Source organism: Cellulomonas sp. P4_H12, from assembly GCF_056400905.1.
In genome coordinates, this window is sequence record NZ_JBFUKJ010000014.1 from 57,672 (window position 1) to 108,300 (window position 50,629).

General features: G+C 69.5%; 46 protein-coding genes, 1 other RNA gene and 1 pseudogene (1 of these 48 running past the window's edge). 19 read left to right on the plus strand and 29 right to left on the minus strand.

Annotated features, from left to right (window positions below; genetic code table 11):
- Positions 1-1,227, minus strand: the 5' end (the start) of a protein-coding gene (locus AC1DQC_RS09770; RefSeq protein ID WP_477051043.1) for a DUF4268 domain-containing protein. Its footprint begins 1,296 nt before the window's first position; only the first 1,227 of its 2,523 coding nucleotides appear in the window; the start codon lies at positions 1,225-1,227; the stop codon falls past the left edge of the window.
- A gap of 104 nt (positions 1,228-1,331) precedes the next feature.
- On the opposite strand from AC1DQC_RS09770, the gene AC1DQC_RS09775 reads away from it, so the two are divergent.
- From AC1DQC_RS09775 to AC1DQC_RS09795, 5 genes are all read left to right on the plus strand, one after another.
- Positions 1,332-2,906 (plus strand): type I restriction-modification system subunit M, encoded by a 1,575-nt coding sequence (locus AC1DQC_RS09775; RefSeq protein ID WP_477051044.1) that lies wholly within the window; start codon positions 1,332-1,334, stop codon positions 2,904-2,906.
- The gene (locus AC1DQC_RS09780; protein WP_477051045.1) at positions 2,903-4,147 is read left to right on the plus strand and encodes a restriction endonuclease subunit S; all 1,245 of its coding nucleotides are present in this window, start codon (positions 2,903-2,905) and stop codon (positions 4,145-4,147) included. The genes AC1DQC_RS09775 and AC1DQC_RS09780 overlap by 4 nt, the downstream gene beginning before the upstream one ends.
- Positions 4,144-7,191, plus strand: a complete 3,048-nt coding sequence (locus tag AC1DQC_RS09785; protein ID WP_477051046.1) for a type I restriction endonuclease subunit R — start codon at positions 4,144-4,146, stop codon at positions 7,189-7,191. Before AC1DQC_RS09780 ends, AC1DQC_RS09785 begins: the two co-directional genes overlap by 4 nt.
- An 808-nt stretch (positions 7,192-7,999) precedes the next feature.
- On the plus strand, positions 8,000-8,308 hold the full coding sequence (locus AC1DQC_RS09790; RefSeq protein ID WP_421732954.1) for a helix-turn-helix domain-containing protein: 309 nt from the start codon (positions 8,000-8,002) through the stop codon (positions 8,306-8,308).
- Positions 8,309-8,646: 338 nt separating this feature from the next.
- On the plus strand, positions 8,647-9,270 hold the full coding sequence (locus AC1DQC_RS09795; RefSeq protein WP_477051047.1) for a nuclease-related domain-containing protein: 624 nt from the start codon (positions 8,647-8,649) through the stop codon (positions 9,268-9,270).
- An 82-nt stretch (positions 9,271-9,352) separates the two neighbouring features.
- Here AC1DQC_RS09795 and AC1DQC_RS09800 read toward each other — a convergent pair whose 3' ends face one another.
- From AC1DQC_RS09800 to AC1DQC_RS09890, 19 genes and pseudogenes are all read right to left on the minus strand, one after another.
- The gene (locus tag AC1DQC_RS09800) at positions 9,353-10,528 is read right to left on the minus strand and encodes a tyrosine-type recombinase/integrase (protein WP_477051048.1); all 1,176 of its coding nucleotides are present in this window, start codon (positions 10,526-10,528) and stop codon (positions 9,353-9,355) included.
- A gap of 75 nt (positions 10,529-10,603) precedes the next feature.
- Positions 10,604-10,970, minus strand: a transfer-messenger RNA (tmRNA) gene (gene ssrA, locus AC1DQC_RS09805).
- Between the two features lie 84 nt (positions 10,971-11,054).
- Positions 11,055-12,296, minus strand: coding sequence for a S1C family serine protease (locus AC1DQC_RS09810; RefSeq protein WP_477051049.1), 1,242 nt, complete (start codon positions 12,294-12,296; stop codon positions 11,055-11,057).
- Between the two features lie 105 nt (positions 12,297-12,401).
- Positions 12,402-13,457, minus strand: a complete 1,056-nt coding sequence (locus tag AC1DQC_RS09815) for an ATP-dependent DNA ligase (RefSeq protein ID WP_477051050.1) — start codon at positions 13,455-13,457, stop codon at positions 12,402-12,404.
- A 10-nt stretch (positions 13,458-13,467) separates the two neighbouring features.
- Complete coding sequence (locus tag AC1DQC_RS09820; protein ID WP_477051051.1) at positions 13,468-15,321, minus strand: DUF2207 domain-containing protein; 1,854 nt, start codon at positions 15,319-15,321, stop codon at positions 13,468-13,470.
- Complete coding sequence (smpB, locus tag AC1DQC_RS09825; RefSeq protein ID WP_477051052.1) at positions 15,318-15,788, minus strand: SsrA-binding protein SmpB; 471 nt, start codon at positions 15,786-15,788, stop codon at positions 15,318-15,320. Before smpB ends, AC1DQC_RS09820 begins: the two co-directional genes overlap by 4 nt.
- A gap of 47 nt (positions 15,789-15,835) precedes the next feature.
- Entirely contained in the window at positions 15,836-17,131 is a 1,296-nt protein-coding gene (locus AC1DQC_RS09830; protein WP_477051053.1) for a peptidoglycan DD-metalloendopeptidase family protein, read from the minus strand.
- A gap of 2 nt (positions 17,132-17,133) precedes the next feature.
- Complete coding sequence (gene ftsX / locus AC1DQC_RS09835) at positions 17,134-18,048, minus strand: permease-like cell division protein FtsX (RefSeq protein ID WP_477051054.1); 915 nt, start codon at positions 18,046-18,048, stop codon at positions 17,134-17,136.
- A complete protein-coding gene (ftsE, locus tag AC1DQC_RS09840; RefSeq protein ID WP_456845320.1) occupies positions 18,048-18,737 on the minus strand; it encodes a cell division ATP-binding protein FtsE in 690 nt (229 codons plus the stop codon). Before ftsE ends, ftsX begins: the two co-directional genes overlap by 1 nt.
- 151 nt (positions 18,738-18,888) lie before the next feature.
- On the minus strand, positions 18,889-20,133 hold the full coding sequence (locus AC1DQC_RS09845) for an ROK family protein (protein WP_477051055.1): 1,245 nt from the start codon (positions 20,131-20,133) through the stop codon (positions 18,889-18,891).
- 22 nt (positions 20,134-20,155) lie between these two features.
- The gene (locus tag AC1DQC_RS09850) at positions 20,156-21,430 is read right to left on the minus strand and encodes a sugar ABC transporter permease (protein WP_477051056.1); all 1,275 of its coding nucleotides are present in this window, start codon (positions 21,428-21,430) and stop codon (positions 20,156-20,158) included.
- Complete coding sequence (locus AC1DQC_RS09855; protein ID WP_477051057.1) at positions 21,427-22,311, minus strand: ATP-binding cassette domain-containing protein; 885 nt, start codon at positions 22,309-22,311, stop codon at positions 21,427-21,429. Before AC1DQC_RS09855 ends, AC1DQC_RS09850 begins: the two co-directional genes overlap by 4 nt.
- Positions 22,312-22,498: 187 nt before the next feature.
- Positions 22,499-23,521, minus strand: a complete 1,023-nt coding sequence (locus tag AC1DQC_RS09860; RefSeq protein WP_477051058.1) for a sugar ABC transporter substrate-binding protein — start codon at positions 23,519-23,521, stop codon at positions 22,499-22,501.
- A 691-nt stretch (positions 23,522-24,212) separates the two neighbouring features.
- Positions 24,213-24,398: pseudogene (gene prfB, locus AC1DQC_RS09865) on the minus strand (peptide chain release factor 2); the annotation flags it as partial.
- Between the two features lie 1,837 nt (positions 24,399-26,235).
- A complete protein-coding gene (gene prfB / locus AC1DQC_RS09870) occupies positions 26,236-27,351 on the minus strand; it encodes a peptide chain release factor 2 (RefSeq protein WP_477051059.1) in 1,116 nt (371 codons plus the stop codon).
- 58 nt (positions 27,352-27,409) lie between these two features.
- Positions 27,410-27,826, minus strand: coding sequence for a pilus assembly protein TadG-related protein (locus tag AC1DQC_RS09875; RefSeq protein ID WP_477051060.1), 417 nt, complete (start codon positions 27,824-27,826; stop codon positions 27,410-27,412).
- A 23-nt stretch (positions 27,827-27,849) separates the two neighbouring features.
- A complete protein-coding gene (locus AC1DQC_RS09880; RefSeq protein ID WP_477051061.1) occupies positions 27,850-28,293 on the minus strand; it encodes a pilus assembly protein in 444 nt (147 codons plus the stop codon).
- On the minus strand, positions 28,290-28,610 hold the full coding sequence (locus AC1DQC_RS09885; RefSeq protein WP_477051062.1) for a pilus assembly protein: 321 nt from the start codon (positions 28,608-28,610) through the stop codon (positions 28,290-28,292). Before AC1DQC_RS09885 ends, AC1DQC_RS09880 begins: the two co-directional genes overlap by 4 nt.
- 50 nt (positions 28,611-28,660) lie before the next feature.
- Positions 28,661-28,855: a hypothetical protein gene (locus AC1DQC_RS09890; RefSeq protein ID WP_477051085.1), complete on the minus strand. Its 195-nt coding sequence runs from the start codon at positions 28,853-28,855 to the stop codon at positions 28,661-28,663.
- Between the two features lie 248 nt (positions 28,856-29,103).
- Between AC1DQC_RS09890 and AC1DQC_RS09895 the strand changes: the two genes are divergently transcribed.
- From AC1DQC_RS09895 to AC1DQC_RS09925, 7 genes are all read left to right on the plus strand, one after another.
- Entirely contained in the window at positions 29,104-30,522 is a 1,419-nt protein-coding gene (locus AC1DQC_RS09895; protein WP_477051063.1) for a recombinase family protein, read from the plus strand.
- A 308-nt stretch (positions 30,523-30,830) separates the two neighbouring features.
- Positions 30,831-31,028, plus strand: a complete 198-nt coding sequence (locus AC1DQC_RS09900) for a hypothetical protein (RefSeq protein ID WP_477051064.1) — start codon at positions 30,831-30,833, stop codon at positions 31,026-31,028.
- Entirely contained in the window at positions 31,025-31,198 is a 174-nt protein-coding gene (locus tag AC1DQC_RS09905) for a hypothetical protein (protein WP_477051065.1), read from the plus strand. The genes AC1DQC_RS09900 and AC1DQC_RS09905 overlap by 4 nt, the downstream gene beginning before the upstream one ends.
- 410 nt (positions 31,199-31,608) lie before the next feature.
- Entirely contained in the window at positions 31,609-32,865 is a 1,257-nt protein-coding gene (locus tag AC1DQC_RS09910; RefSeq protein WP_477051066.1) for an AAA family ATPase, read from the plus strand.
- 454 nt (positions 32,866-33,319) lie between these two features.
- Complete coding sequence (locus AC1DQC_RS09915) at positions 33,320-33,583, plus strand: hypothetical protein (RefSeq protein WP_477051067.1); 264 nt, start codon at positions 33,320-33,322, stop codon at positions 33,581-33,583.
- Positions 33,580-34,470 carry an HK97 family phage prohead protease gene (locus tag AC1DQC_RS09920; protein WP_477051068.1) on the plus strand — a complete coding sequence of 297 codons (891 nt, stop codon included), beginning with the start codon at positions 33,580-33,582 and terminating at the stop codon, positions 34,468-34,470. The genes AC1DQC_RS09915 and AC1DQC_RS09920 overlap by 4 nt, the downstream gene beginning before the upstream one ends.
- A 20-nt stretch (positions 34,471-34,490) precedes the next feature.
- Positions 34,491-34,925 (plus strand): WhiB family transcriptional regulator, encoded by a 435-nt coding sequence (locus AC1DQC_RS09925; RefSeq protein ID WP_477051086.1) that lies wholly within the window; start codon positions 34,491-34,493, stop codon positions 34,923-34,925.
- Between the two features lie 20 nt (positions 34,926-34,945).
- Here AC1DQC_RS09925 and AC1DQC_RS09930 read toward each other — a convergent pair whose 3' ends face one another.
- The 6 genes from AC1DQC_RS09930 to AC1DQC_RS09955 form a co-directional block, all read right to left on the minus strand.
- Positions 34,946-35,602: a hypothetical protein gene (locus AC1DQC_RS09930; RefSeq protein ID WP_477051069.1), complete on the minus strand. Its 657-nt coding sequence runs from the start codon at positions 35,600-35,602 to the stop codon at positions 34,946-34,948.
- Positions 35,603-35,743: 141 nt separating this feature from the next.
- Positions 35,744-36,613, minus strand: coding sequence for an SDH family Clp fold serine proteinase (locus AC1DQC_RS09935; RefSeq protein ID WP_477051070.1), 870 nt, complete (start codon positions 36,611-36,613; stop codon positions 35,744-35,746).
- Between the two features lie 86 nt (positions 36,614-36,699).
- Positions 36,700-36,864: a hypothetical protein gene (locus AC1DQC_RS09940; protein ID WP_477051071.1), complete on the minus strand. Its 165-nt coding sequence runs from the start codon at positions 36,862-36,864 to the stop codon at positions 36,700-36,702.
- A gap of 211 nt (positions 36,865-37,075) precedes the next feature.
- Positions 37,076-37,996, minus strand: coding sequence for a type II secretion system F family protein (locus AC1DQC_RS09945; RefSeq protein ID WP_477051072.1), 921 nt, complete (start codon positions 37,994-37,996; stop codon positions 37,076-37,078).
- Positions 37,993-38,856 carry a type II secretion system F family protein gene (locus tag AC1DQC_RS09950; protein ID WP_477051073.1) on the minus strand — a complete coding sequence of 288 codons (864 nt, stop codon included), beginning with the start codon at positions 38,854-38,856 and terminating at the stop codon, positions 37,993-37,995. Before AC1DQC_RS09950 ends, AC1DQC_RS09945 begins: the two co-directional genes overlap by 4 nt.
- Positions 38,856-40,082, minus strand: a complete 1,227-nt coding sequence (locus AC1DQC_RS09955; RefSeq protein WP_477051074.1) for a CpaF family protein — start codon at positions 40,080-40,082, stop codon at positions 38,856-38,858. Before AC1DQC_RS09955 ends, AC1DQC_RS09950 begins: the two co-directional genes overlap by 1 nt.
- Positions 40,083-40,431: 349 nt before the next feature.
- Here AC1DQC_RS09955 and AC1DQC_RS09960 point away from each other — a divergent pair, with 349 nt between their 5' ends.
- Positions 40,432-41,346, plus strand: coding sequence for a hypothetical protein (locus AC1DQC_RS09960; protein WP_477051075.1), 915 nt, complete (start codon positions 40,432-40,434; stop codon positions 41,344-41,346).
- 62 nt (positions 41,347-41,408) lie between these two features.
- The gene (locus tag AC1DQC_RS09965; RefSeq protein ID WP_477051076.1) at positions 41,409-42,332 is read left to right on the plus strand and encodes an aldose 1-epimerase family protein; all 924 of its coding nucleotides are present in this window, start codon (positions 41,409-41,411) and stop codon (positions 42,330-42,332) included.
- Between the two features lie 16 nt (positions 42,333-42,348).
- Here AC1DQC_RS09965 and AC1DQC_RS09970 read toward each other — a convergent pair whose 3' ends face one another.
- The 3 genes from AC1DQC_RS09970 to AC1DQC_RS09980 form a co-directional block, all read right to left on the minus strand.
- A complete protein-coding gene (locus tag AC1DQC_RS09970) occupies positions 42,349-43,668 on the minus strand; it encodes a M15 family metallopeptidase (RefSeq protein WP_477051077.1) in 1,320 nt (439 codons plus the stop codon).
- A gap of 232 nt (positions 43,669-43,900) precedes the next feature.
- Entirely contained in the window at positions 43,901-44,944 is a 1,044-nt protein-coding gene (locus AC1DQC_RS09975) for a hemolysin family protein (RefSeq protein ID WP_477051078.1), read from the minus strand.
- A complete protein-coding gene (locus AC1DQC_RS09980) occupies positions 44,941-46,260 on the minus strand; it encodes a hemolysin family protein (RefSeq protein ID WP_477051079.1) in 1,320 nt (439 codons plus the stop codon). The genes AC1DQC_RS09975 and AC1DQC_RS09980 overlap by 4 nt, the downstream gene beginning before the upstream one ends.
- Before the next feature lie 243 nt (positions 46,261-46,503).
- On the opposite strand from AC1DQC_RS09980, the gene AC1DQC_RS09985 reads away from it, so the two are divergent.
- From AC1DQC_RS09985 to AC1DQC_RS10005, 5 genes are all read left to right on the plus strand, one after another.
- Positions 46,504-47,262: a response regulator transcription factor gene (locus AC1DQC_RS09985; RefSeq protein WP_477051080.1), complete on the plus strand. Its 759-nt coding sequence runs from the start codon at positions 46,504-46,506 to the stop codon at positions 47,260-47,262.
- The gene (locus tag AC1DQC_RS09990) at positions 47,259-48,326 is read left to right on the plus strand and encodes a sensor histidine kinase (protein WP_477051081.1); all 1,068 of its coding nucleotides are present in this window, start codon (positions 47,259-47,261) and stop codon (positions 48,324-48,326) included. The genes AC1DQC_RS09985 and AC1DQC_RS09990 overlap by 4 nt, the downstream gene beginning before the upstream one ends.
- 41 nt (positions 48,327-48,367) lie before the next feature.
- Positions 48,368-49,282, plus strand: coding sequence for an ABC transporter ATP-binding protein (locus tag AC1DQC_RS09995; RefSeq protein ID WP_477051082.1), 915 nt, complete (start codon positions 48,368-48,370; stop codon positions 49,280-49,282).
- Positions 49,282-50,097 (plus strand): ABC transporter permease, encoded by an 816-nt coding sequence (locus AC1DQC_RS10000; protein ID WP_477051083.1) that lies wholly within the window; start codon positions 49,282-49,284, stop codon positions 50,095-50,097. The genes AC1DQC_RS09995 and AC1DQC_RS10000 overlap by 1 nt, the downstream gene beginning before the upstream one ends.
- A 327-nt stretch (positions 50,098-50,424) precedes the next feature.
- The coding region (locus AC1DQC_RS10005; RefSeq protein ID WP_477051084.1) for a 2-oxoglutarate dehydrogenase E1 subunit family protein at positions 50,425-50,629 on the plus strand (205 nt) is incomplete at its 3' end.

Below are 50,629 nucleotides of genomic sequence, written 5' to 3' on the forward strand. Positions count from 1 at the left end.
GCGTCCGCGGGACAGGTAGTCGCGCAGGGCGACATCGATGCCTTCGGCGTCCGTGACAGCACCCACGGCCTGGAGGAGGCTCCGGTTGAGGCCTGCAGTCGCGCGCCCGACGACAATGCGACGGACGAAATACGACTCCAGCGTCAGCAAGGCGTCAGCAACCTGGGTGGATGTCGCGGTGTGCGCCGCCCGACGGGCAAGGATCGTCATGACAACCGGGTACGCCGTGGTCGAGCCCCATGCCCTGATGCGTTCTAGCCGGCGTCGGATGGCGGGGTCGCTCTCTCGCGACGGGTCGAGGATTGTGGCCAGGACGTCGCCGAGCGCGGCGATGCGCCGTACCTCTGACTCGATCTGGTCGGGCGTGGTGAACTTCTCGAGCCGCTTCTGCTGGCCGGAGTAGGTGTCCGACTGCTTGGCACGCTCGTCGCGCTGGGCCAGGTCCAGCCAGAACAGCAGCTCGAGCGCGTCGGACGACAGCTTCTTCTCGAGGGGCAGCCACACCGCGTCGTAGACCTCTTCGCCGCGCCCTCCGAGCCGCATGAACAAGTAGTTCTTGAGTAGGTCGGACTGGTTGAGCTGCAACCCAGTGTTGTTCAACGACTCGAAGATGCGGTGGGCGTTGTCGCCGGGCTCCGCGGTCACGACGACGACGGCCAACCCGTGCACGACGGCGTTCTCGATCTCTTCCAGGTCGTGCGGGTCATCGGGGTCGTCTGCGGCGGCGATCCTGGCGCGGAAGTGGTTGTAGGCGTTGCCGATCGCATCGGATCCGCCCGCCTCCGGCGACGACGTCAGCACCGCCTTGAACGCCTCGCGGTCGGCCTGGGTGGGCAGCACCTTGCTCGGCTTGCCCTTGTCGTAGACGTTGACGAGGTACTGCGCATGGATGCCCCCGGCATGGCCGGCGTCACCGGTCTCCGCAAGGTGGTCGCGTAGCGCCGCGAGCAGCAGAGTGAGCGTGGTCAGACGCTGCTGGCCGTCGACGACGAGCAGCTTGGACACGCCGATGGCGGTGAAGTCGGGGCTGGTGGCCAGGACGAGCGAGCCGATGAAGTGCGTCGCTGCAGGATCGTCACGGCGGGTCGTGACGAGCTCGACGATGTCGTCCCAGAGCTGGTCAAGCTGCTTCTTCTGCCACGAGTAGACCCGCTGGTACAGGGGAACTTGGTACTGCTTCTTGCCCTCCAGGACCCCGGCGAAGCTTGTCTCCATCGCCTTGACCACGCGCGCCTCCGTGTTCTCACCTGCGAAAACGACCCACTCCACCGTAGCCGCTCGCGCGGCGGGGGTTCCGCGATCGTGTCCTTCCGCGCCGATAGGCTCGGGTCATGAATCGCGAGACCCAGAGGGCAGAACTGCACAAGACCATCTGGAGGATCGCGAACGACCTGCGTGGCAGCGTCGACGGCTGGGACTTCAAGCAGTACGTGCTCGGCTTCCTGTTCTACCGATACATCTCGGAGAACCTCACCGCGTATCTCAACGCCGGCGAGCACGAGGCTGGCAACGCGGACTTCAACTACGCCGCCGCGTCGAACCTCGACGTCGAGGACCCTGACCTCGTCCGCGGGATCGTGGCGGAGAAGGGTTTCTTTATCCGCCCCTCGGAGCTGTTCGCCAACGTCCGCGCTCGTGCAGCGCGAGATGCGAACCTCAACGAGACCCTGGAGCGAGCCTTCAGGAACATCGAGGCCTCCGCAGTCGGAACCGACGCCGAGGACGACCTCAAGGGCCTGTTCGACGACCTCGACGTCAACTCGAACAAACTCGGGGCCACAGTGGCCAAGCGCAACGAGAGGCTCGCCAAACTGCTCGACGCGATCGGCGATCTGAACCTCGGCAACGGGAACTTCAGCGAGAACAAGATCGACGCGTTCGGCGACGCCTACGAGTACCTCATGCAGATGTATGCCTCCTCGGCCGGCAAGTCCGGTGGGGAGTACTACACGCCGCAGGAGGTCTCCGAGCTGCTCGCCCGCATCACCGTCGTGGGCAAGACGAGCGTGAACAAGGTGTACGACCCGGCCTGCGGGTCCGGCTCGCTTCTGCTGAAGTACCGCAAGGTGCTCGGCAAGGACGGTGTCCGGCAGGGGTACTTCGGCCAGGAGATCAACCTCACCACCTACAACCTGTGCCGGATCAACATGTTCCTGCACGACGTCAACTTCGAGCACTTTGACATCGCTCACGGCGACACTTTGATCGACCCGGCCCACTGGGACGACGAGCCGTTCGAGGCGATCGTGTCCAACCCGCCCTACTCCATCAACTGGGAGGGCGACGCCAACCCACTGCTCATCAACGATCCGCGTTACTCCTCGGCGGGTGTGCTCGCGCCGAAATCCAAGGCGGACCTGGCCTTCACGATGCACATTCTGTCGTGGCTGGCCGTCAATGGGACCGCCGCAATCGTCAACTTTCCGGGCGTCCTCTACCGCGGCGGTGCGGAGCAGAAGATCCGCAAGTACCTCATCGACAACAACTACGTCGATGCGGTGATCCAGCTCCCGCCGGACCTGTTCTTTGGCACCACCATCGCGACGTGCATCCTCGTGCTCAAGAAGTCCAAGGGCGACAATGCCGTGCTGTTCATCGACGCCTCTGCGGAGTTTGCTCGACGCGGGAACAAGAACACGATCACGGCAATCCACCAGGACCGAATTCTCGATGCGTTTACGACGCGCGACGACGTCACCCACTTCGCACAGCTCGTCGAGAACCAGGCCATCGCGGAGAACGCCTACAACATCTCCGTCTCGTCCTGGGTGGAGTCCGAGGACACCCGCGAAGTTATCGACATCGCCGAACTCAACAGCCGTATTGTTGGTATCGTCGAGCGTCAGGCGGCACTTCGCGAGCAGATCGACGCCATTGTCGCCGACCTCGACGGCGCGGGCGTATGAGCCGCATCGACGACCTCATTAAGAAGTACGCGCCCGCCGGCGTCGAGTACAAGCCACTCGGAGACGTCGCCGAGGTGTTTCGCGGGAAGCGCTTCGTGAAGGCTGACATCGTCGCCTCTGGCGTCCCATGCGTCCACTATGGCGAGATCTACACGAAGTACGGCTTGTCGGCGAACGTCTCGTACTCGTTCCTCGAACCGGCACATGCGGCAAGTCTTCGGGTGGCTCTTCCTGGGGACCTCATTGTCGCGGCTGCGGGCGAGACCATCGAGGACATCGGCAACTCTGTTGCCTGGCTAGGGTCGGAGCCGATAGTCATCCACGATGCCTGCTACGCCGTTCGGAGTTCTTTCCTGGATGCGACCTTCTTGTCATACCTTTTTCGGACCGGCGACTTCAAGAGCCAGATCCGCAAGTGGATCAGTTCTTCAAAGATCTCATCAATTTCGACTCAGAACCTCTCCAGGGCGCTCGTTCCTGTACCTCCTCTCGAGGTCCAGCGCGAGATCGTAAGAACCTTGGACACGTTCACGGAGCTGGAGTCCGAGCTGGAGGTGGAGCTGGAGGCGGAGCTGGGGACCCGCATGCAGCAGTATGCGCACTACCGCGACGCGCTCCTTTCGTTCGAACGTCGTGACGACGTCGAGTGGAAGCCGCTTAATGCCGTCGGGAGCTTCCTTCGTGGCCGCCGCTTCACCAAGGCGGACTTCGCCGATACGGGGACTCCATGCATTCACTACGGCGAGATCTATACGCACTACGGGACATCCGCCACAGCGGTCGTCTCGCATTTGAGACCGGAGCTGAAGACCGCACTGAGATTCGCCGAGCCAGGCGACGTCGTTCTCGTTGACGTGGGCGAGACGGTGCAGGATGTTGGCAAGGCCGTCGCGTGGCTCGGCGATGAACCGGTCGCCATTCACGATCACAGCTACGCCTATCGGTCGGAGCTCGATCCTTCGTATGTGTCCTACGTGATGCAGACCGCGTCATTCATCGCCGCGCGGGCCCGATTCGTTGCCCGGACAAAGGTGAAGACACTCCTTATTGACGGATTCGGGACGGTGCGGATCCCGGTTCCCTCAAGTGAGGAGCAGCGGCGGATCGTTGCGGTTCTCGACGGGTTCCAAGTCTTGGTGAACGACTTGTCGTCAGGCCTGCCTGCCGAGGTCGAGGCTCGTCGGCAGCAGTACGCGTACTACCGGGATCGGCTACTGGCATTCGAGGAGGCCACTGCGTGAGCGAGTCGGTGTCGCGGTTCGAACCGATCGCACTGTCGTCGGAGTCGACCGTCGTCGCAGAGTTCGAGGCCGACCCGGCAGAGACGACGCGGTACCAGTCGGAGGCCGAGCTTGAGGCCGAGCTCATCCGGCTGCTGCGGGAGCAGGCGTACGAGTACCTGCCGATCACCTGCGAAGCGGATCTGGTCGCCAATCTGCGCACCCAGCTCGAGGCGCTGAATCACATCACGTTCACCGACGCGGAGTGGACGCGGTTCTTTACCGAGAAGATATCCGGCGAGAAGGACGGCATCGTCGAGAAGACGATCCGGATCCAAGAGGACCACGTCCAGCTCCTCAAGCGGGACGACGGGTCGTCGAAGAACATCACGCTGCTGGACAAGACCCGCGTCCACAACAACCGGATGCAGGTGATCAACCAGTACGAGGTGCCGGGTGCGCCGGCGTCGGGCACGGCTGGCCGGCCGCAGCGCGCGAACCGGTACGACGTGACCATCCTCGTCAACGGGCTGCCGTTGGTGCACGTCGAGCTCAAGCGGCGTGGTGTGGACATCCGTGAGGCGTTCAATCAGATCAACCGCTACCAGCGGGACTCGTTCTGGTCGGGCTCGGGACTGTTCGAGTACGTCCAGCTCTTCGTCATCTCCAACGGGACGTTGACGAAGTACTACTCGAACACCACCCGCGCACATCACCTGGACGAGCAGGGCAAGGCCAAGCGCGGACGCAAGACGTCGAACTCCTTCGAGTTCACCTCGTGGTGGGCGGACGCGACGAACAGGCCGATCACGGATCTGGTCGGGTTCACGAGGACGTTCTTCGCCAAGCACTCGCTGCTGAACGTGCTGACGAGGTACTGCGTGCTGACCGCTGACCGGATGATGCTCGTGATGCGCCCGTACCAGATCGCGGCGACTGAGCGGATCCTGAGCCGGATCGAGACGTCGACGAACCTCAAGCAGTTCGGCACTTTGGCCGCAGGCGGGTACGTGTGGCATACGACCGGGTCGGGCAAGACGCTGACGTCCTTCAAGACCGCGCAGCTCGCCTCACGGCTTGGGGACGTGGGCAAGGTGCTGTTCGTCGTCGATCGCAAGGACCTGGACTACCAGACCATGCGCGAGTACGACCGGTTCGAGAAGGGCGCTGCGAACTCCAACTCCTCCACGGCGGTGCTCAAGCGCCAGCTGGAGGACCCCTCGGCGCGGATCATCATCACCACGATCCAGAAGTTGTCGACCTTCGTCGCCAAGAACAAGGGCCACGCCATCTACGGCGGGCATGTGGTGATCATCTTCGACGAGTGCCACCGCTCCCAGTTCGGCGACATGCACACCGCGATCACCAAGGCGTTCAAGCGGTACCACCTGTTCGGGTTCACCGGGACCCCGATCTTCGCCGCCAACGCTGGCGCAGGTGGGAGCCCGACGCTGCGGACCACGGCGCAGGCGTTCGGGGACAAGTTGCACACATACACGATCGTGGACGCGATCAGCGACAAGAACGTGCTGCCGTTCCGCATGGACTACGTCAACACGGTCAGGGTCGGTGCCGTGGTGGACAAGCAGGTCTCGGCGATCGACACCGAGAAGGCGCTGCTCGACCCTGCCCGCGTGCGCATGGTGACGCAATACGTGCTGGATCACTTCGACCAGAAGACCAAGCGCAATCAGACCTATGCGCTCAAGGACCGGCGGGTGGCCGGGTTCAACGCGCTGTTCGCAACAGCGTCGATCGAGGCAGCGAAGATCTACTACAACATGTTCGGCCGCTTGCAGGAGGACCTGCCGGACGATAAGCGGCTGAAGGTCGGGCTCATCTACTCCTACGCGGCCAACGAGGCCGAGGACGAGACCGCGGCCGGGCTCCTCGGCGAAGAAGAGTTCGAGACCCACGGCCTGGACGCCCGCTCACGGGACTTCCTGGAAGACGCGATCCAGGACTACAACGACCTGTTCGGGACCTCGTTCGACACCAGCGCGGAGAAGTTCCAGAACTACTACAAGGATCTGTCGTTGCGGATGAAGAACCGCGAGATCGACCTGGTCATCGTGGTCAACATGTTCCTCACGGGGTTCGATGCGACCACGATGAACACCCTTTGGGTCGACAAGAACTTGCGTGCGCACGGGCTGGTCCAGGCGTACTCACGGACCAACCGCATCCTGAACTCGGTCAAGACCTACGGCAACATCGTCTCCTTCCGCGACCTCGAGGAGGAGACGAACGACGCGATCGCGCTCTTCGGCAACAGGGACGCTGCCGGGATCGTGCTGCTCAAGCCCTACGGCGAGTACTTCGACGAGTACGCCGAGCAGGTCACCGAGCTCTGGGAGCGGTTCCCGCCCGGTGTGCAGATCGTGGGCGAGCAGGCGCAGAAGGACTTCATCGCTGTCTTCGGGGCGCTGCTGCGGCTGCGCAACATCCTGCTCTCGTTCGACGACTTCGCCGGCAACCAGATCCTGTCTGATCGCGACCTGCAGGACTACCAGTCGATCTACCTGGACCTGTACCAGTCCTTCCGTCGCACGGACACCGCCGAGCGCGAGTCGATCAACGACGACGTCGTGTTCGAGATCGAGTTGATCAAACAGGTCGAAATCAATGTCGACTACATCCTCATGCTTGTCGAGCAGCTCCGGGTCGCCAAGGGCGACGGCGACGACCGGGAGATCAAGGCGACCATCGACCGAGCCATCGACTCCAGCCCGTCCCTGCGCAACAAGAAGGACCTCATCGAGGAGTTCGTCGACCGGCTGTCGGTGGACGAGGACGTGGCCGACGAGTGGCGTCGCCACGTCGCGGCCAGGCGTGAGGCTGAGCTGGAGCGGATCATCGCCGAGGAGAACCTCAAGCCCGATCAGACCCGCGCGTTCGTCGACACCGCGTTTCGCGACGGACAGGTCCGGGCCACCGGCACAGCCATCACCACGATCCTGCCGCCGGTCTCTCGGTTCGCGAAGGGCTCGAACCGGGGGGCCAAGAAGCAGGCCGTCGTCGACAAGCTCACCGCGTTTTTCGACCGCTTCTTCGACCTGGCGTGATCGCCTGCGACCTGGATGTCCGACTGGCGCACTGACGCCCGGCTCGACGAGCTGGCGTACCTGCCCGCGGTGCGTTCGTGTCGCGCCGGATCGCACCGCATTCGAGGCTCGGGCGCCTTGGTGCCAGAAGAGTCAACGCCCCTGAAACCTCCGTTGTCAGGCAACGCCTGGCCTAGGCGCCGACCAGTACCGCCGCCACCCTCGCAGCCGTGGGTTGTCGCGTCTTGCGCCGATCGCCGCACACCTGCCCTTGAAGGGAGGTGATCGTGATGGGACGACGGGACCTGATCCGACGGGAGTGCGCGAAGCTGGCGGCAGCCGAAGCGCGCGACGCGGCGGCGCCAGGTCCGGCAGCAACATTGCCAGCATGGCTAGGGACCGGCGGGACGGTCGCGTCGTCGGAGTCGACCTGGGCGAGGTCCGTACCGGCACACACGACGTCGACGCAGCCTCCGCGGCCGGCGCCCGGACGGCACCCGTCGGCGCAACGCCTGAACAACAGACGGCCGGCCTTGCCTCCGTACGAGGGTGGTCCCCTGCGGGAACTCGTCCGGCGCCGCGACGAGGCACGGGCGGCCGTGCGGGCGCTCGACACCGAGATCGCCGACGAGGTTGAGCGGGCGCGCGCGGTGGGCGCGCCATGGACTGCCATCGCTCAATGCCTGGCGATCACACGGCAGGGCGCTCGTCAGCGGTACGGCGCCGGTGGCACACACGCTCACCCGATGCGGACGTGGTCCACAGATCTCCGGTAGTGCCTTGCGACGTCGCTCGCGGCGCTGCGTGATGAGTTCGGGAGGGAGTAACGATGACCATCGGGTACACGGCGGCCACCCCGCAGGAGGTCGCGGAGTCGTTCGGCATCTCAGTCGAATGGGTGCGCGAGCAGGCGCGGCGCGGTCGGGTGCCGCACCTGAAGTTCGGGAGGGGCAAGATCCGTTTCCTTCCCGAGCACATTGACGCGCTCGTACGGCTCGCGACGGTCGACGGCGTCGACCCCGAGGCGGAACCGCCGGCTGAGGCGTCAGCCGATCTCGGTTCGCTCGGGGCCACAGTCCGTTCGCTCCGAGCCCACCAGCGTCGCCCGCACGTGCAGGGCGACCCACAGATGTTCTGACGAGCCGGCCTTCGCTGTGCGGCCGCTGCTGCGCGAATCTGGGGCGTTCAGGACGGCGGCGAAGCTGCCGATGGACAGGCATGGCGACAAGCGGTGGCGAGGCAGTCCCGGGTCCCAAGACGATGCGCCTGCGCTACGCCGGGACGTGCCGCGCATGCGGGACGGCGCTTGCGGCCGGTACCACGGGCGTCTACGACCGCAGCACCAAGTCGGTCACGTGCGTGCACTGCCCGGCACCTGCGCCACTCGAGACGGCAACCGGCGACACCCTGCCCGAGCCCCCTCCCCCGCCGCCTGCCGAGGTTGAGGCAGGGGTAGCAGGTAGCTCGGCGCGACGAGTGTTCGAGCGTCGCAGCGCGGCCCGCGAGGCGCGCATCCGCGACGCACACCCGCGCCTCGGCGGGCTCATACTCGCGGTCTCGGAGCAACCGCAGAGCACGACCGCGTGGGCGCGCGGCGCCAAGGGTGAGGAGATGCTCGGGCGCGGGCTGGACTCGCTCGCCGACAAGGGCGTCCGCATGCTGCACGACCGTCGGATTCCTCGCACCAGGGCCAACATCGACCACATCGCCGTGGCACCCTCAGGCGTTTACGTCATCGACGCCAAGCGCTACGCCGGGCGGCCGACGCTGCGGATCGAGGGCGGCATCATCCGGCCGCGCACGTCCCGGCTCGTCATCGGTTCCCGCGACGGCACCAGGCTCGTCGAGGGAGTTCACAAGCAGGTCGGGCTCGTCCGGGACGCGCTCGCAGCTGCGGGTCACGATGACATCCCCGCGCGCGGGATGCTCTGCTTCGTCGACGCCGACTGGCCGCTGTTCGGCGGCTCCTTCCAGATCGACGGCGTCGACGTCCTCTGGCCGCGGAAGGCCTACGAACGACTTGTCGTTCCCGGTGCGCTCGCACCGACGACCGTCGAGGAGATCCATCGGCGCCTGGCCGAGGAGTTCCCGATCGCCTAGCGAACGGCCGATGAAGGCTTCGCCCTACACCGGGCCGATAGACAGCGCGATGACGCGATTATCACGCCGGGTCCGTCACCCGTCATTGCGGCTCGATGACGAGCCCACTCAACGCCCTCCCCGCAGCGGCCGCGGCGGCGGCCTGCTGGTCCGGCAGCAGGTGCGCGTAGGTCTCGGTCGTGGTCGTGATCGACTCGTGCCCGAGGCGCCGTTGCAGGACGAACAGGTCGACGCCGGCGGCGATCATCCACGACGCGTGCGTGTGCCGCAGGTCGTGCACGCGGGGCCGCTTGGTCAGCCGGGGCGCGTCAGGGTCGGGCGACCCGTCCGGCCGCAGCGGGTTCATCGCGGCCTCGAGCGCGGGCGTCCACGTCTGCGTCCAGAACCTTGAGGACGAGAGCTGGCTGCCGACGGTGTTCGGGAACACGAGATCTCCCGGAGTCTTGCCGGCAACGACGCCGCGGAGAACGCCGACGAGGTCGTCGGGAAGCGACACCGTGCGTCGCGCTCGCCTGGTCTTGGGTGGGCCGACGTACCAGTGACGGTTCTCGTCGCGCTTCCACGCCTTCGTCACGCGCACGGTCGCTGGCATCGACGTGAGGTCGAAGTCGGCGACAGTGAGCGCGGTCGCCTCCCCCCAGCGCAGCCCGGAGGCAACGAGCAGCAGGACGAGGGGCTGGTAGTACTCGGCAACCTTCGACAGCAGCAGCGCGAACTCGTCGCGCGTAAGCACTGTCATCTCGTCATGCGTCGCCTGCGACTTTGGCAGCTCGACGCCGGCACACGGGTTGTCGTCGCGGTACCCAAGCCGCACAGCGGTCGACATCGCCGCGGAGAACAGCCCATGCACGTTGGCGATCGTCTTGGGTGCGTAGCCGCGGTCCGTCATCGTGCGCACCCACTCGGCTACGTGGCGGTAGGTGATCGACTTGACGGCATAGGGGCCGAGAACGGGCGAGATGTGCGTGGCGAGCTGCTGGCGGTAGTGCGCGCGGGTGTCTCGGCCGACCGACGTCAGCAGGTCGATGTGTTCGGAGATGACGTCATCGACGGTCGGGCCGCGATGACGCACGGTGTCAGCAATCCGCGCGGCCTCGGCGGCGTATCCGCCAGCCGCCTCGATGAGCTGACGAGCCACCGTGGCGTCACGCAGATCGTCATACGTGAGCGAGGTCTGGCGTCCCGTATCCGGGTCGCGCCACAATACGGCGAAGGCCCTAGAGCCATCGCGGCGACGGCGCTCACGGATGCTCGCCATAGAGACAAAAATAGCCACTCGAGTCAACGAATGGCTATTCCTGGTCAACAAGACCAGCGTTTCCGCAGGTCAGAGCAGTGGAGGTGGCGGGAATCGAACCCGCGTCCGGTGACGCAGTACCAGGGATTCTCCGGGTGCAGCCTGCTGTGATTTTCTCGGCCCCCACGGTCACACAGGCAAGCCGTGGACGGGCCCAGTCAGCTAAAAGTCCCGGCAATCGCACTGACGACGATTACCAGCAGTGGCTCTCTAGATGACGCTGGTTACTGAGTCGAGAGCAAACTCAGGCCAACGGACTTCGGGACTCGCTCAGGCGGCGAGGGCGAAGTCGGTGCGGTTTGTATTGGCACCTATGGTTTTGCACGGAGCGTTGACGAGATAACCGTGCGTCCTCGACCCGCTTCTCCTGGTTCGACGATCACCGTCGAAACCGATCACCCCCATATTCAGTTATCAAGCACCGGCCGAGGCCAGCCCGACCAGCCTACCTCGCAACAGCAGGCTGGTCGGGCTCATTCCGGCGCGGTCAGTCGGCGGGTCCGGCGATCAGGGTGACGGTGGCCGACGAGGAGACGCCGGCTGCGGTGGTCCAGGTCAGCGTCACCGAGTCGCCGGGGGCGAACTGGGCGAGTGCGGCTGACAGCGCGGATGCGGAGTCGATCGCAGTGCCGTTCACCGAGGTGATGGTGTCGCCGGCGGCCAGGCCCGAGGACGCCGCGGGGGTGCCGTCGAGGACGCCCGCCACGACCGCGCCCTGGTACCCGGAGGCCAGCGAGATGCCGAGGAACGCCGGGTAGCCGATGGTCACCGTGTCGGAGGCGGCGCCGGAGTCGATCTGGTGCGCGATGACCAGCGCGTCCTCGATGCTGATGGCGTAGGCGACGGTGGTGACCTGGCTGCTCGAGGAGGCGGCCGTCGTCATGCCGACGACCTCGCCCTCCGAGTCGAGCAGCGGGCCGCCCGAGTCGCCGGGGACGACGGCGGCGGAGAACTCGATGAGGCCGCTGAGGGTCTCGCCGGACGAGGAGCCGTCGGACGCCGTCATCGACTGGTCCGTCGCCACGACCGAGCCGGCAGCCGCCAGCAGGTCGCCGCCGCCCTCCGCGTTGCCCACGGCCGTCACGGCGTCGCCCTCCACCACGCCGTTGTCGTTGTCGAGCGTCACTGTGGAGAGCCCCGACGCGCCCTGGAGCTGCAGGAGCGCGACGTCATGAGTGGCGTCCGTGCCGAGGACGGTGGCCGTGTAGGTCTCCCCCGTCGACTCGATGGTGACCTGGATGGCCGTCGAGCCCTCGATCACGTGGTTGTTGGTGAGCACCAGGCCGTCCGACGTCAGCACCATGCCGGTGCCGGCCGCCGCCGCGTTCTGGTAGCCCAGCGTGGTGTTGATGGTGACTACGCCCACCTGCTGGTCCGTGCTCGCCGCGGTGGCGGCGGACTGAGTGGTGTCGGGGACGGTGCGCGGGTCGGCATATGCAGACGACGGCGGGACGAACGAGGCGCCCTGCGCGGCGCTCGTCGTGGTGCTGTCGTCGGTGGTCGACGCCTGCGAGGCCGCGACCGCGGCGGCCGTGACGCCGCCCGCCAGGAGGCCGAGGGCGAGCGCGCCACCCGCCGCGCCGATCGCGATGCCGCGCCGCACAGTCGGCTTGGCCGCAACGGCGACGGATCCTGGGTGGTCGGTCGCGACCGCGAGCGGCGCGCGGGTCTCGTCGCCACTCGTCGACGCCTCGGCGCCGGCCGTCTCGTTCCGCTGCTGCTCGTCCATGGCCCTGCCCTCCTCGGCGGCACCCGGGGTGGTGCCGACAAGGATCAGGTAACTCGGGCGAACCGGGAGAGCCCTGGACTCAACCCGTGCGCAGCCTGTGGAACGTCAGCTGGTCGCCAGCACGTCGGAGAGCGAGTACGAGACCGGCTCCTCGAGCTGGGCGTAGGTGCACGACTCAGGCGAGCGGTCCGGGCGCCACCGGCGGAACTGCGCCGTGTGCCGGAATCGGTCGCCCTCCATGTGGTCGTACGCGACCTCCACCACCAGCGCGGGTGAGAGCGGCACGAACGACAGGTCCTTGCCCGCGGACCAGCGGCTGCCCGCCGCCTCGCGAGGCGTGCGGACGGCGGCCGAATAGTCCCAGGGGTGCCCTTCCAGAGGCACGACCAGAGGCGCGAGCTCGGTGACCAACTCGCGGCGTCGCGCCATCGGGAACGACGCCGCGACGCCGACGGAGGCCAGCACCCCGTCGTCGTTGTACAGCCCCAGCAGGAGAGACCCGACGGCGTCGTCCCCCGACTTGTGCGGGCGGTAGCCGGCGACCACGCAGTCGGCGGTGCGCTCGTGCTTGATCTTCTGCATGGTCCGCTTGCCGGGCTCGTAGCGGCCCGCGGGGTCCTTGGCGACGATGCCGTCGAGTCCCGCGCCCTCGAACTGGGAGAACCAGCGCTCCGCCACGGAGACGTCGTCGGTCTGCGCCGTGATCGAGATCGGGCCTCCCGGCTTGATCAACGACGAGAGCACGGAACGGCGCTCCGAGAACGGCAAAGACGTGAGGTCGTCGTCGCCCAGCGCCAGCACGTCGAAGAGCACGAGCAGCGCGGGCGTCTCGACGGACAGGAGCCGCACGCGCGACTCCGCGGGGTGCACGCGCTGCAGCAGGGCCTCGAAGTCGAGGCCGCTGTGCGACGACGACGGCACGATGATCTCGCCGTCGACGACGCACCGGTCAGGCAGATACGACAGCACAGCGGCCACGATCTCCGGGAAGTACCGCTGCATCGGCTTGGTGTTCCGGGAGCCGATCTCCACGGAGTCGCCGTCGCGGAACACGATCGCCCGGAAGCCGTCCCACTTCGGCTCGTACAGCTTGCCCGCCGGTATCGACGGCACGGACTTGGCGAGCATGGGGTCCACGGGCGGCATCACCGGCAGCGTCATACGAGAAGTCTTACCAGCCCCCGCCCCCACCGCCGCCGACTCCCCCGCCGGAGAACCCGCCGGAGAAGCCGGATCCGCCGGACGAGCCGGGCGTCGGGGCGGAGATGGCCTCCGTGGCTATAGAAGAGAACCGGTCCAGCGACGACGCGAACGCGGTCGCCCAGAAGATGTTCTGGCCGGGGTAGTACCCGCCCACGTACCAGCCGGGCTGCGCGACGGCGCGGCCCTGCGCGGCGAGCTCGGAGAACACGCGCGCCCACCGGTCGGCCAGCCCGAACACGATCGCGTAGGGCAGGTACCGGCTGAAGATGTCCTCGCCCTCCTCGAACTTGAGCTGGTTCGCCTCGGCCGTCGCGAGGTACCGGCGGAAGCCCAGCGACTGCGCGAGCACCGCGGTGCCGTCCTCGGTGCGGGCGGGCGCCGCGTTGCCGAGCGCGACCACGAGGACGCCGACGATCGCGAGGGCGATCGGCACCAGCGCGATGCCCGTCACGGAGACGCCGGACGCGAAGGCGAACAGCGTGAGGCCCACGCCGATGACGACGAGCACGACACCGACGGCCCGCCACGCGGCGCGCACCGCCTTCGGGTTGGACCGGAACCAGCCCTTCTCGGTGACGTGCGTGTAGAGCCCGTCCTGCACCTGCGCCATCGAGGACGCGAACGTGGTCTTGAGGTCCGACAGCTTGACCGCCGTGGCCGACGTGAAGATCTCGCGCAGCAGGGTGTCCTCGAAGGGCAGCAGCGAGCCGTCGCGGTTCCTCGTCTGCACGAGGGTCCAGTCGTTGGCCTTCTTCTTGGGGTTGGAGCGCGGGACCTCCTCGATGCGCAGCCAGCCGCGCACCGCGAGGTCGACCAGCGTCGCGGTGACGTCGACGGGATCGGCCTTCTCGTCGACGAGCGTGCCCACCTCGCCCGGCCGCACGCCCTCGGGCGGCTGGAACTGCACCGAGACGACCTCGCGGCGGTCGCGGTAGCCGGATGCGGCGCCGGGCTGGTTGTCCGCCGGACGCAGGCCCGGGGTCAGGCCCAGGTACGCGCGGTCGCGGCCCGTGCGGCGGACCCGGCGGACGGCGAGGATGCCGCCGACGACGAGCACGACCAGGGCCACCACGCCGAGCGGCGACACGGGCCGCACGGGGGCCAGGGGGTCTGGCTTGTCGACGAGGATCGGCTCGACCCCCGGGAACGTCCCGGCCGGCCACCCGGTCACCGTCGAGAACTGCGAGCCGACGGGCACCAAGTTCTGCGTGAAGGTCGACGACGAGCCGTCGAACGCCGCCGACGTACACGGGTCAGTCGAGCCGGTGGGACCCGCGAAGCAGACCGCGCCCTCGATGGGGGCCGGGCCGGTCACCTGCACCGCCAGGTCGCCCAGCGGGATGTCCCAGCCGGCACCGATGACGTTCCAGTACAGCTCGTCGCCGGAGTGCTGCGCGTTGGCGGGGTTCACCAGCCCGTCGACCGTGTACTGCACGTGGTACGTCTGCACGCCGGACACGTTGTCGACGTCCGGGTCCCCGATCCGCAGGATGAGCGCGGTGTCGGACTCCTCGCGGTTCACCTGCGCCGGCGCACCGGTCGACGACGACGCCGAGATGTCGGTGTAGCGGAACGCGCGGTCCGACGAGTCGTCGTAGTAGACCCTCGTCGGCAAGGTCAGGTACGGCCCGTGACCCGGGTCGTCGCCGAAGTCGAAGTCGAAGTCCAGGCCGACCGTCATGACGCCGTCGGCCGTCAGCGACGCCGTGACGTCGTAGCGCGTGATCTCGCGGCCGGACGTCTGGTCGGGGGCGGCGGCGGCCGGGAGCGCACCGAGAAGGACGAGGGCGAGGGCGACGACGACGGCCCGGAGAGCCCTCACAGGTCGCGCTTCTCGCGGATGGCGCGGTTCGCCTCCAGGTTGTCCTGCCGCTCGCGCAACGCCTGCCGCTTGTCCCACTCCCGCTTGCCGCGGGCCAGCGCGATCTCGACCTTGGCGCGACCGTCGAGGAAGTACAGCGACAACGGGATGATCGTCTGCCCCTTCTCGCGCGTGCGGGACTCCAGGCGGTCGATCTCGCTGCGGTGCAGCAGCAGCTTGCGCTTGCGGCGCGGCGCGTGGTTGGTCCAGGTGCCCTGCGAGTACTCGGGGATGTGCACGCCCTCGAGCCACAGCTCGCCGTTGGTCACCTCGCACCAGCCGTCGACCAGCGACGCCCGACCCAGCCGGAGCGCCTTGACCTCGGTGCCGCTGAGCACCATGCCGGCCTCGAACACGTCCTCGATGACGTAGTCGTGCCGCGCCTTGCGGTTCGAGGCGACGACCTTGCGCCCGACGTCCTTGGCCACTTTCGTCGAACCCCGTTCCTGCACGTGTGAAGTGATGCGGAACGAGACTACAGACCCAGCAGCGGCCGCGGGTTCGTCGTCGCGCCGTTCACGTACACCTCGAAGTGCAGGTGGCAGGCCGCCGACGTACCGGTGTTGCCCGACCGCCCGATCAGCTGCCCCTGCTCCACGTGCTGCCCGGAGCTGACCGCGAAGCTGGTGAGGTGGTTGTACGACGCCGACAGGGCGTTTCCGTTGACGAACCCGCTGTCGATCATCACCTGGTTGCCGAACCCGAACCGGGTCTTGGCCCACGTCACCGTGCCGGCGCGGCCCGCGTACACCGGGGTGTTGCAGTAGGTGCGCAGGTCGATGCCGGCGTGCAGGCGGACGTAGTGCAGCGTCGGGTGCATGCGCATGCCGTACTCGGACGTCACGAAGATCGGGCTGATGCTGGTCGGGTTGGCGAACAGCGCGCTGCCGATGGGCCCGGCGGGGCCGTGCGGCTTGCCCGCCGCGGCGTCGCGCGCCTTCTGCGCCTCGATGGCGGCCTGGAGCTCAGCCTGCACGGCGGCGGCCTCGGCGTCCGCGGCGGCCAGCTGCGCCTCGAGGGCGGCCTTCTGCGAGTCGAGAGCCTGCTGCTGGCTGACCTGCTGGGCCAGCAGCGCGTCCAGGGCGGCCTTCGCGGCGGCCGCGGCCGTCTTCGCGGCGTCGGCCTCGACCACCTTCTGGTCCGCCGCCGCCTTGAGCTCGGTGATCTTGTCCTTCACGGCGCCGAGCCGCGCCTCCGCGTTCTTGTTCGCGGACTCCGTCGCCTTGAGGTCATCGAGGATCTGCGCCTGCGTGCGCAGCGCCGTGGCCATGAGCCCGTAGCGCTGCACGAAGTCGGCCGTGCTCTGCGAGTCGAGGATGACGTCGACGCCCGAGACGCTGCCGCCGCCCTGGTAGGCCTGCCGGGCCATCTGCCCGATCGCCGCGCGCATCGCGGTCGCGTGCTCGGCGTCCTGCGTGATCGTCGTCGAGATCGTCGCCTGCTGGTCCTGGGCGTCGACCAGCCGGGCCGCGATGATCGCCGCCTCGCGCTGCGCCTTCTCCAGCGCCGCGTTCGCCGCGTCGAGCGTGGCCTGCGCGCCGGGGATCTGCGCCTGGGTGTCGGCGAGCTGGACGGCGAGCGCCTGGATGCTCGCGTCGACGCCCTCCATCGCCGCCTCGGTGTCGTCGCGGGCCTTGGCGACGGCCGCCTTGTGCGCCTCGGCCGCCTTGCGCCGGTCGTCGATGCTGTCCGCGCTGGCGGGCGCGGCGACGAACGCGGTGACCAGCAAGGCGAGGATGGCGAGGATCGCTGAGAAGCGCAGGCGACGCATCGTCACACCTTCGTGTAGCGGCTGAGGGTGACCAGGGACGAGATCGCGGCCAGCGCGATGGCGACGACGATGAGGATCGGCGCGATGGTGAGCACGTCGGCCGTGCTGACGTACGGGATCCAGCTCACCGACTCGCCCAGCCAGTCGTCGATCAGGTAGCCGACGCCCAGCCACAGGCCGCCGACCGCCAGCAGCGCCCCGATGGTCGCGGCGATCGCGCCCTCGAGCATGAACGGCAGCTGGATGAACATGGTCGACGCCCCGACCAGGCGCATGATCCCGGTCTCGCGGCGCCGGCTCAGCGCGGACAGCCGGATGGTCGTCGTGATGAGCAGGACCGCGGCCAGCAGCATGACGAGCGCGAGCCCACCGGCCAGCAGCGTGGCGCTGTTGAGCACGGTGAACAGCTTGTCGAAGAGCCGCTGCTGGTCCTTCACGTCCTCGACGCCGGGCTTGCCCGAGATGACGTCCGCGACCACCTGGTACTGCGTCGGATCGGCAAGCTTGATGCGGAACGACGAGTTCATGTCGTCGACGGTCGCCGCCGACGCCCAGAACTGGTCCTTGAACTGCTTCTGGAAGGCGTCGTACGCCTGCTCCTTGGTCTCCGTGTAGATGTGCTCGACGTACGGCTTGATCTCGGGGGCGTCGAGCGCCGCCCGGATCTGCGCCTTCTGGTCGTCGGTGACCTCACCGCTCGCGCAGGTGGGCTCCGTGGAGTTCTGCGGGCACAGGAAGACGGAGACCTCGACCTTGTCGTACCAGTCGTCCTTCATCTTGCCGATCTGCGTCTGCAGCAGCGCGGCCGACCCGACGAACATGAGCGACACGAAGGTCACGAGGATGACGGAGATCGTCATCGACAGGTTGCGACGAAGCCCCAGGCCGATCTCGGAGAGGATGAACTGGAGGCGCATCAGCGGTCCGACCCGTAGACGCCGCGCGACTGGTCGCGCACCAGGTCACCCATGGACAGCTCGATGACGCGCTTGCGCATCTGGTCCACGATCTCGTCGTCGTGCGTGGCCATGACGACCGTGGTGCCCGTGCGGTTGATCCGGTCGAGCAGGCGCATGATCCCCAGGGACGTGGTCGGGTCGAGGTTTCCCGTGGGCTCGTCGCACAGCAGGATGTTCGGGCGGTTGACGAACGCGCGCGCGATGGCCACGCGCTGCTGCTCGCCGCCGGAGAGCTCGTGCGGGCGGCGCTTCTCCTTGCCGGCCAGGCCGACCATCTCGAGCGTGTCCGGCACCGTGGTGAGGATGTGGTGGCGCGGCTTGCCGATGACCTGCAGCGCGAACGCGACGTTCTCGAACACCGTCTTGTTGGGCAGCAGGCGGAAGTCCTGGAACACGGCGCCGATGTGGCGGCGCAGCGTCGGCACCTTCCACGACGACAGCGTGCCCAGCTCCTTGCCGGCGACGAACACGCGGCCGGCCGAGGCCCGCTCCTCGCGCAGCACGAGGCGCAGGAAGGTCGACTTGCCGGAGCCGGAGGCGCCGACGAGGAAGACGAACTCGCCCCGCTCGACATCCAGGGACACGCGGTCCAGCGCCGGTCGGGCGCCGCGCGCGTAGACCTTGGTGACGTTCTCGAATCTGATCACGATGCTCGCGGGCCAGGTTTCGGGGACGGACGGGGTACAGCGCTGGCCTCGTCGAGAGTAGGCAGCGGACAGGGGGTCACCGGACGGTGACACGCCGACGCTTGCCTGTGAGAACCCTCGACTGGGGGCTTTGGTGCAGAATGTCGGGCCGCTACGTGCCCGACATCGCCTGGTGCTCCTCGTCCGCCCGGGCGTCCAGCGTGCCCGCCGGGTCCTCGAGGACGTCCGCGAACGCCACCTCCGCGCCCCCCACCAGCTGCGCGTCGGACCCGAGGTCGGACCGCACGAGGAGCGCCTGCTCGCGCATCGGACCCAGCGCCCGGCTGTAGGACGCCGCGAGGGTCTGCTCCATAGTCGGGTAGAGCGCGCCGAGCGTGCCGCCGAGCACCACCACCCGCGGGTTGAAGATGTTGACCAGGCTGGCCAGCCCGAGACCGACCCACTCGCCCGTCTTGCGGACGCCCGCGATGGCCCGACGGTTGCCGATCGCGACGTCGCTGAGCACATCCTCGATGTCGGACTCGCGCGGGTCGCGGCCGACGGCCCGGATCAGCGCGGCGTCGCCGATCTCCGCCTCCCAGCACCCGCGCGCGCCGCACGAGCACACGCGACCGCCGGGCTTCACGACGAGGTGGCCGACCTCACCGGCGTAGCCGCCCGCGCCCTTGAGGAGCTCGCCGTCGACGACGACGCCGCCACCGACACCGACCTCGCCGCGGACGTAGAGCACGTCCTGCGCACCGCGCGCGGCGCCCCGCAGGTACTCCGCGACGACGCCGAGGTCGCCGTCGTTGCCGACGGCGACCGGGTACTCGTTCTGGGTGGCCACGCGGAGCAGGTCCGCGAACGGCACCTCGTGCCAGCCCAGCGGGGGCGACCGGCGGACCAGGCCGTCCGGCTGCCGGACGCTGCCCGGCACGGAGACCACCAGCCCGAGGCACACCGAACCGGGCGCGGCCTTCGCCTGCATCTCCTTGGCCAGCGTCGCGATGAGCTGCACCACGGCGGGGACGTCGTGCGGGGAGGTGCTGTGCAGCCGCCGCCGGACCTGCAGCATGTAGCCGCCGAGCCCGACCCGCGCCGCACCCACGCTCGAGGGCGTGACGTCGAACGCGAGCACGTGCGCGCTCGTGCTGACCGGCTCCACCACGTTGGACGGCCGGCCCTTGCCGGAGACGACGCCGGGTCGCTCACGCACGAGCCCGAGCTTGACCAGCTCGGACGTGAGCGACCCGACCGTCGACCTGTTGAAGCCGGTGCTGGCCACCAGGTCCGACCGCGTCGCCGGACCGTGGAAGTGCAGCAGGCGCAGGACGGCGGACAGGTTGGCCCGTCGGACGTCGTCCTGCGCCGCCGCGTCCGCGCGCCGGACCGGCGGCCCAGCCCCCAGACGCACCAGCTGCCCCCTTCAGGTTGTTCTAGCCGCGCCCGGTGGCACGTGCGCGCCTGCGGGAGATCGCGTCGACCGAGGCCGCAGCGACCAGCACCGCGCCGGTGACGACGTACTTGACTCCGGACGAGTACCCGAGCAGGCCCATGCCGTTGTCGATGACCGCGATCACGGCACCACCGATGAGGGCGTCGATGATCCGGCCCTTGCCACCGAACAGCGACGTCCCACCGATCACGGCGGCACCCACCGCGTACAGCAGCACGTTGGATCCACCGGCGTTCGGGTCCACCGACGTCGCGCGCGACGCGGCGAGCACGCCCGCGATCGCCGCCATGAAGGAGCAGATGGTGAAGCAGACCATCTTGACGGCCTTGACGTTGATGCCGGCGCGGCGCGTGGCCTCGGCGTTCCCGCCGACCGCATAGATGTGCCTACCGAACGCCGTGCGCGTGAGAAGGAAGCCCAGCCCGAGCGCGAGGACCACGATCAGCGGCACCACGATCGGCACCCCGATGATCGACGTGCGCAGCGGGTTGAGGCTGCGCTCCTGGTTGAGGACCGCCACCATGCCGAGCACGACCAGCGCGAGCACGGCGAGCTTGAGCACGACCATGCCGAGGGGAGCCGCGAGCAGCCCGCGCTGACGGCGCAGCTGCCACGTCCGCAGGCTCGTCGCCCCGTACGCCACGACCGCGGCGATCGCGAGCACCCAGCCCACCAGCGGCGGCACGTTCTTGTTCTGCAGCGCGATGATCACCGGGTCGGTGATCGAGATGTTGCCGCCGCTACCGATGATCAGCAGGACCACGCCCTGCAGGGCGAGGAACATGCCCAGCGTGGTGATGAAGGACGGCACGCCGACCCGAGCGACGAACATCCCGATGATCAGGCCGATGACGAAACCGGTGGCCACGCCCGCAAGCAGGGAGACGTACCACGACCAGTGGTAGACCGTCAGGCCCGTGGCCAGCACCGCGCCGCAGACACCGGACGTGACGCCCGCCGACAGGTCGATCTCGCCCAGGAGCAGCACGAAGATCAGGCCCATGGCGATGGTCGCGACGACCGCACCCTGCTGGAACAGGTTCGCGATGTTGAGCGCCGACGGGAACGTGTTGGGCTTGAGGATGACGAACGCGAGGGTGAGCACGCCGAGCGCGAGGAGGGCCGGCAGCGACCCCATGTCGCCGCCGCGCACCTTGCTGACGTAGTTGCCGACCGCCTCTCCGAACGTGGGCTGCTCGACCGAACCGGCCAGCAGGGAAGGGCCGACCTCCGAGGGGACAGTGGACGTGCTCATGCTGAGGTGCTCCCGTTCGTGGTGGTCGGCGCGTCGCTCGTGCTGGCCGGGAAGGTCGTGACGCGCTCCGGCGCGTCCGGCGAGACCCGCGGGGCCACCTGACCGGGTGCCAGCCCGGCCGAGCCGCTCGTGATGAGCTCGATGATCTCGGTACGCGACGAGTCCTTGGTGCGTACCTGTGCGGCCGTCTGGCCCAGGTAGAGGACGTTGATGGAGTCGGCGACCTCGAAGACGTCGTTCATGTTGTGCGACACCAGCACCACCGCGAGGCCGGCGTCGGCGAGCCGGCGCACCAGCTGGAGCACCTGCTCCGTCTGCGCGACGCCGAGGGCGGCCGTCGGCTCGTCGAGGATGACCAGCTTCGAGTTCCACAGGACGGCCCGCGCGATGGCGACCGTCTGGCGCTGGCCACCGGAGAGGCTGGCCACGTGCTGGCGGATGGATCGGACGGTCCGCACCGACAGGCTGGCGAGCACCTCGGCGGCGCGCGTCTCCATGGCGGACTCGTCGAGCCGGATGCCCTTCTTGATCTCCCGGCCCAGGAACATGTTGTGGACGATGTCCAGGTTGTCGCACAGGGCGAGGTCTTGGTAGACGACCTCGATGCCGAGCGCGTTCGAGTCGGCCGGCGAGGAAATGTGCGTCTCCTGGCCCTCGAAGAGCACGTCCCCGGCGTCGAACGGGTAGATGCCGGCTATGCACTTGATCATCGTCGACTTGCCGGCGCCGTTGTCCCCGACGAGCGCGGTGACCTCACCCGCCCGGGCCACGAGGTCGACGCCGCGGAGCGCGTGCACCGCGCCGAAGTTCTTGCGCCCACCCCGAAGCTCGAGGGTCGGCGGAGGTGCTAGGTCGGGTGCGGCATGCGCTGCTTGTGTCATCGTCCACCTCGTCAGGTCTGCGGTTCACCCCGCGTCGTCGCGGGTCTGTGCTCTGCCGTGCTCGGTCATGGTCTACACGCTTCGCTGCGTGACGCTCATGATCTGGGCGCCAGGTCGGGGCCGGCCGCTCTCGCGGGCCGGCCCCGACCTGGTCACCTGGGCTGGATCAGCCCGATGAGGTCACGCCTCAGGAGATGCCGGCCTCGGTGCACTTGGCAGCGAGCTCGGCGGTGCAGACCTTCTCCTTGGTGGTGTACCCGTCCGCGATGACGTCCTTGACGTTGTCGAAGTAGATGGCCTGCGGGTCCAGCAGGACCGACGCCACCTCCTTCTTCGTCTCGGTGTCGGTCACGGTGCCGGTGGCCAGGCTGGAGGTGTCTTCACCCTTGGCTAGCGCCACGGCGAGGGCCGACGCGGCGTCGGCCTCCTTCTTGACGGCCTTGTAGACGGTCATGCACTGGTCGCCCGCGAGGATGTTCTGCAGGCCCTGGTCGGTCGCGTCCTGACCGGTCACCGGGATGGTGCCGTTCACGCCGTTCTTCTTCAGGATGGCGATCGCGGCGTTGCCGAGACCGTCGTTGGCCGCGAGGACGCCGTCGATCTTGCCCGCGTTCTCCGTCCACATCTGCTCGAAGATCGTGCCACCGACCTGGTTGTCCCACTTGTCGACAGCCTGGTCCGCGACAACCGTGTACGAGGCACCGTCGACCTTGGCCGTCTGACCCTTGAGGTTCGACGGGTCCGGAGCGTCACCCAGGCCGAGAGCCGTGGCGGCACCCTGCTTGAACAGCGTCGCGTTGTTGTCGGTCGGCGAGCCGTTGAGGAACGCGATGTTCCCCGTCGTCTTGCCGTCGTCGGCCAGGCACTTGGCCAGACCCTCGCCCTGCAGCTGGCCGACCTTGACGTTGTCGAACGACACGTAGAAGTCCGCGCCGCCGCCCAGCGTGAGCCGGTCGTAGTCGATCGTCGCGATGCCCTGGGCCTGAGCCTTCTGCAGCACGGCCTTGCCCGAACCGGAGTCCAGGTTGACGATCATGAGGACGTTGACGCCGCTCGTGATCATCTGGTCCGCGATCGTCTGGAACTGGCTCGCGTCGCCCTGGGCGTTCTGGATGTCGTAGTCGACGCCTGCGGCCTCGAAGGCCTCCTTCAGGTACTTGGCGTCGGCGGTCTCCCACCGGGCCGAGGACTTGGTGTCAGGAAGGATCACGCCGACCTTCGGCGTCGCGCCTCCACTGCTTCCGCCACTTGCCGTGTCGCTCCCGCTGGGCGTGTCGTTGCTGCCACAACCGGCCAGCAGCAAGCCGGAGGCCATGACAGCCGCCGTCGCCAGGATCATGCTTCGTCGCATCGTGCTCCCTCTCGTGACGCCGCCTCGTTGCGCTCGTCTCCACCCGGCGCTTGCAGGCGCTCGGACTATGTTGCGGGCCACAACATATGACCGGGAGGGGCCTCCGACAAGGTCAGACGCATTTTCCGACGTCAAACCGTGACCTAAGTCCCTGTGCAAGCGCATTCCTGGGCGCTGAATTCGCCCACCTGGGCGAATCATGTTCTGCCCGGCAACAATCCCTGTGCGCCGGCTTGGCGCCTTCGCACCCTCCTCCGGACCTCCGAGACGCTCGCCGGGCACGGTCGCAAGGGCCATCCGGGTGCCTCAACCCGGCCCCCTCCGGCATCAGCAACCCCCCGCGGACGTCCGCACTAAGACGGCCCAGGGCACGTACTTACGCGGACGTCACCGACCACCCCCGCGGACGTCCGCGCTAAGACGGCCCAGGGCACGTACTTACGCGGACGTCACCGACCACCCGCGCGAACGTCCGCACCAAGACGGCCCAGGGCACGTACTTGCGCGGACGTCACCGACCACGTCGGTGACGGCGTCACCGTCCCAAGCGTCAGGCGTCGGCCGATTCCGCCGAGCGGCGCCAGCGGATGCCGGCCTCGATGAAGTCGTCGATGTCGCCGTCGAACACCGCCGCCGGGTTGCCCACCTCGTGCTCGGTGCGCAGGTCCTCGACCATCTGGTACGGCTGCAGCACGAACAACCGGACCTGGCCGCGGCTGCTCGCCTCCACGTCGCCGGGGGGCGGGTGATCAGCGTCGCCGTCCGACTCTCCGCGGGCGTCAACGATGCTGGGCACCGCGATGACGTGCGCTGAAAAGGTCGCCGCGAGCGAGACCACGGAACGTGGGAGTTCCCGGACGCGTCGCCGACAAACCCCCGCCGTCGGCGCCACCTGGCCGCCGCCGAGCTGCTGGCGTTCACCGTTACCCCGGGCGACCTGGCGTCGGATGCGGACGATCAACCCCAACGAAGGCTTGAGCAAGGGGATACGCCACCGCCCCGACCTCGTCGGGCGCGTCCTCAACGATGCCGCCTGCACCATGGCGTCGAGACGGACACCGACCAGCCCCGGCATTCCGAAACCGGCGAGCTCGAAGATGACACCGCCGAGCTTCGCCGCCCAGGGCTTGACCAGTTCCCGGAGCTCACGCTCGACGACCAAGCGGTAAGCGTGACCGGCAGTAAGTGCCGCATGGCGACACACCCCTCCTGAACCGGCACCCCGAGGCTCAAGGGAAGCGCCCGAGTCGAAGCAGCAAGTTCGTGATTCTGGAGGAGAGCGCCGGGCCTTGGTCGGTCCGTGCCAGGCAGCCCTTTGCAAGACGGGGCCGGTCAAACCCGCAGCGACTTCAATCGTCCAGGACGGCAGCATTTGGTCGTGTCGAAACCAACCCGGTGCTGAAACTGCGTCGCGTCGGGCAGGAACGAGCGGACCGGTCGCCCAATACGAGACCCTGGCTGCACAGGGAATACCGACTCAATCCGAATGGTCCCCATGGTTCGACCGAAACCAAAGCGGACACGCGCTACACGCTTCACAACGCAGCTCGACCGCGAAGACCGGGCGGGCGCTGGGGAGAGCAGGCACAAACAGGCAATGCTTCCCACAGTGGCGTGGCCGGGCCCCATTCCGCGGATCTGTCAATTCGTACTCACTGGCAGGCGTATACGTAAGCCGTTCCGCCATCGGCGCTCAATGCCCACGCCCTTGTGCAGTACTGGCTGCCGCGGCCGGCGATCAGAGGGTAGCTGTAGGTCGGTGTCGTCTTCGTCGTTCCCGGAGTCCACTGCCCCGAGTTTGTCCTGATCGTGGCCGACGAGAGGTACTCAGAGTCGTTTCCCCAGCGTTCGGTGAGGTCGCAGTGCCAAGTTACGGCTACGCCCGATCGCCATCCGCTGTAGGAACAGTGGTAGTCCCAGTTCCCCGTTACGGCGTTATAGACGGGCTTGTACGCCGTTGCACGCCCAGGCGCGTATGCCTGTGCCGGGCTCGCCGCGCCGAGAGAGAACAATGCGACTGCCGCGGCAGCGAGGACAAGGGCCTTCGATGATGTTCGCCTCAAGAGTGCTCCTGTTCCAGAGATGCTCGCAGTGCGGAATCTTCGGGAATCAACCGATGGGAAAGTACGCTGCCACAAATCTGCCAGACAGTCCAGGGGCGCCGAAGAGCCGTTCGAGTGACTCGACCGCGCCTCCGAATTAGCACCCATACTCGGGTGACTTGTGTTGTGACTTGCGGTGTCGACCGGGCGGACCGGGAACTTGAGCGACCACTCCGTCAGCGCGCGCGGACTTGAGGACGCCCACCTGACCAACGCCCTCATCGGCCCGGTGACGACCCGCAGTTCGTGGCCGATGAGCTCAAGCGAGCCGGTCGCGTGTCCGCGACCGACGTGTCTCGCGGCTGCGCTCAGCAGGGGCCGCGGCCAGCCGATGACTGTCCAGGGCCCTGTCACCGCGCTGCGCACCACCGCCGCCGGGCCTAGCCCACGGGCGTAGTTTGGTTTATTCGAATCGTGGGCCGACTCTCCGCGCATCGGGGGAAGTCGGCGACGGGTTCCGCCGCGGCAGCGTCAGGCGTCGGCGGACTCTGCCGAGCGGCGCCAGCGGATGCCGGCCTCGATGAAGTCGTCGATGTCGCCGTCGAACACCGCGGCGGGGTTGCCCACCTCGTGCTCGGTGCGCAGGTCCTTGACCATCTGGTACGGCTGCAGCACGTAGGAGCGCATCTGGTCGCCCCAGCTTGCCTTGACGTCTCCGGCGAGCGCCTTCTTCTTCGCGTCCTCCTCGGCCTTGCGCACCAGGAGCAGGCGGGACTGCAGGACGCGGAGCGCGGCGGCGCGGTTCTGGATCTGCGACTTCTCGTTCTGCATCGACACGACGATTCCGGTCGGGATGTGCGTCATGCGCACCGCGGAGTCGGTGGTGTTGACCGACTGGCCGCCCGGCCCGGACGAGCGGAAGACGTCGACCTTGATCTCCGACTCGGGGATGTCGACGGAGTCGTTGGACTCGATGAGCGGGATGACCTCGACGGCCGCGAAGCTGGTCTGGCGTCGGCCCTGGTTGTCGAACGGCGAGATGCGGACCAGGCGGTGCGTCCCGGCCTCGACGGAGAGGTTGCCGAAGGCGTAGGGCACCTTGACCTCGAACGTCGCCGACTTCAGGCCGGCCTCCTCCGCGTAGGAGGTGTCGAGGACCGTCGTCGGGTAGCCGTGGCGCTCGGCCCAGCGCAGGTACATGCGCAGCAGCATCTCGGCGAAGTCCGCGGCGTCGACGCCACCGGCGCCGGCGCGGATGGTGACGACGGCCTCGCGCTGGTCGTACTCGCCCGCCAGCAGCGTGCGGACCTCGAGCTCGCCCAGGTCCTTCTTGATCTTGAGCAGGTCCGCCTCGGCCTCGGCGAGCGTCTCCTCGTCGTCCTCCTCGGCGGCCATCTCGACCAGCGTCTCGAGGTCGTCGATGCGGCCGCCGAGCTTGCTCATGCGGTCCAGCTCGGCCTGCGTCGACGAGAGGGCGCTGGTGATCTTCTGCGCCGCCTCGGGGTCGTCCCACAGGTCGGGGGCCGAGGCCTGCTCCGAGAGCTGGGCGACCTTCGCCTGGAGCGCGGTCGGGTCGCTCACCGCCTGGATGGTGCCCAGGGTGGTGCGCAGATCGCGGATCGCGGAGGGAAAGTCGGTGGTGGCCACAACCGCTCAGGCTACCGGAGCCCGCTCGCGCACCGAGCCGGAGGTACCGATCCGCCGGTCACGATGCCCGCGCCGTCGACTCGGCCTCGAGCGCGATCCCGTCCTGCCACGGCGCGAGGACCCAGCTGAGCAGGACCGGGTGGGTCACGGCGCCGAGCCGGACGTGCGCGGATGTGCCGTCGGGCGTGGTGGCGGACAGGACGGCGAGCTCGTCCCACTGCGCCGCGGCCTCCGGGTTGTCGCGCAGGTACTCGTCGACGCCGGCCCGCACCGCCGCGTCGGTCAACGGGAGCCCCGGCTCCCGGTCCGCGCCGGGCGCGTAGTACCGGTCGTCGCTCACGGAGTCGGCGCTCTCGAGCGCGAGCAGGTCCGCGAGCGCCAGGAGGCGCTTGCGCTCGAGGTGCACGCCGGCCGCCGAGGCCACGACCGTGATCAGGAGGAGCGCCACGACGACGAACCCGATGGTCAGGATCATGATCTGACCGTCGTCCCGCCGTCTCATCGGCTCGCCCGGTAGGCGTCGACCGGTGCCACGCGCTCGGCGCTCACCGGGATCTCCAGCGGGACCACGTCGCGCACGAACCCGGGCACGAACGGCAGCGGCACCCGGATGTCGATCCGCGCGGCCACGTCGCTGCCCGGCGCCAGGCAGGGCGAGGTCGAGCACGTGATCGTCAGCGCCTGCGCAGGGTCGTCGTCGAAACCCTGGTCCTGCAACGCGATCCCGGCGGCGGCGATCGCGCGCTCCGCTCCCTCGTCGGCACTGTCGGCGACGACGTACGTCCGCGCGGCCTCGCGCGCGGCGCCCTCGCCGGCGAACGTCGCCGCCTCGATGCGGCCGAGGACGAGGACCAGGTAGACGAGCGGCACCAGCAGCACGAGCGAGAGCCCCAGGAACTCGATCACGGAGCTGCCCTCGTCCCCGCCGAACCGCCCGGTCACGGCACCTCGAGGAGCGCGTGCCCGCGGACGGTGAGCGTGCCGGCGGGTCCGACCAGCCCGACGAGCGGCAGCGGCGCCTGGACCTCGACCTCGACGACGTCCACGCCGTCGATCGTCGTCCGGCCCGCACTCACGCCCTGCGCGTACGCCGCGGAGAGCGACTGCGTGATGAGGTCGCGCGACCGGTCGGCACCGTCCGCAGGCGCGTGCCCGATGAGCGCGCCGTACCGGGCACCCTCCGACGCGGAGTCCACCAGCGTGTTGCGCACGTGCAGGACGATCGTCAGCTGCAGCACCGCGACGAACAGGACGGTCACCAGGCCGCCGACGAGCGCGAAGTCGACGATGGCGGACCCCGCGTCACCCGTCAGGGCGCCTTGACGCTGTCGATGGCGTCCTCGAACACCCGGGCGAGCGCGTCGCCCGCGAGGATCCACAGGGCCGTCACCAGCCCGGCTGTCATGAGCGTCACCAGCACCCAGCCGGGCACGTCCCCGCGGTCCGAGCCGCGTGCGGTGACCCGGTGCCGCACCGTGCCCCACGCCGTCGCGCCCCACACCAGCGAACCCCACAGCAGCGTCGCCGTGCGCGACGGCTGGCTGCCGATCTCCTTCGTCTGGCTCTCGCTGCCCGTCGTCATCGGTCGTCGTCCCTTCGTCGGGCGCCCACCGGGCGCCGTGCCAGATACCGCTGCCCGTCACAGGCCGACCCGCAGGACGACCATGCTCGGGAAGACTGCGAAGACGACGGTCACCGGCAAGATCAGGAACACCACCGGGGACAACATCGGATAGGCGTACTGTTGGTGCCATGACGACGAGCAGCACGCCGAGCAGGACCGACACAGCGGTGATCTACGCGCGGATCAGCAACGACGCTGAAGGCCGCGAGCTGGGCGTCGAACGTCAAGAGCAAGACTGCCGAGCGCTCGCCGAACGGCTCGGTCTGGCTGTCGTCGCTGTGTACGTGGAGAACGACACCGGCGCGAGCACACGCAGCCGCAAGCCGCGACCGAAGTACGACGCGATGATGCAGCAGGTTCGTGCGGGCGGCGTCGGCACTGTGCTCGCTTACTCGAACAGTCGGCTGTCGCGTCGCCCCGCCGAGTGGGAAGACGTCATCACCTTCGCCGAAGCATCCGGCGTCGAAGTGCGCACAGTCGCATCAGGCACGTTCGACTACTCGACTGCTGACGGTCGCGCGACTGCACGCACGATCGCAGCGTGGGATGCAGCCGAAGCAGAGCGAACATCCGAGCGAGTTCGTCGCGCGTTCGACCAGCGCGCTCAGCAGGGCAAGCCGCACGGCAAAGTCGCGTTCGGCTGGACTCGTGTCGACGGCAACGACGTCGTCGACCCCGAGCAGGCTGCGATCATCCGCGACACTGCAGCACGCTTGCTCGCTCGCGAGTCGCTGCGCTCGATCGTCAAAGACCTGAACGGGCGCGGCATCCCGTCGCCGCGCGCGCACGCCTGGGACAGCGTGATGCTGCGGCAGATCATGCTGCGCGAGCGCAACGCCGGACGACTCGTGCACCGTGGCGTCGTCGTCGGTGCCGGTGCATGGCAAGCGATCCTCGACGACGACACGCACGACCGCGTGCGTGCGCTGCTGCTCGACCCGGACCGCGTCACGACGCGGGGCACGCCGAACCGGTACCTGCTGTCTGGCGTCGCGACATGCGGTCGCTGCGGGGGCGTCCTGCGAGTGAACTGCGCAGGGGCCGGCATGACCAGGGCGTACTACTGCGCGTCGTGCTTCGGGGTCCGCCGTCGACTCGACTCTGTCGACAGGGTCGTCGTCAAGACGATCGTCGAGCGGCTGTCGCAGCCTGACGGGCCGGACCTGCTCGGCGGTGACCAGGCTGCTCTGACCGCAGCGCTCGAACGCGGCGCAGCGCTGCGTATCCGGCTCGACGCTGCAGCCGACCAGTACGCAGACGGTCTGATCGACAGTGACCAACTCGCTCGGATCACTGCACGGCTGCGACCGCAGATCGCTGAAGCCGAGCGCACTGCAGAGGCTGCTCGTCCTGCCGACCCGGCGTTGCGTGCGCTCGTCGACGGCAGCAGCGACGTCGCATCGAACTGGTCGTCGTCGACTCTCGAAGTGCAGCGCGCAGTCATTCGCATGCTGCTGAACGTGATCGTCGATTCGACGACGGTCGGCACGAAGTTCGATCCGGCGAGCGTGCGCCGCAAGTGGATCGGCTCAGCAGCAACCGCATGACGAGATTCCGACGAGTCGGCATCTGAGACTCCCGGCGTTTTCGTGTCGCCACCGCGCCGCTACAAGCCACCCAGTCGGAACTGTCGTTACTTGCGCTGACCTGCGCGAACGCCGATGTAGCGCGGGCTCCGCTGTGCGATGAGGCTCGACGTACAGCGATCTTCACTCGAAGGTCGCGACGTCGAGAGGAGGCGGGCGTGCCTGCATCCGCAGCAGAGAGATCGCTCGCAGCGCAGGTCGCTGCGAACACCGGGTGGGCGCACTGCGCCGACCGATCAGCGCGCACAGCACCGGCACGCAGAGCCGCAATGGAGCGGTTCGAACGCGAAGTCGACCCGGAAGGCGCCCTCACGCCGAAAGAACGAGCGAAGCGAGCCGAGAACGCTCGACGCGCGTACTTCGCTCGTCTGTCGCTGTCTGCTGCTGCTGCACGTCGCAAGTCGCGCGAACTCGCCGACGCAGCTCGCGCTGCTGAAGCCGAACTCGCTGCACTGGACCAGCCGTGACGGACGGCGTGCGCTGTCCGTCCGAAGACGAACTCGACCTGCATATCCCCGGCTGGCGCGAAGACGTTCGCCGCGTCGTCGCTGCTGCACCGCCGCTGACCGAACGGCAGCGGGAGCAGATCGCTCTGCTGCTGCGTGGGTCGCCCGCTGCGACGAACGAGCGCACCTGACACGACGGAGCCGGGGCACCCGACGCGGCACCCCGGCTCGATGTCTACGACGACCAGGACGAAGACGGGACCATCGTGACACCTGACAGCGACTCTCGGCAGTCACCGAGACTGCCGTCGCCCACCACTCGACGCCCGCGTCGAACGATCCCCGACTACGCGCTGCACACGCGCGCCGATCATGTGCGCGTCACTCGTCGTCGCCAACTGGCGATGCGCTTCGAGACAGTCATGGCCGGCCAGCCGACGTACCCTCCGAGCGAGTGGAACTTCGAGCGCGCGACACCGTTCGGTCTGACGCGCGCTGAACTGCGTGCTGAGTGGACCCGACGAGCACGCGACGGCTGGCGTCCGTGGGAACTCGACGAGCGTCTGCGACCCGGGCCGCTCGCGCTCGACGGTGTCGCAGCGTGACCGACGACGGCTGGCCCGACGTCGCCGTGCCTGCATCGCTCGAAGCACAGCGACTCGTCGCCGAGCAGCGCGCTCGCACAGCAGCCCGCAACGGTCACGCGAGGCGCGGGCCTGAACTGCGTCGCGTCACGCAGCAGCACGACGACGCTCCTGCAGCCGAGCCGCCAGCACGTCGAGTCAAGATCGTGCGCGCGTCGCAGATCGTGCCGCGTCGCGTCCGCTGGCTCTGGCACGAGCACATCCCCGAAGGCGAACTGACCCTGGTCGCTGGCGCTGAAGGTCTAGGCAAGTCGACGGCGCTGTACCGGCTCGCTGCCGACACGACACGCGGTCGTCTCGTCGGCGAGTCGCTCGGCACGCCGCACCCGGTGATCGTCGTCGCGACCGAAGACTCGTGGGAGCACACGATCGTGCCGCGCCTGCAAGCGCAGGAAGCCGATCTCGATCTCGTGATGCGCGTCGACGCTGTCGAAGTCACCGACGACAAAGGGGTGCCGTTCGATGTGCCGATCTTCCTGCCGCGCGATCTCGACGCTCTAGAGAACGCTGTCGTCGAGCACCACGTCGCGCTCGTCGTGCTCGACCCGCTGATGTCGCGAATCGGCGTCGAGCTCGACACGCACAAGGACGCCGAAGTGCGTCGCGCGCTCGAACCGCTCGTCAACGTCGCGCACACGACGCGCTGCGCGTTCGTCGGCATCCTGCACTTCAACAAGGGCGCATCGCCGAACGTCCTCGATCGCGTCATGGGCTCGAAGGCGTTCACTGCTGTCGCTCGCGCCGTGCTCGTCGTGATCCGCGACCCCGGCGACCCGAACGTGCGCCTGCTCGGCATCACGAAGTCGAACCTCGGGCCCGACGAACTGCCCGCCTGGAAGTTCCGCATCGACACGATCGTGACCGGGCACGACCCGGACGACGGCGGGCCGATCATCGCTGCTCGGTACCTCGACCTGGGTCGGCACGCTGTCTCGGTCCGCGCTGCTGTCGAGATGGCCGAGATCACTGCACGCCAAGACAAGCGCGAGACGACGACAGCGATCGGTCGCGCTGAGCGCTGGCTGCGCGAACTGCTCGAACCCATGGCCGGCCCGGTGCTCGCGACCTGGATCGAAGAGCGCGGCGAACGCGACGGGCACGCACTGCGTACTGTGCAGCGCGCTGCGACGAACATCGGCGTCGAGAAGTCGAAGGCCAAGGGCGAGGAAGCCGGGCCGTGGCTCTGGTCGCTCGCTCGCGCGCGGGGGCTCTGATGGTTGTCGTCTTGACGCCTTGTCGCCTTTGCCGGCCACCGCCTAAAGCGCTCTGACGTGCAAAGACAGCCAAGACGACAGTTTGTAACTGTCCCCCCGCGCGCGTGCGCGCGACGACCCGCAGACGCAAGATCAGCACCGACCGACGCCCGGGGGGAGCCCGAATGACCGGCGACGAACTGCGACTGCACCCGGCTGTGCACAGCATGGTGTTGGCGATCGTGGACATGCTGAGTCGGTGCCGGTGCACGACCCTGCCTGCAGAACTGAACCTCGACGGTCGCGGGCACCCGATCACGAGCCGGTGGGACCACGAAGAGTCGTGCCCGCTCGCGCTAGAGATCGCAGCGTTCCCGGACGGTCCAACTGACCCCGACGACGAGCAGTCGTAACCTCCCGCCCGACGCGTGTCAGCGCGCCGATCGCATGCCCACCGACCGGGAGGTCGCCCACCATGCCGAGCACGACGCTGCACATCCCCAAGCACGAGGACTACTTGCGCGGGTACATCCGCCCCGAAGACAGCGACCTCGAGCCCGCACGCGAACGCGCACGCCGAGCAGCAGCAGGCGAAGCGACACGCAGACGAGTCGGCGACGAGCCCGAGCTGCGTGTGCGCAAAGTCGACGGCGACAAGATCACGACCGCTGCAGGGCCGCGCGTCGTCGTGAACCATCTCGGCGTCGCAGTCGCCAAGCGTGAAGACGTCGAGCCGTGAGCGTCACGACCGACACACCGATCGTCGTCGACTCGGATGGCGTCGCGATCGAAGTGCTCGCCGTGAAGTTCGGCGAGTCACCGTTCGTCGAGCGCATCCCATCCGGGGACCTGATCGCGTACCGCGAAGCGTGGGACGAACAGTCCGTCGTCACCCCGACGACTCGTGTGCGACTGCTGACCTACCACGACAGATCACGCCCGGTCGGCTGGCTCGATCGGTTCTGGACCGAGCGCGACGGCCTGCACGCATCCGGCACTCTCGTCGGCGGCGCAAGCAAACTCGACGAACTGCGCGCGCTCGTCGCGTCCGGGCTCGCAGCCGATGTCAGCGTCGGGTTCGTGCCCGACCCGGAACAAGACGAGTGGAGAGCACCGCAACAGCGCAACGGGCTCGCAGCAGTAAGACGTCGCGGCGCACGACTGCGCGAAGTGTCGGTCGTCGATCTCGCAGGCATCCCCGGAAGTCGCGTGCTGCAGATCAGAACACCGCGCCCTGGTCCGAGCGCAGCGACACTGACTGCACTCGACGACGCCGAACGCGTCATCAAGTCCGGGCCGGTGCATCGACAGCGCATCGACGAGCAAGCGACTGTCGCGCTGCTGCTCGCCGAAGCCGATCAGCTCGTCGCAGCGGGGCAACGCTGGGCGCACGTCGAGCACGACGAACACGATGCACACGAAGCAGAGCCGACTGCGCCAGCAGCAGCACCGATGACCTACCGGCAACTGCTGCTCGCCGAAGAGCAAGCAGCAGAGCAGCGACTGCTCGAAGAGAACGCACGACACGAGTACGCCGAACTGATCGAGCGACGCAGACACGCAGAGAACAACGCAGCACGCAGGGCCCGCCAACTCGACGAGTTCTGGCGAACACGACAACACTGAGCGACGTCGTGACGACGAAGATGAGCACGACGAGCACGACGGACCGCCCAGGTTTTCTTTCCGAGGTGCCCGCAGAACCCTGCGCTCCGTTTCTCGCGCACACGGGCGAGGCCGGACGGATCGCCGCCGATCGCGGCGATTCTGCTCGGATCGGCTCGGATGCGCCCGGACGCAGTCGCCGCGCCGTGAGGACTCGCAGGACGCTGCGCACTGCGGCAGGTGCACCGACAGTCGCTGATCTGTCGGCTGCAGCGGTGTCGTCGCATGCGCCGTGCTCGACCGGTGATCCGGTCTGGACGTCGCCGCGTTCGCCTGCCGAAGCCGCTGAAGCGATTCGGCGCTGTCTGGGCTGCCCGGTGCTCGCGCTGTGCCGGGATGTCGCAGCGAGCGTGCACCCGAGGTTCGGCATCTGGGCTGGCCGCCGTTACGGGTTGCCGAAGTCTCGAAGCGCGTAGCGCTTTGCGGCTGGCAGCGTTCAGCCTGGCGTGCGGACAGACTGGACTAACTCATCTGCGAAGCGCTCGATCTGGTCGGCCCACGGGTCGCCGGGGAGCAGCTGCGAGTACGCCGACAGCGCGAGAACGACCGTTGAGCCGAGCATCGCGTCGTGCGCCATGTTCGCGTGGTGCTCGGCTGCTGTACTGACGCCGGGGTGAGACATCTCCGAGTCGTTCCAGTACGCCGTGTACCAGCCCTGATTGGTCGTCGGCCTGTCTGGCCTCTCGGCGCGCTCGGCATCCACGAGATCAGCGATCAGTTCCTTGACTGTCGGCACATGACGCTGCTTGATCGTCATCGCTTCGTCGACAGCCTTGGGCGACCAGTCGGTCCAGTTCCGCAGCGCTGTCTCGTTCCGAGCGATGGAGAGTCGTCGCTTCGCCAGCACGGTTTCCCTCGCGATGTCCTGATGGCGAGTCAGCCAGTGCATCCACAGCGCGTGCTCCATAACCGATCGTCGCAGGGGCGCAGCGACGTCGTGGAAGTCTCTTTCGTTCAGCACCAACACAGCGCGAGTCGTCTCGACGACGTGCGCTAGCCAGCCTTCGGCGAGAGCACCCGCCGGGCCGCCCGCCGGGACGTGCTGCTGCTCGACAAACGCGAGCATGTCCTCAACAACTGCTCGTCCCGTCACGCTCGGATGCTCCCACAGCGATCAACTCGCCGACGTAGCGTTCGGCGCGCCCATCAGGCGCTGTGCGGTCGTGGGCGCGCCCTGGGCGACCTGCGCACGGTGTGCCGGCGTGATCGTCGCGCGGCGCTGTCGGGGTGCCCCCTACGGCTGAGCGCCTACCCAGCTCTTGACGTAGACCTTGCCCATATCCGACCAGAGCAACTTGGTAGCCGGGCTCTGCTCGAACATGATCGTCATGAGGTGATAGGCGGTGAGGACCGCCTCCTGGAGTGCCTGGTTGTCCTCCAGGTCTTCCACTTTGACGTTCTGCTGCCGTGCCTCGTCGCGGTCGATTCTCCGACCGTGACTCTTGTGCGTGCTGGCGTCGTTGAAGTGTTTCGCGACAGCCTTGCCTGCTGCAGCAGGGTCGGGCTGATCGCTCAGCATCCACTGTGCAACCCAGCGCGCGACCATCGACTCGGAGTAATCGAGGTTGTTCTGCGCTTCTTGGAGCAGCGACGGTCCGAGGCTTGCGACGATCGGTGCCCAAACGTGCGCAGCCTGCTGATCCGCCATCACCTCAGCCTTGGCGCGCTCGAACTGCTCGACGACGGCGCGCGCGGACACCGCTCTGCCGGGAGGGATCGTGAGTTGCGGATCGATGGGGCCGAGTTGGCTTTGCCGACCCATGACAATGCGATCGGAGCCGAGCGCGATCATCGTTCCCGCAGACATCGCCAGCGCCGGAACGATGACCTCCACGTCGGTGAACTTCGAGCGGAGGTAGGCAACCACAGACTCTGCAGCGTTGGTCATGCCGCCCGGCGTGTGCAGGATCAACGTCAAGCCACGGGTGCAGTCCATCTCGTAGATCACACTCATGAGTCCGTTGATGTCCTCGAAGGTGATCATCAGACGGTCCTGCGGAACGCCGCCCTTCTGGAGGAAGGCAGACCCATACAAGATGACGTTTCGCTGACTACCACCTTGAGCAGCACGCAGTTGGCCGACCTCTGCTAGGGCAGAGGTCATCTGCGCGCTCAGCCACTGGTCCCTCGGTGCTCCATCCGGCTGCGCAGCGGTCGCCGCGAGGAGTTCATTCCACGACGGCACCGGCGTCAGGCGCGCGTGAGCGTCAGCGTGAGAGGCGCGGGCCGGGGCTCGTAGAACTCGGACGTCACGGCGGTCCCATCGACGGGAATCTCAGTGAGCCCCGCGAGAGTCAAGTACGTCTGGTACTGAACAGAGACCGACAAGAGTTCGTCGGCGGGGTTGAGGGTCATCGTTGAAGCTCCTCTGTTCTGCATGGCCTGCATACTGCCCTATCGGCTGGCGCCATGTGCCGCTTTACCATTCTCCGCGCGTCCAGAGTTCGCGCCAAGTGCTCAGACGTCTGGTTCGAGCCTCCGACCTGCGGGGCTGCACCTGCTGTGCCGCCCGTCACGTCTCCGCACGGCGTGCGGCGTCCGACATGATCTGTGCGCCTGCTAGCGCTCAGACTGTCGGCCAAAGCACGAACCAGAGCACGACGAATAAGTACGCGTAACCGATAATGACCGGGACCATCATGAGCACTTCCTTGCGTCCGCCCGTCTCCATGAGCGCCCGGCGCCCCTCCTCGCGGACGTCCTGCGCTTGCGCCCGAAGCACGTCGGCGAGCGGTGTTCCCCGTTCCACCGCGACGGCGACGCCCTCGGCGAAGCGCGCGAGCGCCGGCAGCCCCGTCCGATCGGCCAGGCGATCCAGGGCGACCGTCAGCGGCGCGCCCGCGCGGGCGTCCGCCAACGTCCGGGCCAGCTCCGAGGTGAGCTCGCCGTGGGTGGTCCGCACGACGCGCTCCAGCGCGCCGACCGCGCCCTCACCCGCACCGACGGCCAGGGCCAACAGCTCGGCGATCGTCGGCAGCTCCTGGAGCATCCGCGACTCCCGCGCCCGCAGCTCGCGCGTGAGCGCCCAGTCGCGCGCCAGCACACCCAGCAGGCCGCACACGGCCACGAGCACGACCAGGGCGCCGACGCCCGATCCCCGGGTGGCCGCGAGCAGCAGCGCGAGCGCGAGGCCGGCCGCCAGCCCGAGCACACCCCAGACGACCTGCCCGGACCGGAACTGCTCGGCCGTCTCCTTGCGACCGGCCCGCTCCAAGCGACGGCGCAGCTCCGACGTGGGCGAGCCGAGTCGTGTGACCAGCCGGACGGCGTCGCTCATCACCGGAGCGACGAGCCGCTCCACCGTGGCGAACGGACCCCGCGCGCTGGGCGCCGACCCCAGCAGACCGGACGCGGTGGGCTGCGGCCGGAGGTAGGGCGCGAGCCGCTGATCGAGGCTGATCCGGCGGGACCTCAGCCGCAGGACGACGAGCGTCACGCCGAGGCCGCCGAGCAGCCCGACGAGCGCGCCGAGCACTCCCGGGCTCACCGGAGCACCCGGGGGTCGTCGGGCAGCCGCGCGATGCGGAGCATGGCGAGGTACGCGATCGCGGTGCACGCACCGCCGACGACGAGCACGGCGAAGCCCGCTGGGGTGTCGTAGGCGCTCGCCGCCTCGGGCCGCGTCGACAGCAGGGCGAGCACGACCCACGGCGCGGCGACCGCCAGCCGGGCCGCGTAGACCGTCCAGCTCTGCCGCGCCTCGAGCTCGCCGCGCGTCCGGACGTCCTCGCGCAGGAACGCCGACAGCGTGCGCAGCAGCCGGCCAAGGTCCGTGCCGCCGACGTCCCGGGTCAGCCGCAGGGCCTCGACGATGCGGTCCGCGACCGGGTCGGCCAGCCGCGCCTTGAGTGAGTCGAGGCACTCGCCGAAGCGCCCGGTCGCCCGGTAGTCCTCCGCGAAGGCGGTGAACGCCGGACGGAGCTCCACCGGCCCGCGCTCCCCGATCTGCGCGACGGCCTCCGGCAGTGCCAGCCCCGCCCGGATGCCCGACCCCAGGTGGTCCACCACCTCGGGCCAGAGCTGGCGCAGTCGCGCGCGCCGGCGCCGCGCCCGCCCCCGGACCACCGCCCACGGTGCCAGGGCCGCGAAGACCGCGAAGCAGAGCGCAATCGACGGGATCCGGGTCAGCGCGACCCCGACGAGGAGCACCACGATCCCGACGACGACGCTGGTCAGCACCAGGGCGCCCGGGGTCACCCCGGCCGCCCCTGCCTGCACGAGCGCGTCCTGGGTCCGCGCGCGCCAGCCGGCGGCACCTGAGCTCCTGGGTCGCCGGGGCTCCGCCCAGAAGGACCACCAGATGCACGCCACACCGGCCCCGAGCAGGAGCCCCGCGACGACCCCCATCAGCCGCGCCCGCGCAGCAGAGCCGTGAGGTCGGTGCCCGAGCGAGCGAACCGCTCCGGGTGCGGCGGGTAGCCGTCCGCGCGCACCAGGTGACCGTCGCGGGCGTGGAACACGTCGGCGGTCTCGACGATCCCCTGCTCGACCCGCCCGGGGACGGCGACGATCTCGCGGACCAGCCGGCGCCCGCTGCCGTCGAGGTCGAGGTGGACCACGAGGTCGACCGCCGAGGCGACCGTCGGGATCACGAACCGGTCGGACACGTTCTCGCCGGCGAGCACCGGGAGGGTGCAGAGCTTGGTCAGGGCCTCCCGCGCCGAGTTCGCGTGGATCGTGCACATGGCCGGGACGCCCGCGTTGAGCGCGATGAGCAGGTCGAGCGCTTCCGCCTCGCGCACCTCGCCGACCAGCAGGCGGCTCGGGCGCATGCGCAGCGCCTCCTTGACGAGCCGGCGCAGCGGGATCTCGCCCGTGCCCTCGAGGCTCGGTTGGCGGCACTGCATCGCCACCCAGTCGCGCGCGGCCAGCCGCAGCTCGAAGACCTCCTCGCACGTGATGACCCGCTCGCGCGCGGGGATGGCCCCGGCCAGTGCGTTGAGCATCGTGGTCTTCCCGGCCTGGGTGCCGCCCGAGACCAGCACGTTGAGCCCGGCGCGCACGGCCGCGTGCAGGAACGCCGCCGCGTGCGGGGTGAGTGTGCCCAGGCCGACCAGCTCGTCGAGCGTGGTCGCCCGGACCACGTACTTGCGGATGTTCACCGACCAGTGCTGCCGCGTGACATCCGGGATCACCGCGTGCAGCCGCTCCCCGCCCGGCAGGCTGGCGTCGACGAAGGGGCTGGACAGGTCCAGCCGGCGGCCCGAGACCTTGAGCATCTTCTCGACGAGGTCGCGCACCTGGCCGTCCGTGAGGATGGTCGTCGTGAGCTCGGACTCACCGCGTCGCGCGACGAAGACCTGCGTCGGCGCGTTGATCCAGATCTCCTCGACCTCGGGGTCGTCGAGGTACTTCTGCAGGGGTCCCAGCCCGGCGACGGCGTCCACGACCGCCTTGTGCGCGGCGACGGCGTCGACCAGCGGAGGGACCGCGCCGACCACCGACCGCTCGTCGTAGTCGGCGATGACGTCCGAGACCAGCGAGACGACGCCCGGCCGGTCCCGGACCGGGTCGATGCCCCGCCGCCGGATCAGCTCGCGGACCTCGGTCTCGAGGATCGCCACCCCGTCCACGGTGCCCCCTCGCCCTCGGTCACAGCGCCCGGTTCATCCGTCATGTCCGATTGCACGCTGGCCGGAACCCTAGGGGACGCCGGGCGATGCGCACACCCCGCTGTCCACAGGTGGGACGCCGGTTCACCCGTCGGAGGGACGCACCCGGGACTTCGGTCCCACGGATCGGCCCGGGGCACCCGGGACGATCGTCCTACGACGAACGGCCGGCAGGCGGACGACGTGGCGAGGACAGTGCTCCCGCGACTCCGCCGCCCCACCACGGTCAGGCCCACCCAGGCCTCGACCCCTCGGCGTCGTCCGCGCACCGGCACACCGGTGCAGCCTGACTCCACCGAAGGAACAACCCATGCGCTTCCGCACGCCCGGAGCCACCCTGCTCGCCACCGCCCTCGTGCTCCTGCCGACCGCCGCGCACGCGGGTGGCTCCGACGCCACGACCCCGTACACCGTGACCGCTGACGGGCTGACGCTCACCGACGGCAAGACCTTCGAGAACGACGGTCACATCAACTACAAGGTCACCAAGCTGGACCGGACTGGCGAGAAGACGTTCAACGTCCACCAGGCCGTCCCGCACAACAATGTCTGGCCCAAGGCCGCGTACGTCGGGCAGACCTACTATCCGTGGACGGCCCACCCGGACTTCCGCGCCGCCTTCCCGGACGGGTACTGCGTGACGTGGGTGCAGGTGAGCCTGTACAACGAGCACTTCGGTGAGGGCGGCCAGGCGCCGGTCTGCACCGACCCGGTCGAGCCGACCGACCCGGCCGTCGACCCCGGCACGCCGACGGACCCGACCGACCCGGTGATCCCCACGGACCCGACGGACCCGGGTACTCCTACCGACCCCGGCACGCCGACCGATCCGACGGACCCTGGCACCCCCACCGACCCGACCGAGCCCACGGACCCGACCACACCGACCGACCCGGCCGAGCCGAGCACGCCGCTCACGCCGACCGACCCGGTGAGCCCGACGGATCCGAGCACCCCGCTCACGCCGACCGACCCGGCGACGCCGATCGACCCGCTCGCTCCGCCCACGGACCCGGCTGAGCCCGCAGACCCCGCGGTGCAGACGGAGCCGGAGCTCATCAGCGAGGTCCTCGCGGCGGAACCCTCGGACGCGAGCGGCAGCGGCACCCTCGCGGCGACGGGCCTCCCCGTCGCAGCCGTCGGCGCACTTGGCGCCCTGACGATCGCGGCGGGCGCGGGCCTGGTGGTCCTGGCCCGGCGACGGGTCGCGTCCGGGGAGCGCTGAGCCACCGGCCGACACATGACCGCGTGCCCGGGGTCGAGGGCGAGGCCCGCTAGCGTGTGAGCGTGTCCACGACGACGACCACCGCTCCCCTGCCCACCGGCCGCCAGCACGTCCTCGAGCTCGGCGGCCAACGCGCCGTCGTGGCGGCGGTGGGCGCAAGCCTGCGGGAGTACACGGTCGACGGCCGGGACGTGGTGCTCCCGTTCGACGAGACGCAGATCGCGCCGGCGTTCTCCGGCGCCACGCTCGCGCCGTGGCCCAACCGCCTGCGCGACGGGGCCTACGGCTACGGCGGCGAGACGTTCGAGGTGCCGCTGACCGAGCACGCTCGCCAGACGGCGCTGCACGGGCTCGTCGCGCACACGACGTTCTCGACGGTCGACGCCGACGCGACCTCCGTGACGCTCGAGCACGTCATCGTCCCGACGCACGGCTACCCGTGGCCGGTGCGGGTGCGGCTCGTCTACAGGCTGACCGAGAGCGGCCTGCGGGTCCGCGCGGAGGCGACGAACCTCGGCACGACGACCGCGCCGTACGGCATCGGGTTCCACCCGTGGCTCTCGCCGGGCGACGCGAAGGTCGACGACTGCACCCTGCGGGTCGACGCCGCCCGGCACGTGACGATCGACGAGCGGCTGCTCCCCACGGGCTCGGAGCGGGTGTCGGACGGCTTCGACCTGCGCGAGCCGCGCCGGCTCGAGGGTCTCGACCTGGACGACGCCTGGATCGACCTGATCCGCGACGCCGACGGGCTGTCGTGGATCCGGCTGGGCTGCCCGGACGGTCGCACGGTCGCGCTCTGGGCCGACGACGCGACGAAGGCGTGGCAGGTCTGCACCGGGGACACGGTCGCGCACATCGCGCGCCGGGGGGTCGCCGCGGAGCCCATGACGTGCATCGCGGACGCCTTCCGCACCGGGAACGACCTGGTGCACCTCGAGCCGGGCGAGAGCCACGTGCTCACGTGGGGCCTCGCGCTGCTCTGACGCTCACGCGCCGGCGTCAGCCGTCGTAGTACTCGCCGTCGGCCTGCACGCCCTTGGCGTACTCCCAGTGCCACTTCTCGTGCGGGCCGCTGCCGCCGGGGAGCGCCCAGGCGGGGTTCTGCCAGCCGTACGTGGGGCCGTTGTCGTTGATCCACTTCCACTTCACGCCGGACGTCTGGTCCTGGCAGAGGTCGACGGCGAGCCCCCAGCCGTGGTTGCTCTTGCCGGGCGCGGCGGCGAGGCCGCCCTTCTGCGCCTTGACCGCGCGCTGTTGGGCGAGGGTGCGGTAGCCGGAGGAGAGGCACAGGTCGCTGCCGAACCGGGCGGCGAACGCCTGGTTGAACTCCGCGAGCGACACCGCTGCGTCCGCGCGGAGCTGCGTGTGGTTGTCCCACAGCGTGCACAGGTCGGAGACCTTGAGCAGACCGTTCTGACCGGCCGGACGCACCGAGCCGTCGCAGCCGGGCAGCAGCGACCGCTCCTCGGTCCGGCTGGACGCCGAGAGGCTGCGGGCCTGCAGGGCGCCGTCGGCCGACACCAGCGACGACGGCGGGAGCGCCGAGAGCGGGGAGCCGGCCAGCGCGGAGACCGTGGACGGGAGGGTCGAGTCCGCGAGCGCGTCGGAGCCGAACGCCACGGGACCGGGCACGACGCCCTGGCTCACGGGGATGACGACGGTGATGCCGGCCAGCACCCCGAGGACGCCGAGGCGCGCCGCGGTCCGGGTGGGCCGACCGCTGCGGCGTCGGACCGTGCCGTGCGCGACGGGGGCGACCTCGACGGCCGCCTCGACGACGGGCTCCGCCGCCGGGAGGGCCGGCAGGACAGCGGGGAGCGTCGGCAGCGCCACGGGCTCGGCCACGGGGAGGGCCGGCAGGACGACCGGAAGCGTCGGCAGCGCGACGGGCTCAGCGGCAGGGGCCGCCGGAGCGGCCGCGACGTCCTGCGCCACCGACCAGGTGGCGCGGGGCTGCGTCACGGGGTCGGACGGCGACGGCCGCACGGCGGACCACGTGGGCTGCGGAGCGACGGACGACTGCGGCACGGAGGTCCGCGGCACGGCGGAACCGGCGACAGCGGGTTGCGGAACCGGCCGCTGCGACGTGGCGGGCGAACCCTGCGGCCGGACGACCGGCGCCTGCGCGACGCGCGCGAGCGCCTCGGTGGGCGGCGCGACGGGCGCGGTGTGCGCCCAGGACGGCACGTGGTGGACGGCCGTCGGGGAGTCGGGATCGATCCGCGGGGCGGCGGTCGCGGGGACCGGCGCCGACTCGGACTGAGCAGCAGAACGCCGCTCGGCCTCGCGGAGGCTGCGGCGTGTGGGAAGGCCCGTCACGGGCTCCTCGCTGTGCGACCCCACGACACCTCCAGTCCATTCGCGCGTCTGATCTGCCGCGACGTCGTCGTCGGGCACGCGGGGGGGCACGTGTCCTCGACTGCGGTCACGAAACCATAACGGCTCGCGGTCGCGCTTCCAACCCCCTGGACGGACGTCCAGTCCGCGGGATGGGACATACCGGGCGACACGCGGGACGACACGCCGAGCGGGCGCGCGATCCTCCCGGCGGTCAGGACATCTGCCCCCGCTGCATGGCGTCGCGGACCTCGCCGACGAGCTCCTCAAGGATGTCCTCGAGGAACACCACGCCGACGGTCTGCGTGCCCTCCTCGACGCGGGCCAGGTGCGACCCGGACCGCTGCATGGCGGCGAGCGCGTCCTCGATCTCGTCCTGCGGCCCGACGACCGCCAGCGCCCGCACGCGCCAGGCCGGCACCGGCAGCGACCGGTTGGTCTGGTCGGCGTACAGGACGTCCTTGAGGTGTAGGTACCCGGTCAGCGTGCCGTCCTCGTCGACGACCGGGAAGCGGCTGAACCCCGTGCGCGCGACGAGCCGCTCGACGTCGTCGGGCGTGCTCCCCGGGCCGACCGTCACCAGCTCGCCGGTCCCGATCATGACGTCGTGCGCGGTGAGGTCGGAGAACTCGATGGCGCCGGCCAGCAGGCCCTGCTCGTCCTCGAGGAGCCCCTCCGCCTGGGAGCGCTCGACGATCGACTGGACCTCCTGGGCCGTGAACGCCGACGACACCTCGTCCTTGGGCTCGACGCCGAACAGCCGCAGCGCGTGGTTGGCCAGCCAGTTCAGGCCCGTGATGACGGGGCGGACGGCGCGGGCGACCCAGACGAGCGGCGGGCCGAACAGCAGCACCGCGCGGTCGGGCCCGGCGACGGCGAGGTTCTTGGGCACCATCTCGCCGAGCACGACGTGCAGGTACACGACGATCGCGAGGGCGACGACGAACGAGATGGGGTGCGTGAGGTCCTCGCTGACGCCGAGGGCGGCGAGGGGGTCCGCGATGAGGTGCGCGATCGCGGGCTCTGCCACGACGCCGAGGCTGGTGGAGCACACCGTGATGCCCAGCTGGGCGCAGGCGAGCATCAGCGACACGTGCTCCATGGCCCACAGGACCGTCTTGGCGCGGCGGTCACCGGCGGCGGCGAGCGGTTCGATCGCGCTGCGCCGCGCCGAGATGATGGCGAACTCGGCGCCGACGAAGAACGCGTTGGCGGCGAGCAGAACGGCCGCGAGCACCAGGGCGAGGCTCGAGCTCATGAGCCTCCCTCCTCGTCCGCGTCGGCCGCGCAGACGCGCACCCGTTCGACGCGCCGGCCGGCCATCGCGTCGACCCGGAGGCGGACACCGTCGACGACGATCTCGTCGCCGCCGACCGGGATCCGGCCGAGCACGAACATGAGGAGCCCGCCGAGCGTCTCGTAGGGGCCGTCCGCCGGGACGTGGAGCCCGGTGACCTCGACCAGCTCGTCGGGGCGCAGCACGCCGGGCAGCAGCCAGGAGCCGTCGGCGGCCCGGGCGGTCGAGGCGCGCCGGCGATCGTGCTCGTCCGCCACGTCGCCCACCAGCTCCTCGACCACGTCCTCGAGCGTGACGACGCCCGAGGTGCCGCCGTACTCGTCGACGACGACCGCCATCTGCAGGCCCTGCTCGCGCAGCTCGACCAGCAACGGCCCGAGGTGGACGGTCTCGGGCACGCGCGGCGCGTCCACCATGAGGGCGGCGGCGGGCACCTCGGAGCGGCGCTCGTACGGCACGGCGATGGCGCGGCGCAGGTGGACCAGGCCGACGATGTCGTCGCTCGAGTCGCCGATCACCGGGAACCGCGAGTGGCCGGTCCGGCGCGACACGTCGATGACGTCGGCCGCGGACTCCTCGCGCCGGACGACGACGAGCCGCAGCCGGTCGGTCATGACGTCGACGGCGGTGAGGTCGGTGAACTCGATCGAGTTGGTGAGCAGGGTCGCCGTCGACTCGTCGAGCGTGCCCACCTCCGCCGAGCGGCGCACGAGCGCGGCGAGCTCCTGCGGCGACCGTCCACCCGAGAGCTCCTCGCGCGGCTCGACGCCGACGCTGCGCAGGAGGGCGTTGGCACTGCCGTTGAACAGGGTGATGAGCGGTCGCAGCGCGCTGGTGAACCCACGCTGGAGCGGGGCGACCATGCGGGCCGTGGGCAGCGGCCGGCTGATGGCGAGGTTCTTCGGGATCAGCTCGCCGACGACCATCGAGAAGCCGTTGACCAGGACGATCGCGATGACGGCCGCCACGATCCCGCCGACGGCCTGGCCCAGCACCGAGTCCTGCAGCGGCAGGCGCAGCAGCTGCGCGACGGCCGGCTGCGTGGTGTACCCGAGCAGGACCGTGGTCAGCGTGATGCCCAGCTGGGCGCCGGACAGCTCGGTGGACAGCCGGCGCAGGGCCTTGAGCACCGACTGCCCGCGGCGGTCTTCGGGCGCCGTCTGGCCCTCCACGAGGCCGGGGTCCAGCGTGACCAAGGAGAACTCGCTCGCGACGAACACCGCGGTGCCGAGGGTCAGCACGACACCGAGGCCGACCAGCAGCCACTCGGTCAGCACGCGGCACCGCCGGGCGCACGACGAACGCCGACCCGGGGGCCGGCGTTCGTCGTGGAGGTCATGACACGGAAGGGGAAGGAGTGGCCGGCATGGTCTCCCCCGGGCTCGTCGGCCCGGGAACGACGCCGGCAGCTACTTGAGCTGCTCATGGTGGGCGCCATCATACGGGTGGTCCGACCGCTCGCGCAGGCTCGACGGACCCGTTGCGACGTCATCCGCGCCGCGCTGTGCCACGCTGGCGGCATGGCGAACGTGAACACGTCACCCGGCGGCGCGGCCGGCACGACGGTCCTGGTGGTGGAGGACGAGCCGGCGATCGCGCAGGCGATCGTGCACCGGCTCTCGGCGGAGGGCTGGACGGTCGAGTCGGCCGGCGACGGGCTGGCCGGCGTCAGCGCGGCGTCCCGGCTCCGACCCGACGTGGTGGTCCTCGACGTGATGCTCCCCGGCATCGACGGGCTCGAGGTGTGCCGCCGGATCCAGGCCGAGCGACCGGTGCCCGTGCTGATGCTCACCGCGCGCGACGACGAGACGGACATGCTGATCGGCCTCGGCGTCGGCGCCGACGACTACATGACCAAGCCGTTCTCGATGCGCGAGCTCGTCGCACGCACCAAGGCGCTGCTGCGCCGCACGGAGCGCGCGACCCGCGCGGCCGAGATGGCGGCGGCCGACCAGCCCGACCCGCCGCTGGTGCTGGGCGACGTCACGGTCGACCGGGCCCAGCGCCGCGTGCTGCGCGGCGACGTCGAGGTCCACCTGACGCCCACCGAGTTCGACCTCCTGCTCGCTCTCGCCGCGACGCCTCGCACGGTGCTGACGCGCGAGCGCCTGCTCGCCGAGGTATGGGACTGGGTGGACGCCAGCGGCACGCGAACGGTCGACTCCCACATCAAGGCGCTGCGCCGCAAGCTCGGCCCCGACCTCATCCGCACCGTGCACGGCGTCGGTTACGCGTTCGAGCCGAGCGACAGCACGGGTGACGTGTCCGAGGGCGCGTGAACGCACCCCGGCACGTCCGCGGCGAGTTCGCCCGCTCGCGGATCCCTGACGTCCGGCCGCTGGACCGCTTCCGCTCGATCAAGATCAAGCTCGGCGTGCTCGTGGCCGCGACGGTCACGCTGGCGGCCTTCATCACGTGGTTCGGCCTGTACAACCACCTCGGCCCCTCGCGGACGCTGCCGATCGCGATCATCGCGTCGCTCATCGTCACGCAGATCCTGGCCCGCGGCATGACCTCTCCCCTGCGCGAGATGACGTACGCGGCGCGGCGCATGGCGGCCGGCGACTACAGCCGGCGGGTCCGGGCGACGAGCCTGGACGAGGTGGGCCAGCTCGCCGACGCGTTCAACACGATGGCCGACGACCTCGAGCAGGCCGACACGTTCCGGCGCGAGCTGGTGGCCAACGTCTCGCACGAGCTGCGCACCCCGGTCACGGCCCTGCAGGCGCAGCTGGAGAACATCGTCGACGGCGTGACCGAGGCGGATCCCGCGACCATGCAGGCTGCCCTGGCGCAGACCGAGCGCCTCGGGCGGCTGGTGACGTACCTGCTGGACCTGTCCCGGCTGGAGGCCGGCGACGTCCCGTTGCAGCTCGCCGACGTGCAGCTGCGCGGGTTCCTCGAGGAGGCGGCCGAGGGCGCCATGCTCGTCGGGTCCACCAAGCGCCTGCGGTTCCCCGTGGTCGTGGATCCCCCGGACCTCACCGTCCCCGCCGACCCGGACCGCCTGCACCAGGTGGTCGCGAACCTCCTGCACAACGCGGTCCGGCACTCGCCCGACGACGACGAGGTCCGGCTCGAGGCATCCCGCGTGGGGTCCGACGTGCGCATCGACGTGGTCGACCACGGCCCGGGGATCGCCCGCGACGACCGGGCGCACGTGTTCGAGCGGTTCGTGCGCGGCAACACCCCCGCGCTCACCGGCCAGATCTCGACGGGCGGCACGGGGCTCGGCCTCGCGATCGTGCGCTGGGCCGTCGAGCTGCATGGCGGCCGGATCGAGGTGGCGGACACCGCGGTCGGCTGCACGATGCGCGTGACCCTCCCTGCGGGCGCCGCCTAGGAGACTTGTTCTATCCCGACTAGAACACTACGGTCGATCGCATGACGACCGACGGCACGATCCTCGTCGACCACCTCTCCAAGTCGTTCGGGCCGGTCCGCGCGGTCGACGACCTGTCGTTCGAGGTCGCGCCGGGGCGGGTGACGGGGTTCCTCGGGCCCAACGGCGCCGGCAAGACCACGACCCTGCGGATGCTGCTCGGCCTGGTCCGGCCCACGTCGGGCGCCGCGACGATCGGCGGTCGGTCGTACGGGCAGATCCCGCGCCCGCTGCGGACCGTCGGCGCCGCGCTCGAGGCCGCGAGCTTCCACCCCGGCCGCACGGCGCTCGACCACCTGCGCCTCTACGCGCCCCAGGCCGGGGTGCCCGACGCACGCACGGGCCAGGTGCTCGACCTCGTCGGCCTCTCCGCCGCGGCCGACCGGCGGGTGGGCGGCTTCTCGCTCGGCATGCGGCAGCGGCTCGCGCTGGCGACCACCCTCCTGGGCGACCCGCGCGTGCTGCTGCTCGACGAGCCCGCCAACGGCCTCGACCCCGAGGGCATCCGCTGGCTGCGCGGGTTCCTGCGCGCCCTGGCCGCCGAGGGGCGGACCGTCCTGGTGTCCAGCCACGTGCTCTCGGAGGTCGAGCAGACGGTCGACGACGTCGTGATCATCGCCCGCGGGCGGCTCGCGCACGCGTCGTCGCTGACCGACCTCGCCGCCATGGCCCGGACCCGGGTCCGCGTGGTGTCCCCCGACGCGGTCGGGCTCGCTGCGCTGGTCGAGCGGTCGGGCTGGGCACGGTCCGCGCCGAAGAACCCGCGCGTGGCCGACCTGCTCGACGTGGACGCGGCCACCGTCGGTGCCGCCGCCTTCGCCGCCGGGCTCGAGCTCCACGAGCTGGCCGGCCAGGACCCCGGCCTCGAGGGCCTGTTCCTCCAGCTGGTCGGCGCCGTCGAGACGGTGGCGTCCTGATGCGCGCGGCCCTGGTCACCGAGTACCGCAAGCTCGTCAGCACGCGCCTGTGGTGGATCCTGCTGCTCGCCATGGTCGTCTACATGGCCTTCCTGTCCGCCGTGCTCGGCTGGGGCATCTCCCAGGCCGGCGGCCTGTCGGGCACCACGAGCGACACGGCCGGCTCGGTCGACACCGCGCCCGACGCCGTGGTGCGCGCCGTCTACACGATCGCGGTGACGTTCGGATACGTGTTCCCACTGATCGTCGGCGCGCTGGCCGTCGCCGCGGAGTTCCGGCACCAGACGATCACGCCGACCCTGCTGGCCGAGCCTCGGCGCACCGTGCTGGTGTCAGCGAAGGTCGTCGCGGCCGCCGTCCTCGGTCTCGTCTACGGCGTCGTGGGGACACTCGCGGCGGTCGGCGCTGGCGCGGCCGTGCTGACGGCACTGGGCAAGCCGACGTTCCTCGACTCGGCGGCGACGTGGCGCACGATCGCACTCTCCGCCCTCGCGCTGGCCCTGTGGGCCGTGGTGGGCGTCGGGCTGGGCACCGTGCTCACCAACCAGGTCGCGGTCATCGTCGTCGTGCTCGCGTTCACGCAGTTCGTCGAGCCGGTGCTGCGGTTCGTCCTGTCCCTCACCAGCTGGGGTCACGGCGTCGCGGCCTACCTCCCGGGCGCCGCCGGCGAGGCGATCTCCGGCGGGAGCTTCTACTCGGAGTCCGGCGTCGGCACGCTGCTCGAGTGGTGGCAGGGCGCGCTCGTCCTGCTCGCGTACGGCGTCGGGCTGGCCGCGATCGGCCGCCTGACCACCTTCCGGCGCGACATCACCTGAGTGCGTTCACCCCCCCTGGACGGGTGTGCAGAACCATGACCTGCCAGAGGTCCCGACAACCCCGCCTTGAGGCGCCCCGAACTGCCTCGTTGCCCCCCGTTGACCCGGGTGTGGCGGGGAGGTGAAGACGCCTGTGGATCGGCCCCGCGGGGGCCTCCTGAGGCAGGCTGACAGGCGCGAAGGCCGTAGTGTTGTCATCAACAGATCGAGCAAAGTGCACCAGCAGAGACGCGGTCACGAACCGCGGTGGAAGTGGGCGATCCCAGCGTGACCCAGAAGGCGGATCCTGACTCGACCCGTGCCGTTTTCGGCGCCAACGAGTGGCTCGTGGACGAGCTGTACGAGCAGTACCTCCAGGACAAGAACACGGTCGACCCGGCCTGGTGGGACTTCTTCGAGGGCTACAAGCCCGAGGACGGCTCGACCAACGGCGCGACGGCGACGAAGCCGCCGACGACCAACGGCACTCCGGCGACGAAGCCGACGCCGGTCGTCCCGACCCCGGCGGCCCCGCCCGCGCCGGCTCCCACGG

Excerpts from the sequence above, each read along its gene's own strand:
- AC1DQC_RS09775 (WP_477051044.1), top strand. The coding sequence starts at position 1,332 with ATGAATCGCGAGACCCAGAGGGCAGAACTGCACAAGACCATCTGGAGG.
- AC1DQC_RS09780 (WP_477051045.1), top strand. The coding sequence starts at position 2,903 with ATGAGCCGCATCGACGACCTCATTAAGAAGTACGCGCCCGCCGGCGTC.
- AC1DQC_RS09790 (WP_421732954.1), top strand. The coding sequence starts at position 8,000 with ATGACCATCGGGTACACGGCGGCCACCCCGCAGGAGGTCGCGGAGTCG.
- AC1DQC_RS09800 (WP_477051048.1), bottom strand. The coding sequence starts at position 10,528 with ATGGCGAGCATCCGTGAGCGCCGTCGCCGCGATGGCTCTAGGGCCTTC.
- AC1DQC_RS09810 (WP_477051049.1), bottom strand. The coding sequence starts at position 12,296 with ATGGACGAGCAGCAGCGGAACGAGACGGCCGGCGCCGAGGCGTCGACG.
- AC1DQC_RS09815 (WP_477051050.1), bottom strand. The coding sequence starts at position 13,457 with ATGACGCTGCCGGTGATGCCGCCCGTGGACCCCATGCTCGCCAAGTCC.
- AC1DQC_RS09830 (WP_477051053.1), bottom strand. The coding sequence starts at position 17,131 with ATGCGTCGCCTGCGCTTCTCAGCGATCCTCGCCATCCTCGCCTTGCTG.
- ftsX (WP_477051054.1), bottom strand. The coding sequence starts at position 18,048 with ATGCGCCTCCAGTTCATCCTCTCCGAGATCGGCCTGGGGCTTCGTCGC.
- AC1DQC_RS09850 (WP_477051056.1), bottom strand. The coding sequence starts at position 21,430 with ATGAGCACGTCCACTGTCCCCTCGGAGGTCGGCCCTTCCCTGCTGGCC.
- AC1DQC_RS09855 (WP_477051057.1), bottom strand. The coding sequence starts at position 22,311 with ATGACACAAGCAGCGCATGCCGCACCCGACCTAGCACCTCCGCCGACC.
- AC1DQC_RS09875 (WP_477051060.1), bottom strand. The coding sequence starts at position 27,826 with ATGATCCTGACCATCGGGTTCGTCGTCGTGGCGCTCCTCCTGATCACG.
- AC1DQC_RS09895 (WP_477051063.1), top strand. The coding sequence starts at position 29,104 with ATGACGACGAGCAGCACGCCGAGCAGGACCGACACAGCGGTGATCTAC.
- AC1DQC_RS09900 (WP_477051064.1), top strand. The coding sequence starts at position 30,831 with ATGGAGCGGTTCGAACGCGAAGTCGACCCGGAAGGCGCCCTCACGCCG.
- AC1DQC_RS09915 (WP_477051067.1), top strand. The coding sequence starts at position 33,320 with ATGCCGAGCACGACGCTGCACATCCCCAAGCACGAGGACTACTTGCGC.
- AC1DQC_RS09925 (WP_477051086.1), top strand. The coding sequence starts at position 34,491 with ATGAGCACGACGAGCACGACGGACCGCCCAGGTTTTCTTTCCGAGGTG.
- AC1DQC_RS09935 (WP_477051070.1), bottom strand. The coding sequence starts at position 36,613 with ATGACCTCTGCCCTAGCAGAGGTCGGCCAACTGCGTGCTGCTCAAGGT.
- AC1DQC_RS09940 (WP_477051071.1), bottom strand. The coding sequence starts at position 36,864 with ATGACCCTCAACCCCGCCGACGAACTCTTGTCGGTCTCTGTTCAGTAC.
- AC1DQC_RS09950 (WP_477051073.1), bottom strand. The coding sequence starts at position 38,856 with ATGGGGGTCGTCGCGGGGCTCCTGCTCGGGGCCGGTGTGGCGTGCATC.
- AC1DQC_RS09960 (WP_477051075.1), top strand. The coding sequence starts at position 40,432 with ATGCGCTTCCGCACGCCCGGAGCCACCCTGCTCGCCACCGCCCTCGTG.
- AC1DQC_RS09975 (WP_477051078.1), bottom strand. The coding sequence starts at position 44,944 with ATGAGCTCGAGCCTCGCCCTGGTGCTCGCGGCCGTTCTGCTCGCCGCC.
- AC1DQC_RS09985 (WP_477051080.1), top strand. The coding sequence starts at position 46,504 with ATGGCGAACGTGAACACGTCACCCGGCGGCGCGGCCGGCACGACGGTC.
- AC1DQC_RS09995 (WP_477051082.1), top strand. The coding sequence starts at position 48,368 with ATGACGACCGACGGCACGATCCTCGTCGACCACCTCTCCAAGTCGTTC.
- AC1DQC_RS10000 (WP_477051083.1), top strand. The coding sequence starts at position 49,282 with ATGCGCGCGGCCCTGGTCACCGAGTACCGCAAGCTCGTCAGCACGCGC.